The organism is Halomonas sp. BC1, from assembly GCF_002078135.1.
Lineage (GTDB): Bacteria > Pseudomonadota > Gammaproteobacteria > Pseudomonadales > Halomonadaceae > Vreelandella > Vreelandella stevensii.
Window position 1 is genome coordinate 1 of record NZ_LFGS01000003.1, and the last position, 55,380, is coordinate 55,380.

The 55,380-nt window shown below is 58.5% G+C and carries 60 protein-coding genes, 3 pseudogenes, 1 CRISPR repeat array and 1 riboswitch (1 of these 65 only partly in view); of the genes and pseudogenes, 14 read left to right on the forward strand and 49 right to left on the reverse strand.

The window, feature by feature from the left end; genetic code table 11:
• Positions 1-21 precede the first annotated feature (21 nt).
• The 5 genes from B7L72_RS00750 to csy1 all read right to left on the reverse strand — a co-directional run bounded on the left by B7L72_RS00750 (position 22) and on the right by csy1 (position 9,454).
• Complete coding sequence (locus B7L72_RS00750; RefSeq protein ID WP_081192032.1) at positions 22-1,275, reverse strand: IS256 family transposase; 1,254 nt, start codon at positions 1,273-1,275, stop codon at positions 22-24.
• A 104-nt stretch (positions 1,276-1,379) separates the two neighbouring features.
• A CRISPR array of direct repeats spans positions 1,380-5,367; the repeat unit is 28 nt; unit sequence TTTCTGAGCTGCCTGGGCGGCAGCGAAC.
• A gap of 129 nt (positions 5,368-5,496) precedes the next feature.
• Positions 5,497-6,066 (reverse strand): type I-F CRISPR-associated endoribonuclease Cas6/Csy4, encoded by a 570-nt coding sequence (gene cas6f, locus B7L72_RS00755; RefSeq protein ID WP_081192034.1) that lies wholly within the window; start codon positions 6,064-6,066, stop codon positions 5,497-5,499.
• Positions 6,067-6,069: 3 nt separating this feature from the next.
• The gene (gene csy3 / locus B7L72_RS00760) at positions 6,070-7,095 is read right to left on the reverse strand and encodes a type I-F CRISPR-associated protein Csy3 (protein ID WP_081192036.1); all 1,026 of its coding nucleotides are present in this window, start codon (positions 7,093-7,095) and stop codon (positions 6,070-6,072) included.
• A 15-nt stretch (positions 7,096-7,110) separates the two neighbouring features.
• Entirely contained in the window at positions 7,111-8,079 is a 969-nt protein-coding gene (csy2, locus tag B7L72_RS00765; protein WP_081192038.1) for a type I-F CRISPR-associated protein Csy2, read from the reverse strand.
• Positions 8,072-9,454 carry a type I-F CRISPR-associated protein Csy1 gene (gene csy1, locus B7L72_RS00770; protein ID WP_081192040.1) on the reverse strand — a complete coding sequence of 461 codons (1,383 nt, stop codon included), beginning with the start codon at positions 9,452-9,454 and terminating at the stop codon, positions 8,072-8,074. Before csy1 ends, csy2 begins: the two co-directional genes overlap by 8 nt.
• Before the next feature lie 312 nt (positions 9,455-9,766).
• Here csy1 and B7L72_RS00775 point away from each other — a divergent pair, with 312 nt between their 5' ends.
• Both B7L72_RS00775 and B7L72_RS00780 read left to right on the forward strand, forming a co-directional pair.
• A complete protein-coding gene (locus tag B7L72_RS00775; protein ID WP_081192043.1) occupies positions 9,767-10,018 on the forward strand; it encodes a toxin HicA in 252 nt (83 codons plus the stop codon).
• A 16-nt stretch (positions 10,019-10,034) separates the two neighbouring features.
• Positions 10,035-10,364, forward strand: coding sequence for a type II toxin-antitoxin system HicB family antitoxin (locus B7L72_RS00780; RefSeq protein ID WP_081192045.1), 330 nt, complete (start codon positions 10,035-10,037; stop codon positions 10,362-10,364).
• Here the strand turns inward: B7L72_RS00780 and cas3f are convergent, their stop codons facing one another.
• Entirely contained in the window at positions 10,365-13,709 is a 3,345-nt protein-coding gene (gene cas3f / locus B7L72_RS00785) for a type I-F CRISPR-associated helicase Cas3f (protein ID WP_081192047.1), read from the reverse strand.
• Positions 13,706-14,692 carry a type I-F CRISPR-associated endonuclease Cas1f gene (gene cas1f / locus B7L72_RS00790; RefSeq protein ID WP_062361895.1) on the reverse strand — a complete coding sequence of 329 codons (987 nt, stop codon included), beginning with the start codon at positions 14,690-14,692 and terminating at the stop codon, positions 13,706-13,708. The genes cas3f and cas1f overlap by 4 nt, the downstream gene beginning before the upstream one ends.
• A 208-nt stretch (positions 14,693-14,900) precedes the next feature.
• Here cas1f and B7L72_RS00795 point away from each other — a divergent pair, with 208 nt between their 5' ends.
• The 6 genes from B7L72_RS00795 to B7L72_RS00815 all read left to right on the forward strand — a co-directional run bounded on the left by B7L72_RS00795 (position 14,901) and on the right by B7L72_RS00815 (position 19,237).
• A complete protein-coding gene (locus tag B7L72_RS00795) occupies positions 14,901-15,518 on the forward strand; it encodes a hypothetical protein (protein WP_081192181.1) in 618 nt (205 codons plus the stop codon).
• A gap of 158 nt (positions 15,519-15,676) precedes the next feature.
• Entirely contained in the window at positions 15,677-15,826 is a 150-nt protein-coding gene (locus tag B7L72_RS18415) for a hypothetical protein (protein WP_167385702.1), read from the forward strand.
• Positions 15,823-16,557 (forward strand): metal ABC transporter ATP-binding protein, encoded by a 735-nt coding sequence (locus B7L72_RS00800; RefSeq protein WP_081192049.1) that lies wholly within the window; start codon positions 15,823-15,825, stop codon positions 16,555-16,557. Before B7L72_RS18415 ends, B7L72_RS00800 begins: the two co-directional genes overlap by 4 nt.
• Positions 16,541-17,431 carry a metal ABC transporter permease gene (locus B7L72_RS00805; RefSeq protein WP_016915808.1) on the forward strand — a complete coding sequence of 297 codons (891 nt, stop codon included), beginning with the start codon at positions 16,541-16,543 and terminating at the stop codon, positions 17,429-17,431. The genes B7L72_RS00800 and B7L72_RS00805 overlap by 17 nt, the downstream gene beginning before the upstream one ends.
• 22 nt (positions 17,432-17,453) lie before the next feature.
• Positions 17,454-18,437 (forward strand): metal ABC transporter solute-binding protein, Zn/Mn family, encoded by a 984-nt coding sequence (locus B7L72_RS00810; protein WP_081192051.1) that lies wholly within the window; start codon positions 17,454-17,456, stop codon positions 18,435-18,437.
• Positions 18,438-18,544: 107 nt separating this feature from the next.
• Positions 18,545-19,237 carry a cupin domain-containing protein gene (locus B7L72_RS00815; RefSeq protein WP_081192053.1) on the forward strand — a complete coding sequence of 231 codons (693 nt, stop codon included), beginning with the start codon at positions 18,545-18,547 and terminating at the stop codon, positions 19,235-19,237.
• Here B7L72_RS00815 and B7L72_RS00820 read toward each other — a convergent pair.
• Both B7L72_RS00820 and gloA read right to left on the reverse strand, forming a co-directional pair.
• Positions 19,218-19,583 carry a DUF6164 family protein gene (locus B7L72_RS00820; RefSeq protein ID WP_081192055.1) on the reverse strand — a complete coding sequence of 122 codons (366 nt, stop codon included), beginning with the start codon at positions 19,581-19,583 and terminating at the stop codon, positions 19,218-19,220. The two genes, B7L72_RS00815 and B7L72_RS00820, sit on opposite strands and share 20 nt — an antisense overlap.
• Position 19,584: 1 nt before the next feature.
• On the reverse strand, positions 19,585-20,118 hold the full coding sequence (gene gloA / locus B7L72_RS00825) for a lactoylglutathione lyase (RefSeq protein ID WP_081192057.1): 534 nt from the start codon (positions 20,116-20,118) through the stop codon (positions 19,585-19,587).
• 206 nt (positions 20,119-20,324) lie between these two features.
• On the opposite strand from gloA, the gene B7L72_RS18790 reads away from it, so the two are divergent.
• From B7L72_RS18790 to B7L72_RS00845, 6 genes and pseudogenes are all read left to right on the forward strand, one after another.
• Positions 20,325-20,450: a DUF2237 domain-containing protein gene (locus B7L72_RS18790; RefSeq protein ID WP_232710727.1), complete on the forward strand. Its 126-nt coding sequence runs from the start codon at positions 20,325-20,327 to the stop codon at positions 20,448-20,450.
• A 48-nt stretch (positions 20,451-20,498) separates the two neighbouring features.
• Positions 20,499-20,590, forward strand: a riboswitch (TPP riboswitch).
• A 26-nt stretch (positions 20,591-20,616) separates the two neighbouring features.
• On the forward strand, positions 20,617-21,426 hold the full coding sequence (gene thiM / locus B7L72_RS00830; protein WP_081192059.1) for a hydroxyethylthiazole kinase: 810 nt from the start codon (positions 20,617-20,619) through the stop codon (positions 21,424-21,426).
• Positions 21,416-22,030, forward strand: a complete 615-nt coding sequence (gene thiE / locus B7L72_RS00835) for a thiamine phosphate synthase (RefSeq protein ID WP_081192061.1) — start codon at positions 21,416-21,418, stop codon at positions 22,028-22,030. Before thiM ends, thiE begins: the two co-directional genes overlap by 11 nt.
• A pseudogene (locus B7L72_RS18420) lies at positions 22,027-22,215 on the forward strand (helix-turn-helix domain-containing protein); the annotation flags it as partial. The gene thiE and the pseudogene B7L72_RS18420, both read left to right, overlap by 4 nt.
• 6 nt (positions 22,216-22,221) lie before the next feature.
• A complete protein-coding gene (locus B7L72_RS00840) occupies positions 22,222-22,632 on the forward strand; it encodes a DoxX family protein (RefSeq protein WP_170919527.1) in 411 nt (136 codons plus the stop codon).
• 53 nt (positions 22,633-22,685) lie between these two features.
• Complete coding sequence (locus B7L72_RS00845; protein WP_081192065.1) at positions 22,686-23,423, forward strand: DODA-type extradiol aromatic ring-opening family dioxygenase; 738 nt, start codon at positions 22,686-22,688, stop codon at positions 23,421-23,423.
• A gap of 17 nt (positions 23,424-23,440) precedes the next feature.
• Here the strand turns inward: B7L72_RS00845 and B7L72_RS00850 are convergent.
• The 40 genes and pseudogenes from B7L72_RS00850 to rplA form a co-directional block, all read right to left on the reverse strand.
• Positions 23,441-23,925 (reverse strand): annotated as a pseudogene (locus B7L72_RS00850) (U32 family peptidase); the annotation flags it as partial.
• A gap of 105 nt (positions 23,926-24,030) precedes the next feature.
• Positions 24,031-24,905 (reverse strand): annotated as a pseudogene (locus B7L72_RS00855) (DMT family transporter).
• Positions 24,906-24,983: 78 nt separating this feature from the next.
• A complete protein-coding gene (locus B7L72_RS00860; RefSeq protein ID WP_081192183.1) occupies positions 24,984-26,279 on the reverse strand; it encodes a D-alanyl-D-alanine carboxypeptidase family protein in 1,296 nt (431 codons plus the stop codon).
• Between the two features lie 330 nt (positions 26,280-26,609).
• Entirely contained in the window at positions 26,610-26,996 is a 387-nt protein-coding gene (gene rplQ / locus B7L72_RS00865) for a 50S ribosomal protein L17 (protein WP_016915791.1), read from the reverse strand.
• Positions 26,997-27,035: 39 nt separating this feature from the next.
• Positions 27,036-28,031 carry a DNA-directed RNA polymerase subunit alpha gene (locus B7L72_RS00870; RefSeq protein WP_016915790.1) on the reverse strand — a complete coding sequence of 332 codons (996 nt, stop codon included), beginning with the start codon at positions 28,029-28,031 and terminating at the stop codon, positions 27,036-27,038.
• 125 nt (positions 28,032-28,156) lie between these two features.
• The gene (rpsD, locus tag B7L72_RS00875) at positions 28,157-28,777 is read right to left on the reverse strand and encodes a 30S ribosomal protein S4 (RefSeq protein WP_016915789.1); all 621 of its coding nucleotides are present in this window, start codon (positions 28,775-28,777) and stop codon (positions 28,157-28,159) included.
• 12 nt (positions 28,778-28,789) lie between these two features.
• Complete coding sequence (gene rpsK / locus B7L72_RS00880; protein ID WP_009099028.1) at positions 28,790-29,176, reverse strand: 30S ribosomal protein S11; 387 nt, start codon at positions 29,174-29,176, stop codon at positions 28,790-28,792.
• Between the two features lie 52 nt (positions 29,177-29,228).
• The gene (gene rpsM, locus B7L72_RS00885; RefSeq protein WP_039180640.1) at positions 29,229-29,585 is read right to left on the reverse strand and encodes a 30S ribosomal protein S13; all 357 of its coding nucleotides are present in this window, start codon (positions 29,583-29,585) and stop codon (positions 29,229-29,231) included.
• Positions 29,586-29,706: 121 nt separating this feature from the next.
• Positions 29,707-29,820: a 50S ribosomal protein L36 gene (gene rpmJ, locus B7L72_RS00890; RefSeq protein WP_081139244.1), complete on the reverse strand. Its 114-nt coding sequence runs from the start codon at positions 29,818-29,820 to the stop codon at positions 29,707-29,709.
• Between the two features lie 50 nt (positions 29,821-29,870).
• Entirely contained in the window at positions 29,871-31,202 is a 1,332-nt protein-coding gene (gene secY / locus B7L72_RS00895; RefSeq protein ID WP_081192067.1) for a preprotein translocase subunit SecY, read from the reverse strand.
• A complete protein-coding gene (gene rplO, locus B7L72_RS00900) occupies positions 31,203-31,637 on the reverse strand; it encodes a 50S ribosomal protein L15 (RefSeq protein WP_016915786.1) in 435 nt (144 codons plus the stop codon). It abuts the gene before it with no gap.
• A gap of 3 nt (positions 31,638-31,640) precedes the next feature.
• Complete coding sequence (rpmD, locus tag B7L72_RS00905; protein WP_009723888.1) at positions 31,641-31,823, reverse strand: 50S ribosomal protein L30; 183 nt, start codon at positions 31,821-31,823, stop codon at positions 31,641-31,643.
• A 6-nt stretch (positions 31,824-31,829) separates the two neighbouring features.
• A complete protein-coding gene (gene rpsE / locus B7L72_RS00910) occupies positions 31,830-32,330 on the reverse strand; it encodes a 30S ribosomal protein S5 (protein ID WP_081192069.1) in 501 nt (166 codons plus the stop codon).
• Between the two features lie 11 nt (positions 32,331-32,341).
• Positions 32,342-32,692, reverse strand: a complete 351-nt coding sequence (gene rplR / locus B7L72_RS00915) for a 50S ribosomal protein L18 (RefSeq protein WP_008959159.1) — start codon at positions 32,690-32,692, stop codon at positions 32,342-32,344.
• 9 nt (positions 32,693-32,701) lie between these two features.
• The gene (rplF, locus tag B7L72_RS00920) at positions 32,702-33,232 is read right to left on the reverse strand and encodes a 50S ribosomal protein L6 (RefSeq protein ID WP_016915784.1); all 531 of its coding nucleotides are present in this window, start codon (positions 33,230-33,232) and stop codon (positions 32,702-32,704) included.
• 9 nt (positions 33,233-33,241) lie between these two features.
• On the reverse strand, positions 33,242-33,634 hold the full coding sequence (rpsH, locus tag B7L72_RS00925; protein ID WP_016915783.1) for a 30S ribosomal protein S8: 393 nt from the start codon (positions 33,632-33,634) through the stop codon (positions 33,242-33,244).
• A gap of 32 nt (positions 33,635-33,666) precedes the next feature.
• Positions 33,667-33,972: a 30S ribosomal protein S14 gene (gene rpsN, locus B7L72_RS00930; RefSeq protein WP_026001935.1), complete on the reverse strand. Its 306-nt coding sequence runs from the start codon at positions 33,970-33,972 to the stop codon at positions 33,667-33,669.
• A 10-nt stretch (positions 33,973-33,982) separates the two neighbouring features.
• On the reverse strand, positions 33,983-34,522 hold the full coding sequence (rplE, locus tag B7L72_RS00935; RefSeq protein WP_016915781.1) for a 50S ribosomal protein L5: 540 nt from the start codon (positions 34,520-34,522) through the stop codon (positions 33,983-33,985).
• 18 nt (positions 34,523-34,540) lie between these two features.
• Positions 34,541-34,855 carry a 50S ribosomal protein L24 gene (gene rplX / locus B7L72_RS00940; RefSeq protein ID WP_009723895.1) on the reverse strand — a complete coding sequence of 105 codons (315 nt, stop codon included), beginning with the start codon at positions 34,853-34,855 and terminating at the stop codon, positions 34,541-34,543.
• A gap of 14 nt (positions 34,856-34,869) precedes the next feature.
• Entirely contained in the window at positions 34,870-35,241 is a 372-nt protein-coding gene (gene rplN / locus B7L72_RS00945) for a 50S ribosomal protein L14 (protein ID WP_009723896.1), read from the reverse strand.
• A gap of 51 nt (positions 35,242-35,292) precedes the next feature.
• Positions 35,293-35,499, reverse strand: coding sequence for a 30S ribosomal protein S17 (gene rpsQ / locus B7L72_RS00950; protein WP_081192071.1), 207 nt, complete (start codon positions 35,497-35,499; stop codon positions 35,293-35,295).
• 54 nt (positions 35,500-35,553) lie between these two features.
• A complete protein-coding gene (gene rpmC / locus B7L72_RS00955) occupies positions 35,554-35,745 on the reverse strand; it encodes a 50S ribosomal protein L29 (RefSeq protein WP_016915779.1) in 192 nt (63 codons plus the stop codon).
• A complete protein-coding gene (gene rplP / locus B7L72_RS00960) occupies positions 35,745-36,158 on the reverse strand; it encodes a 50S ribosomal protein L16 (protein ID WP_007112000.1) in 414 nt (137 codons plus the stop codon). The genes rpmC and rplP overlap by 1 nt, the downstream gene beginning before the upstream one ends.
• 15 nt (positions 36,159-36,173) lie before the next feature.
• Positions 36,174-36,881: a 30S ribosomal protein S3 gene (rpsC, locus tag B7L72_RS00965; RefSeq protein WP_016915778.1), complete on the reverse strand. Its 708-nt coding sequence runs from the start codon at positions 36,879-36,881 to the stop codon at positions 36,174-36,176.
• A gap of 11 nt (positions 36,882-36,892) precedes the next feature.
• Positions 36,893-37,225, reverse strand: a complete 333-nt coding sequence (rplV, locus tag B7L72_RS00970) for a 50S ribosomal protein L22 (protein ID WP_010626471.1) — start codon at positions 37,223-37,225, stop codon at positions 36,893-36,895.
• A gap of 18 nt (positions 37,226-37,243) precedes the next feature.
• Positions 37,244-37,519, reverse strand: a complete 276-nt coding sequence (gene rpsS / locus B7L72_RS00975; RefSeq protein WP_009098993.1) for a 30S ribosomal protein S19 — start codon at positions 37,517-37,519, stop codon at positions 37,244-37,246.
• Between the two features lie 33 nt (positions 37,520-37,552).
• The gene (gene rplB / locus B7L72_RS00980) at positions 37,553-38,383 is read right to left on the reverse strand and encodes a 50S ribosomal protein L2 (RefSeq protein WP_016915777.1); all 831 of its coding nucleotides are present in this window, start codon (positions 38,381-38,383) and stop codon (positions 37,553-37,555) included.
• Between the two features lie 17 nt (positions 38,384-38,400).
• Positions 38,401-38,697 (reverse strand): 50S ribosomal protein L23, encoded by a 297-nt coding sequence (gene rplW, locus B7L72_RS00985; RefSeq protein ID WP_016915776.1) that lies wholly within the window; start codon positions 38,695-38,697, stop codon positions 38,401-38,403.
• Positions 38,694-39,299: a 50S ribosomal protein L4 gene (rplD, locus tag B7L72_RS00990; protein ID WP_016915775.1), complete on the reverse strand. Its 606-nt coding sequence runs from the start codon at positions 39,297-39,299 to the stop codon at positions 38,694-38,696. The genes rplW and rplD overlap by 4 nt, the downstream gene beginning before the upstream one ends.
• 15 nt (positions 39,300-39,314) lie before the next feature.
• Positions 39,315-39,953, reverse strand: coding sequence for a 50S ribosomal protein L3 (gene rplC / locus B7L72_RS00995; protein WP_016915774.1), 639 nt, complete (start codon positions 39,951-39,953; stop codon positions 39,315-39,317).
• Between the two features lie 150 nt (positions 39,954-40,103).
• Positions 40,104-40,415: a 30S ribosomal protein S10 gene (gene rpsJ / locus B7L72_RS01000; protein WP_009098983.1), complete on the reverse strand. Its 312-nt coding sequence runs from the start codon at positions 40,413-40,415 to the stop codon at positions 40,104-40,106.
• 159 nt (positions 40,416-40,574) lie between these two features.
• Positions 40,575-41,768 carry an elongation factor Tu gene (tuf, locus tag B7L72_RS01005; protein ID WP_081139241.1) on the reverse strand — a complete coding sequence of 398 codons (1,194 nt, stop codon included), beginning with the start codon at positions 41,766-41,768 and terminating at the stop codon, positions 40,575-40,577.
• Between the two features lie 29 nt (positions 41,769-41,797).
• The gene (gene fusA / locus B7L72_RS01010; RefSeq protein ID WP_016915772.1) at positions 41,798-43,921 is read right to left on the reverse strand and encodes an elongation factor G; all 2,124 of its coding nucleotides are present in this window, start codon (positions 43,919-43,921) and stop codon (positions 41,798-41,800) included.
• A 167-nt stretch (positions 43,922-44,088) separates the two neighbouring features.
• Positions 44,089-44,559 (reverse strand): 30S ribosomal protein S7, encoded by a 471-nt coding sequence (gene rpsG / locus B7L72_RS01015; protein ID WP_016915771.1) that lies wholly within the window; start codon positions 44,557-44,559, stop codon positions 44,089-44,091.
• 142 nt (positions 44,560-44,701) lie between these two features.
• Positions 44,702-45,076 (reverse strand): 30S ribosomal protein S12, encoded by a 375-nt coding sequence (gene rpsL / locus B7L72_RS01020; RefSeq protein WP_009098973.1) that lies wholly within the window; start codon positions 45,074-45,076, stop codon positions 44,702-44,704.
• A 197-nt stretch (positions 45,077-45,273) separates the two neighbouring features.
• Positions 45,274-49,488, reverse strand: coding sequence for a DNA-directed RNA polymerase subunit beta' (rpoC, locus tag B7L72_RS01025; RefSeq protein ID WP_081192073.1), 4,215 nt, complete (start codon positions 49,486-49,488; stop codon positions 45,274-45,276).
• A 10-nt stretch (positions 49,489-49,498) separates the two neighbouring features.
• Complete coding sequence (rpoB, locus tag B7L72_RS01030; protein WP_081192075.1) at positions 49,499-53,575, reverse strand: DNA-directed RNA polymerase subunit beta; 4,077 nt, start codon at positions 53,573-53,575, stop codon at positions 49,499-49,501.
• A 364-nt stretch (positions 53,576-53,939) separates the two neighbouring features.
• Positions 53,940-54,308: a 50S ribosomal protein L7/L12 gene (gene rplL / locus B7L72_RS01035; RefSeq protein WP_016915768.1), complete on the reverse strand. Its 369-nt coding sequence runs from the start codon at positions 54,306-54,308 to the stop codon at positions 53,940-53,942.
• Between the two features lie 102 nt (positions 54,309-54,410).
• Positions 54,411-54,917: a 50S ribosomal protein L10 gene (gene rplJ / locus B7L72_RS01040; RefSeq protein WP_081139238.1), complete on the reverse strand. Its 507-nt coding sequence runs from the start codon at positions 54,915-54,917 to the stop codon at positions 54,411-54,413.
• 326 nt (positions 54,918-55,243) lie between these two features.
• Positions 55,244-55,380: the end of a 50S ribosomal protein L1 gene (gene rplA / locus B7L72_RS01045; RefSeq protein WP_081139236.1), read on the reverse strand. The gene runs 556 nt beyond the window's last position; the window shows 137 of its 693 coding nt (coding positions 557-693); the start codon falls outside the window, past its right edge; its stop codon occupies positions 55,244-55,246.

Below are 55,380 nucleotides of genomic sequence, written 5' to 3' on the forward strand. Positions count from 1 at the left end.
CTCAAATCTGGTGTATGACCATCAGGCAGCGTTCCTGTCAGATTGATCTTCCACCTGTATTCCATCCTGAAACTGTACGTTATCCACGACCAGCTTCAGTTGGTCGAACCCCTTGATCCGCTTCCAGCGTTTCTGGGCGGATTGGAGCAGTTTGAACACCATCGATAACGTGGTGTCCCGGTTGCCACAGGAGCGGCTCCGCTTGGTTCTTAGCCTCACCGTGGCAAACGTGGATTCAATCGGATTGGTGGTCCGCAAGTGAATCCAGTGAGTCGCCGGAAAATCGTAGAAGGCCAGCAGCTCATCCCGGTCCTTCTCCAGGTTTTCCATGGCCTTCGGGTACTTGTCTCGGAATCGTCTCAAGGTGCTGTCGAACGCCTTGTGGGCGCTGTCTCGGGTCTCCGCCAGGTAGATTTCATGCAAGGCTGACTTCACCTTCGGTTGTACCGACTTGGGCAGCTTGTCCAACACGTTGGCGGTCTTGTGCACCCAGCACCGCTGATGCCGGGTGTCCGGAAACACCTTGCTCAGAGCCTTCCAGAAGCCCAGTGCGCCGTCGCCAACAGCCAGCTTGGGCGAGGGTTCCAAGCCACGTTCCCGCAAATCCGTGAGTAGCTCTCGCCAGCTGGCTTCGGACTCCCGGTGGCCGTCCTCCACAGCCACCAGCTCCTTGTGACCATGCTCGGTCACGCCGATGATCACCAGCAGGCAGAGCCGGTCATCCAGACGGACGTTGCTGTACACGCCGTCAGCCCACCAGTACACATAGCGTTTCTGACTCAGGTCCCGTCGCTGCCAGCCCTTGTGCTCATCAAGCCACTTCGACTTGAGCCGGGAGACCGTGTTCGCCGACAGGCCATTGGCCTGCTCGCCGACCAGCGCGCTCAGGGCCTCCTGGAAGTCACCGGAGGAAACGCCACGCAGGTAGAGCCAGGGAATCAGTTCCTCCAGACTCCGGGCGCGCTTCAGGTACGGTGGCAGTAGGTGGCTGTTGAAGCGAATACCGGAGCCACTGCGATCCCGGACTTTGGGAACCTGGACTTCTACGTCGCCGACGCCTGTCTGAACAGCGCGTTTGGGAAGGTGCCCATTACGCACCACAGCACGGCGGCCATCCGGCGTCTTGACGTCCGCGCACTGCTTCAACAGGCTCTCCAGCTCCGTCTCAACGGCCTGTGCGATCAGGTCCCGGGCACCCTGCCGGATCAACTCGTGCAACGGGTCGTTGCTGGCTACCTCTGGTTGTGAAAGAGCATGCAGGTTAGACTCGGACATGGCGTATCATTCCTCTGTTGGTTGTGATCTTGGCGGTGATCAACCAACAGGATACGCCACCCCTTCAACCTGCTTCCATACACCAGAAATCACCATAACTCCTATTTCTGAGCTGCCTGGGCGGCAGCGAACCCACTCCATCGCCAAACGATTTTATCGAGCTATTTCTGAGCTGCCTGGGCGGCAGCGAACTCGATGAGCTGGACGACACTGAACGCGGTGCGTTTCTGAGCTGCCTGGGCGGCAGCGAACGCTTTCGCCGGGGGCTGGGCGTCCTTTTGAATTTTCTGAGCTGCCTGGGCGGCAGCGAACCCTATCGCTGAAAGCCTATGAAACCTGGTCACTTTCTGAGCTGCCTGGGCGGCAGCGAACACCTACTGCATGAGCAGCGCCGTCGAAACGGATTTCTGAGCTGCCTGGGCGGCAGCGAACAGGTCATTAAAGGATGGTACGGATGGCTATTTTTTCTGAGCTGCCTGGGCGGCAGCGAACTGATAGAGAGATTCAACCATGGCAGAATTAACTTTCTGAGCTGCCTGGGCGGCAGCGAACGCTGTCGAGCAGCGTGGCGAGCATCTTCATGTTTTCTGAGCTGCCTGGGCGGCAGCGAACTACCGGAACCATTTTGCGGACGTTAGCAATATTTTCTGAGCTGCCTGGGCGGCAGCGAACCCATAGCTGGTTTTTGTATGCGCGGCGCACCTTTTCTGAGCTGCCTGGGCGGCAGCGAACACGCTAATGCAGCTCGCGTTTGCTTATAACGTTTTCTGAGCTGCCTGGGCGGCAGCGAACGGCTACCCATGCTTCACGGTTATAAACCATGTTTTCTGAGCTGCCTGGGCGGCAGCGAACGCCATCTTTCACCAAGTTCTTGTCGTGAGTATTTTCTGAGCTGCCTGGGCGGCAGCGAACGCCCTTTAGCTCAGTGGTGTCCGTGACTGAATTTTCTGAGCTGCCTGGGCGGCAGCGAACAAGCCCGCGTTTGCGGGCCAGTGATAGCGCTATTTCTGAGCTGCCTGGGCGGCAGCGAACATAATCGCGCAGCAGATTAAGCACTTCTAGCGTTTCTGAGCTGCCTGGGCGGCAGCGAACTCACGCGCCTGCGAATCGGTCAAGCTGCTGGTTTTCTGAGCTGCCTGGGCGGCAGCGAACCCGACAACGGTGGCGTTGCCGATAACGATGTTTTTCTGAGCTGCCTGGGCGGCAGCGAACCATTTATACAACCCTGAAATGCTAAACATTGATTTCTGAGCTGCCTGGGCGGCAGCGAACTCGTCGATGGTGCTGAACAGCTCGGCAATACTTTTCTGAGCTGCCTGGGCGGCAGCGAACAACAGCGCGGCCCCAGCCCACTCCCCCCGTAGTTTCTGAGCTGCCTGGGCGGCAGCGAACGCGCAGCGCTTCGCTCATCGCGGAGTCCTCCGTTTCTGAGCTGCCTGGGCGGCAGCGAACGGGTGCTGCGCTGCCAGGGTGCTGCGCTGCCATTTCTGAGCTGCCTGGGCGGCAGCGAACCGTGACGTTTTGCGGCTTCGCTGGCGGTGCGTTTTCTGAGCTGCCTGGGCGGCAGCGAACACGGATTGCCCCACTATCGCGTGGTTGTCCGTTTTCTGAGCTGCCTGGGCGGCAGCGAACTGAAGCAGTGGCACGCCGGACAGGAACAGCGCTTTCTGAGCTGCCTGGGCGGCAGCGAACCCTGGTGGCTTCATTTTCTGCGCCCTTGGTACTTTCTGAGCTGCCTGGGCGGCAGCGAACCAGTTCCCCCGGGTGCTTGCCGCCTTTGTAGTTTTCTGAGCTGCCTGGGCGGCAGCGAACGGGTGCTGCGCTGCCAGGGTGCTGCGCTGCCATTTCTGAGCTGCCTGGGCGGCAGCGAACGTCCGCGTATTTGCCCATATCGAGCGCGTTTCTTTCTGAGCTGCCTGGGCGGCAGCGAACGCTGGCGTGCTGCTGCTGGCTGGCGTGCTGCTTTTCTGAGCTGCCTGGGCGGCAGCGAACTCCGGCCGTTCAATTTCCGCTTACGTCGTGCTTTTCTGAGCTGCCTGGGCGGCAGCGAACGTTCCAGCGATAAAGCGAAGCCACGTCGACATTTTCTGAGCTGCCTGGGCGGCAGCGAACCTGGTGGTGGGCGTGCTGGCGGTGGGCGTGCTTTTCTGAGCTGCCTGGGCGGCAGCGAACGAACACTTCGCCTTCCACGGTTAGCACTGGCCTTTCTGAGCTGCCTGGGCGGCAGCGAACGAGGTTCTGGCTGAAGCGCATCACCTCGGGGCTTTCTGAGCTGCCTGGGCGGCAGCGAACAGCTGGGCGTTGGGTTGCCTGGCCTGGCTGACTTTCTGAGCTGCCTGGGCGGCAGCGAACGTGCCCGAGAGGATATCGGCGACCCGGGCCATTTTCTGAGCTGCCTGGGCGGCAGCGAACGAGGGGCCGGTGTCCCGGAATCTACGACTCCATTTCTGAGCTGCCTGGGCGGCAGCGAACCCCAGCCCGTGCTTTCCTTGGACGCGGCTGCCTTTCTGAGCTGCCTGGGCGGCAGCGAACGTGCTAACCGTGGAAGGCGAAGTGTTCGACTTTTTCTGAGCTGCCTGGGCGGCAGCGAACTGGGGGATTGAATCAGACACAGGCGCGTACCTTTTCTGAGCTGCCTGGGCGGCAGCGAACATGATGATCAGCAACAACTTGCTGCGCTACACTTTCTGAGCTGCCTGGGCGGCAGCGAACATGCGGCGGTTAGTCTCATTGGTGATATTTTTTTTCTGAGCTGCCTGGGCGGCAGCGAACGCGTCCCAGCCGTCGCGCAGTGCTACCCTGCATTTCTGAGCTGCCTGGGCGGCAGCGAACGATCCTCCATCAGCCCGGCGGCGGCGGAGGTATTTCTGAGCTGCCTGGGCGGCAGCGAACGAATGAAATTTCCAGATTGGCTGCCCGTGTACTTTCTGAGCTGCCTGGGCGGCAGCGAACCCGGTGGCGCAGGGCCTCGGCGTCGGTGTTCATTTCTGAGCTGCCTGGGCGGCAGCGAACTCCCCATTGGGGCTTGATGCCGGTGCCGACCATTTCTGAGCTGCCTGGGCGGCAGCGAACGGCAGACTCCTGTGCAGCGGGGTTTGCGTTGATTTCTGAGCTGCCTGGGCGGCAGCGAACGCGGCGGTACCGGTCACTCGGGTATGCACTTTTTTCTGAGCTGCCTGGGCGGCAGCGAACGAAGGTCAGCCGTTGCGTGAAATTCTGGCAGCTTTCTGAGCTGCCTGGGCGGCAGCGAACGCGCGGTGGCGTCACGGCTGACCGGGCTGTTGTTTCTGAGCTGCCTGGGCGGCAGCGAACCGCCCGTGCGGTTCAACGTCGTCAGCGCTGGCTTTCTGAGCTGCCTGGGCGGCAGCGAACGGGTTGCGTCTGCGCATAATGTGATGGAATTATTTCTGAGCTGCCTGGGCGGCAGCGAACCTGGCTTGCCTACACCTCTATTTGAGGTGCATTTTCTGAGCTGCCTGGGCGGCAGCGAACAACCCCGTTGACGCCGCGCTGCACTACAACGTTTTCTGAGCTGCCTGGGCGGCAGCGAACCGCGCCTGCGCGATCCATTGCGCCGGACAGTTTTTCTGAGCTGCCTGGGCGGCAGCGAACGATGAGATTCTATGGGAGTCGTTCATCGAAGCTTTCTGAGCTGCCTGGGCGGCAGCGAACCGGTAGAGGCCAAAACAAAGCTATAGCAGGGATTTCTGAGCTGCCTGGGCGGCAGCGAACGCTGAGCTGATCAGCTGCTATGTAGTCAGCCTTTTCTGAGCTGCCTGGGCGGCAGCGAACGAGGCGCCCTGTGACGATGTCTAGGTCCGCATTTTCTGAGCTGCCTGGGCGGCAGCGAACATGTTCTTGCCCGGCGGTACTCCGGCACGTTTTTTCTGAGCTGCCTGGGCGGCAGCGAACACATCTGCCCCGCCGTTTTCTGGTTCCACACATTTCTGAGCTGCCTGGGCGGCAGCGAACCTTATGCGACGGCATCAACAATGTCTTTTGCATTTCTGAGCTGCCTGGGCGGCAGCGAACGACACAACGCGCACGCTAACCGTTGATGTGCATTTCTGAGCTGCCTGGGCGGCAGCGAACTAGAGTATATCAAAATTAATGTGCTGATTGTTAAAGAGCTTTCATCAAAAAAAGCGGCATTACCCTTTCAGGAGCAATACCGCTAAGCCATTGATTTTTAGCTGCCTATTTTCATGTTAGAAAAAAGGGTCAAAACCAGGGCACGGTGGCGCTGGGGCTCAAGCCGTAATGGCTGAATGTGCCTTCCGATGAAGACGCTGCAGGTTTGCCATGTTCAATAAACAGGTTGAAACGCTGCTGAGTAGATCGGCTATTGATCTGCACAAACGGTAGCTCAATTCGCCGAGCCGCCACTTTGGCGTAAATGCTCCTTGCCTCCTCTTCGCTAATGCTGTGCCGTTTGGCATAACGCTTGGCACGGCTCTCGCTGCCCGTGTTGAACTGCTTCCGCGCCACGTTGATATGCTGAGCACCCGCAGGAACTTCCAACACTTCGCTTACCTGCGTGTGATCCCGCATGCCTGTCAGCCAATCCATACCCATCAGCTGCTTTAGTCGCTCATGGGTGCCATGCAAGCGCAAATGGCTGCCTAACGTGCGGGCACGAACACCGTGTTTATGGACTGGAAAGCTCACGCCTAGATCCGTTGCCTGTAGGTCGAATAGCGCTCGATGCAACTTGTTGTATAGCGCACCCATCAGCATGGCTTCGGGAAAGTCGGGGTCGGGCCTGAGCCGGATATCAATGTAATAATCCATGGCTTACCCCGCTTCGCCGAACACGCCACCACGGATGAGTGTTGCCATCACAAAGTGCTGGTTTTCCTTGGAAGGCACTTGGTCTTTGATCATCCAGTTATCCAGCAGTGAGTAAAAGTCGGCCTTCTGCTTGGGCTGGCGGTACGCTTTGCCCTGGGTGGTCACTGAACCATAAGGCTCGACAGCAATAGGCCCAAGATCTTCATCGCTTTCATTGGGGTACCAGGTGTCGATGGTACGGATGGCATTACCCAGCTTCTGCGAGTGAATACCGGCAATATCGCTGACGTGGTAAAGCGTTTTGCTTTTGTCGCCTCGGCCTCGGTCAAGAATCAGCTCTTGAGAAGGGAATACTTCTTGACCACTGCCCATGCGGACATAGGCCACCACTTCTAGCAGCAAGTGCTGCTCGCCCGCCAACGCAGCGGCGATGACACCCGCAAGCTCTTTAAGCTCGGCAGTATCCTCGAAGGCACGCAACGAAAGTGACAGTGCATCAAACGTCCACTCTTTGGTGGCTTTACCCTGTTCCAACTGGCGAATACTCACTTCTACTTGCTCTGCGCCCATGCGGTTACGCCACAGAAAGCGGCCATTAGCGAGGTTGTTGGCGTAACGGTGCGCCAGCTCGCCGAAGCCTTGAGCTTGCTTATACTCGGCAACGGCCTGTTCCAACTTGGCCTGGTACTCAGCGTTATTACAGGCTGACGGTGTTCCCGCACCGGATAATACGCGCAGGGTGAAGCGTGCCACCAGGGTATCTGCATCATGGGGCAACGTGGCCACATCGACGGTTTGTAGGTTGGGGTTTTCAATCGCGGCATCTAGCTTGGCTGGGTCCTGGTCTTTGGCTTTCAAGCGATTGGAAATCGTGCCGCGCACCGACTTTTCACGCACCCTAACCGGCTGCCATTGCGGTTCATCTTGCCGCTTATACCAATGGCTGGCGTACAGCAGCGCATCGGAAGGGTCGAGCTTGCGTTCGAAGGCGAGGACAGAAGCGGTTTTAAGGGTATCGTTTTTAGCCATGATAAAGCTCCTTGTTTACTGTGCTGAGGTGCGAAGGTGATAGTCGTTATTGAGACGGTAGAGGCCCGCTTCTTCGTCGTTATCAACGTACCAAAGCAGGTCTTCAGGTTGCTTCATACGGTGCGGGCTAACCCACTCACCGATGGAGTAGAGACTTTCGACAAAGCGGAAAGGGGTCTTGGTATCGCGGGCGTTAGCGACTTCACCTGGCTGGAAAAGATCTGAAATAGCGCCATAACCCACTGGAATAGGCACCAACCAGCCACGATAGGGACGCTGCGCCTGCCAAACGGGCTTTTCGTTGGGTTTGCCTTCGTTCTCTAGCGTACAAACATGGTTAAGACGGGAAAGGTCTAGCCACGCATCCAGTAAGCTGGCTTCTGAGTTTTGCTGTTGCAGTGTTTGAAGGTGCTCGGTGAGGTAGTCATCACGCAGGGTGAGAGCAAAGCCCGGTAGCCAGCGCCGCTTTAAGCGCGCGAACTGCTTTTGCCGCTCTTCTTCATCGTCATCAAGCGTGACCCATTGCGGACGTTGTTTATGGGTTGGCACCGCACGGTTAGGGATGACACTGCCTCCGGCAATGCGCATGCCCGCTACAATCTCTCCGATTTTTTTAGCGATATTCTCATGCTCGCTTTCTTCAGCGCCGGTATCAATTGTAAAGATTAGCGTGATATCCAGATGGACACGCCCTTCTTCTACAATCGCTGCCGTACCACCTGTCTTATCCACCGGATTACGCGTCAGGTGAAAGCCACGGATGTAACCACCCTCAGTGGCCTGGGCTTCAAAGTCATGGCAAATAACCCCAACGCGGTCTAACGACACGGGAATACTCGCCTCTACCAGCTTCCGCTCCAGAGCATGCATCAAGCCCACAAATGCACTCATGGCAGGAAAGCCCCAGGTCATGGGGCTGGAAATCGCGTTGGCGTTTTGCACTCGCAGGCGCGGCAGAACCAAAAGGTTTTTTACTTTACTCATCGTCATCACCTCCTGGCAGGTTGGTTAAGTCTTCCATTAGGCTTTCCATCCAGCGGCGATCACGATCAAGTAAACGTTGATGGGTTGCATCTTTCTCTAGCGCTTTCTTCCAGTGGCGGAATTCCACATCACCCAAAGGCAGCTTTCCGCCTAACGCGGTATTGAGCCAATTAGCGAATCGATGGCGAATATCGTCTGCCCATTCCATGCTGTTTCGCGCTTCACGAAAAGCAATATCACCTTCAGCACGACCGGGGTCTAGCCAATACATTTCTTCTACTGGTAATTCACACTTTTCATCGTCGCTCCACCCCGATGGCAGGCTATGCATCTGCATGGCAAACAGCGCCAGCTCGTCCATCAACATGGCGGTGTAGTCATCGCGCAGGTCGCGGGTGTGCATGTCTGGCGTAGGGTTCGTTTCAAGAAACTGTTTGAGGTCTCTAACCAGCGAGCGCACGTCTGAACGACTGCCAAAGATGCCAGGGTGAGAGAATACCGTCGCGGTTTTCAGCGGCGGACGAATATCTCGAACATTCCAACTGGGTGGCATGGAGGCCAGCAAATAGTTATTGCCACCCCGTTCGCTATTCAGCTGCGAGATATTCTGCGGCTTGGTACCGCCCATTTTCTGTGCAGCCAAGTTGGGGTAGCTGTGCACGGCCTGCCCAGCGTACTTGCCTTCTCGCTTGGCCTTACGTGCCTCTTTGGCCTCTTCGCTAAAGCGATCATGGTTAATGGTTTGGAATACACGGTGCGCCAGCGAAGTGGCGTAAAGCGGTGCGAGCAGATGAAAATTCTCAGCATCATTTTCCAGGTCTGCTGCATCCTCCCCCACCAGCCAATAGAGCTGTTTGCCTCGGGTATGTGAGGCATGCTCTCCACGCGGTTCGGTAATCGCCGCAAAGGCTTTGATCCATGCTTGAGCCTGCTCAGGATTGGCGCTTAACGCCTTTGCCAGCTCAGAGTCGTTTTCCAGCACCCGCTCAAGCAGTGACTTCCCTTCGAGTTGCAGCTTCAAGAACTTATAAACATCCAGGGCGGCAGCGTTCCCCACCACATCGCCCGCAAAATCAGCGGATAGCGTGTGGCTGCCAACCAGAGAATGGTTATTTAGCGATTCAGGTGGGGCGTAAAGATTGGAGCCTTTGGCATCCGGGTGAATCGGCTTGAGAGAATGGGTGACGACTTGCAGTTGACCAACGCGCCTGGCTGCATCGTTGATCCAAGTATCGAATTGGAATTGCTCAACCAGCGCTTGGTATTTTGGATCGTCGGGAGTTAGCTTTTCTGCCTTGGTATCGAAGCGCTCCTTCAGAAAGCGCTGGATTACCAATTTGAGTCCTTGCCCCTCACTTTCGGTACTTTCAAGCATAAATTCCCCCTCTAATCATATTTTTACACTGTAGCCTGAACAGCTCTGACAACAGCCCTTCTACACAGCAAAAAATCGCGAGCACAAGAACCATCCTACTATCGCACGCTTATAAAATCAAAAAGGCTTGACTACCTGCTCCAAGGCTCCTAACCTTCATTTCTGACTGCCGAGAAGGTAGCTCAGCAATACTATCGCACGCCTTATATTTGCATTTGGCAATGTCCTGCCGAACAGGCAGCAGACTCATCATGGCAGCGTGACATACATCCAATACAGTACTATTATTAGTACTACTATTTGAGAGCGCTTATGGCAAAGCTTGATAAGCTTCTGGATAAAGCACGTCGACAGCCTCAAAGCATGAGCTTCGACGAATTGGCCTATTTATGCGATCACTACTTTGGTCCTCCTCGCCAGCAAAAAACCAGCCATCGAGTGTACAAAACACCTTGGCCCCGCGACCCTCGCGTTAATATTCAGCGAGGGAAAAATGGAGAAGCCAAGGCTTATCAGGTACGCCAAGCGCTCGCTGCCATTGATAAATTATCGTCATCAGCATGACGATGGGAGTCGCACCATGGTGAACCATACCCATTACACCTACCGCATCCGCTGGTCCGAAGAAGATGACCAATTCGTTGGTTTATGCGCCGAACTACCCAGCCTCTCCTGGCTTGCAGATACTCACCAAGAAGCGCTGGAAGGTATTCTGTCTCTGGTGGCCGACGTAGTGGCCGACATGGAGGCTGAAGGAGAAACACCACCGCTCCCACTGTCTGAACGCCACTACTCTGGTCGTTTTAATGTGCGCATTCCCCCAGAAAAACACCGCGAGCTTGCGATCAAGGCAGCAGAGGAAAATATCAGCCTCAACCGCTTAATCAGTGATCGGCTCGCGAACGTATAGCTAGTTACTCCGCCAAAACCCCAACACAGGGTGATACACCCATCGCTGATTTCTAGCCGAAGCAGTTACCGTGCCGAAGGTACGGGCGGCGCGATCCAGGGAGATATCAAGGTCTTCCGCCAAGTCAGCCAGCGCCGTTAAATAGTCGGTTGAACCCCAGGGATGTATCCGCTCGCCCTGCTCTTTTTCTAGCGCTACCCGCACCAGCAGGCTCTCTTCCACCGGTACGTAGAGCTTTTCGCCTCGCCTTGCGCCATCATCGACACGGTGTAGCGTCCAGGTTTCACCGCCCTCATCGGGCAGCAGCGCTAGCGTGATTTCGTATTCGAGCTGTTTGCGAAAGGGGTCGCGCTGTATCAATACACCCGTCAAATGCAGTTGCGGCATCACATGCCAGCTGTAGGCTCCTAACGGCGGTGGTTTGGGCGTTTTGCCGATTCGTAGCTCTTTTTTGGTCAATGGCTCGGCGGGCTGCTCGATCATCAGTTGATGCAGCCGCTCATGCTCCAGGTCGACAAGACTATCTTTGGCGCGCAGCACTTCCCGCGCCAGCACGCGGGGGCGGGCATCGATCACCTGGTACTCATCTTGCGTTAACAGCTCACTAAGCGAGTGGCTACTTAGCCGCCATTGCAGATCTGTTTCAAAGCCGGGTTTGTGGAAAGCGGGTTTTCCAGGCTGCTCTAAATGTTTGAGGTTGGTATCGAGCAGCAAAATATTGGGCGAATCACACGCCTGCTCGCGGTGTCGTCGAACGCGGCCAGCCAACTGGATAATCGAGCGCATGGACGATGGTTCGACAATGGCCCAGTCGTAGTCGTGGTCGCGCCCCACCTCAGTGACTGGCGAGCCTAGAACGATAAACAGATGGTCTTGCTCTTCGCTGCCATCCAGAAGGTGACGAATATCCGGCTGTTGAAACACGCGCTCGGGGTCGGCCCGTTGCAGCGTTTTATCTAATCGGCGTTCAATCTCCGAGCGCATGACCAACGGATGACGAGAGTGGTAGACGCAGAGGTGAATGCGAAAACCCTCCGGCGCGCCCTGTTGAAACAGCGCTCTAGCAACATCCACCAAGGGATCAATATTAGCCATGCGAACCAAGCCAAAGCTGACGCGCTTGTCCGAGTGTGGGTCAACGGAATGATGCTGCTGGTGGAGTGCTAGCGCATTTTGACGCAGCAGGGTCGCAATCGTTGGCCTTACCTCTTCAGGGCGTTTGCTCAACGGCGGTAACGCTAAAATATCTGCACGGCGGCGTACTGGGCTTTTGGCCAAACGTTCTAAGCGGCGCTTGGCAAAAGCGTTGTGTGCGGCCTTGAAGGTCTCGCTACTGGCGCAGTTTTCATGCTGGCGGTCATGCTCGTCGAACCAGGCACAGCAAATATCCACCGCCAAGCCTGGTTCGCCACGATGGCGTTGAAAAGCTTCACGACCGCTTCGGTAGGCTTCATACAACCCTTCAACCAGCGCAGGCGGCAAGGTGGCCGATGAAAGCAGCACCCGTGAACCTAGCAGCCCAGCCCAATTGACGAGCCGGGTAAGCGCCGGCAGGTCGTTGATATCGAAATCGTCTATTTCATCGAGCACCAGGTCGCTGCTCATTAAGCGCAGCATGGGCACGATCTGACGTCCACCCCGAATGCTCTCGGTGGCTGGCACTAGGTGGTCAACGGTACATACCAAAATGGGCGCAGCGATCAGCGCGCGAGTGCCCGGCTCATCGCTCAAGCGGCGCAGCACCGGGTGATTATCAAAATTACCGTCGAACACCACGTGAGCATCTTCTTCGATCAACGCCTGTTGCGACGCCGAGCCTCGGGCTTCAGCCTGCTGCTCATAGTGTTCGAATAGGGCTTTATTGGCACTTCCCCCTACGCGTACGGCGAGTTCGTCTTCCCCTAAATTCAAGCGATCTCGTAAAGCCTGGCCAGTTTGAAGCGTCAGGGTGCGTAGCCCCAGCGCAATGCTAAACCGCGCGCCCTGCTGAGGGTCAGCCAACGCATACATGATGCGCCCATTGGCGAGGGTTTTACCGCACCCGGTGGACGCCATGTTAATGCCAAAAAATCCTTGGCGCTGGCTGCGCTCCCTTAGCGACTGGGCAAGATCAAACGCTTTATCTTGCCAGCGAAAACGTGGGTGGCTACTGCGCTTACGGAACCCTTTGTGGCGCGCTAAACGGGGTAAGTGGCTGTCGACGCTGGGTAGCGCGCGAGCAACCGCCGCCGCATGTTTCTCAACCCCCAGAATATGCTCATCCAATGGCTGGTTGGGCTTGCCAGTTTTGCGCACGGTATTGGCAATTAACGGGTAGCTGGGCTCGCCGCGCACGCGATGCTGGAGGTCTTCAAGGCTTGAGTAGTGGTGGTCGGCCAACATCAAGCTAAGCCGTGCCAAGTGCATGACATAGCGGCTTTCCAACCAGTGGCAACCACTGGGCAGCCGTGCCTGTAATCGCCTGGCAAGCTTTGAGGCACGCTCACGCCAACGTGGCGTACTAACAGGCAACCCGCCCTTGAACTGCCAGTAGGGCGCAATGCGTTTAGGGTCCTGGGTCTCGGGAAGCTCGTTCCATTCGGCATGAATAGAAGCAAACAGCCCGCCTAGTTGCTCCGATTGAAGTGGCGTATTTCCTCTGCCCCAACGCCGTTCAGCCTCGCCATCGCGTTCCGGTGGCTTTAACGGTAGCCGATGGTGGCTAAGCACTAGCCAACCCAGCGCAGCCGCCAACGGGGGTAAACGGCTAAATACCGCAGAGGCGGGTGTATCTATCCCGTCACGCTCTAATCCACCCAGCCAGTCTTGCTCTTGATAACTGCCTTCAGCCAAGCGCGCCAACCAGGAGGCATCGTCATCACTTCCCACGAATGCCTGGAACAGGCGTAGGGATATCCACTCATGGCGGTATAAATTGCGCCCTTCCAACTTGCCCTTGAGCCGCTGCTGAAAGGCATCACAGGCTTTCCCCAAATCATGCAGCAACGCAGCCAGCGCGGTGAGCAGGAGAATATCTTCGCCGTTGTGCCAATCATTTTCATCGCGGCGTCGCAGGATATCTCGGGCGGTGGTGTTGGTCGGTACGGCGCCATTGAGATTGAACTGGGCAGCATCCCCCACCACCCACATCAACTCACTGTGGTCGTGGCCACGAATCCAGTGGCAGGCAACGGCGGTATTCTTGCGGGCGGTTTTGCGCAGCAGCTTACGCAGCGTATCCAGCCCGGCCTGGGTAATCGGCGTTTGCCACGTGCGGTCGCCCCGGCGTTCGGCAAACTGGTCGAGGATACGGCGCGTTTCTTTCAGAGCATTTTTATTGCACTGGGAAATCAGCAGCACGTTCATGAATCGACGCTCCCCAGTTCTTGCCCCAGCGCCTGGGCGACTTCCTTGAGCGTATCGATCATGAAGTCGAGGGATTCAGTGCGGGTCAAGCGTTCGATGCAGGCTTGGCGGAACTCCTGCTCTTCATCGCCGCGCATGGCGGAAATGAACGCTTGGGGCAGAATCACCGCGTCTTTCACCAGATCCGCCACATCGAACACTAGCCCACCTCTGCGGGTTTTACCGTGGAGTACCGCCAGGCCGTGGGGAATGCCCAATACCCAAGTGGCGGTCGCCGCCAAGCCATAGGCCAGGTAGTTGCCATGATCGAGAAAACGGTTGGCGGGGTCGGTACCCGCGCCGCGCTTGGCGCGGGTGAAGTCGCCGTAATCAACGGCGTTCACCGCTAGCTTAAACAGCGTTTTGGTCAAGCGCGCTTCCAGGGTGAGCAGGTCAACCGTGCTGGGGGCTTGCTTGATGGCTTCGCGATGATGGGTGAGTGCGCTGTGCAGGTGATCGGTGGCAATAGTAAAGCCTGCGTCTTTCATCACTCGGCTTGTCCACAGCGCTTCGATACGGGCCAAGCGCGCCTGCTGAAAGGCGCGCGCAGCATCCAGGCGTTTGGCATCATCAAACCAGAGGCGTACCCAGTATTGGAGATACTCCGTGGGCCGGTACTCGCTTTGTGGCGTCAGCCAGGCAACGTCCACATCCACTTCATTGGCGGCAAACAGCGGTGTGCCACCGCCACCACAAAACCCGACCAGTACGCCTGCCTTGGCGAGTTCGCGCATGGCCGCTTGGGTAATCGAGGTGCCTGTGCCCAGCAGTATCGAGGTGGTATTGGCAATGGGAATATTCCAGTAGCGCGACTTGCTACCTTCATCGGTGACGTACTCTACCCGCCCACCGTTCACCAACACTCGGCAGTGCTGGAGGTAGTACAGGTTCGCACGCTTGGAGTGCAGGATGGTTTTAAGATCAGAAGGTGAAAAGTCATCCATGGCGGCTCTCCTATTGTTCTTGCCACCATCTAAGCACCCTTCGCCCTGAAACACCATTGATCCTCATCACGCTTTGCCTACCCACTTTCCACGCTCATGGCACCTTTCCGCCGTGCTACGCTTAGCACTATCGTTTCGGTGACTCAGGTGTTTGGCCATGCAATTACGGCAACGTGTACAGAAGATGTTGGCGGCGGGGGCGTTGCTGATGCTGACACTGCCCTCCCAGGCGCAAACTGGAAATGAGTGGGCCACGTACGACCGCGTGTTCGAGAACGGGGCGCGTCAGGCGCAGTGGTGGGAGGCGGGCTGGAGCGGCATTTACGCGGCCAGCCTGGTGGTCGATGCCTACCAGTCCAGCGAGGCCAGCAGCCGAGATGACCGTTTCGATGCGCGCATTGGCGTGGTGAAGTCGGCGCTGGCGCTGGCGGGGACGCTCACCGATCGCCAACCACATCGGGCGGCGCTGGCAGAGTATGAGCGGCTGAAGGCCCAGGGCGAGTTGAGCGGGGTGCAGGCGTTGGGCCTGCAGTTGGCCCAGGCAGAACGCGAACGCCGTGGCTGGGAAGCGCGGGTCAGCTCTCTGGTGGTGAACAGCGTGGCCGGCGCGGTGATTGCGGCCGATGGCCGGGAGCGGGATGGCGCGGTCAATTTTGCCACCGGCATGCTGATCAATGAATTACAGATCTGGACCCAGCCCCATCAGGCGTCCCGCGCGATCAACCACTTCCAACCGGCCCGTGTGTCGCTGGGCCCGGTTACGCTGGAAGGCGAATATGCCCTGCTGGTTACCCCTCAACAGCTGAGCGCGACCTGGCGGTTCTGAAGGTGGGCCAGGCTGCTTTTCGTGCTCGGCTTGCCGGGCACTTTTTATAGGTACGCTTGTCGTTGTCAGGGCCGCATGAGCGCGTAAAATATGCGGCTCTTTTTTTGTTTCTCTATTCGTTATGTTATAACTTATTTATTCGTGAGTGAGGTTGCTCGATGAGTGAGCACATGCATCGCCATAACAAGGAAGGTCCTTGTCATTTTTCGCTGATGTCGTTGTCGGCCACCAAACGGCTGGGGTTGGTTGCCCTTCCCCTGCTGGCGTTGTGGGGGCTGGTGGCGTGGGCAGGCGGGTGGCCGCTATGAGTGAGCGTTCCTCTTCTCGCCTGCAACTGCACGACCTGCACCTGGCACAGGGAGGGCGCACCGTGCTGGAGCATGTAGACGGCGACATCAAGCGCGGCGCGATCACCGCGCTGATTGGTGCGAACGGTGCCGGTAAAAGCACGCTGATTCAGGCCATTATGGGTGAGCTTCGGCCGATTAGCGGCAAGGTGGTATGCACGGTGGATAAAGCGCGCCGTGCCTGGCTGCCCCAGCAGCTGGCGTTAGACCTCACCTTCCCCATGAGCGTGGAAGAGCTGGTGATGACCGGCAGCTGGCCAAGCCATGGGGCCATGAAAGGTTACTGCGCGGCGCACTACCGCAAGGGGCGCGAGATCATGGCGCGGCTGGGCATCTCCCATTTGGCACATCGGCCACTGGGCGAGCTGTCCGGCGGCCAGCGCCAGCGGGCGCTGATTGGCCGCACGCTGATGCAGGAAGCCGAGCTGCTGCTGCTGGATGAGCCGTTCGCCAACGTGGATAGCGACACAGTGGATATCTTGATCCGTATCCTGCGCCAGATGGCCGATGAAGGCGTGACGATCATCATCGTGCTGCACGACATGGACCACCTGCGCCGCCTGGCCGATGAGGTGCTGATGCTGAGCGACGGCCATGGCCGTTGGGTGGCGCCGAGTGCCTTGCACACGCAGCATGCCCCCGCCCAAGTGGCGCCCTTCTCGTTGGGAGGTCGTCATGCTGGCACTGCTTGACGCGTGGTTTATCGCGCCGTTCGATTACGGATTCATGCGCCGCGCCGTGGTGGGTGGGCTGGCACTTTCCTTGGCCGCGCCGCCGCTGGGCGTGTTTCTGGTGCTGCGCGGCATGAGCCTGATTGGCGATGCCATGGCCCATGCCATTTTGCCGGGGGTGGCGCTGGGCTTTTTGCTGGCGGGGTTTTCGCTGCCGGTGATGAGTGTGGGCGGCGTGCTGTTCGGGCTCTTGGTGGCGCTACTGGCCGGGGCCGTTTCCAAAATGGGCGGCCAGCGGGAAGACGCAGCCATGGCGAGTTTTTTCATCATTTCGTTGGCGGCGGGCGTCATGTTGATTTCCATGGGCGGCAGCAGCGTGGATTTAACCCACGTGCTGTTTGGCTCCATTCTGGCCATCAACTCGACCGCCCTGCTGCTGATTGCCGGTATCAGCACGCTCATCGTGGTCACGCTGGCGGTGATTTTCCGCTCGCTGGTGGTGGAGTGCCTGGACCCGCTTTTCTTGCGCGGCCAAAGCCACCGCAGTGGCTGGGTGCATAGCGTGTTTCTGGGGCTGCTGGTGCTGAACCTGACGGCGGGCTTCCAAACCCTGGGCACGCTGATGGCCGTGGGGCTGATGATGCTGCCCGCCACGGCAGCCCGGTTCTGGAGCAAGCGGCTGGAAGGTTTGATCGGCATCGCGGTGGTGCTGGCCATGGTGTCGAGCACTGGCGGGCTGCTGCTGTCGTTCCATTTTGACACCCCTTCGGGGCCAAGCATTATCCTGCTCGCAGGGGTGGCTTACTTGTTGTCAGCGCTGTTTGGCCGCTATCACAGCTTAGCGGCCAAGCTGCGACGCAAGACCACGCCACTCGCCCTGGAGCAGACATCCTGATCATTCACTAAAGGAGTTTGTCATGTCCCTTTCCCATACGTCCCGCTGGCTGGTAGGCGTTTCGGCCATGCTGGCCCTGCCTGCCGCCATCGCCAATGAGCGTGTGCAGGTGGTCACCAGCTTCTCGATTCTGGCCGATATGGTCGAGAACGTGGGCGGCGAGCATGTCGAGGTCACTTCCCTGGTCGGCCCTGACGGCGATGCACACGTCTACTCGCCGCGCCCAGGTGATGCCCGTGCACTGGCCGAGGCCGACCTGGTGGTCTTCAACGGCCTGCTGTTCGAAGGCTGGATGGAGCGACTGATCGACTCCAGCGACTATCAAGGCCCGGTGGTCACCGCAACGGATGGCATCAACGCCCTGGCCTACGCGGGCCATGACGATCATGGGCATGACGATCACGACCACGATCATGGACATGACCACAGTCACGGTCATGACCACGAGCACGGCGACGATGATCCCCATGCCTGGCAGGACATGACCCAGGCGCGGGTCTACGTCGAGAACATCCGCGACGGTTTGATGGAAGTCGATGCGGACAACGCCGAGCAGTACCAGGCCAATGCCGATCGCTACCTGGCTGACATGGCGGAGCTGGATGCCGAAATTCGTGCGCTGATCAGTGAGATCCCGGCTTCCGCCAGCGTCATCACCGGCCACGACTCCTTCGGTTACTTCTCCCGTGCCTATGGGGTCAACTTCCTGTCGCCGGTGGGGCTCTCTACCGAAGCAGACCCCAGCGGCGCCAGCATGGCAGCGCTGGTGGACGTGATCGAGCAGGCGAACGTTCAGGCGCTGTTCCACGAGAACATGACCAACCAGTCCATTATCGTGCAACTGGCCGAAGAAACCGGCCTGCCCATTGCAGGCACGCTTTACGCGGATGCGCTGGCCAGTGAGGGCGATGCCAGCACTTACTTGGGCATGATGCGCCACAACGCCACGGTGCTGCACGCCGCCCTGGCCGAACCGGGCCACGATGATCATGGTCATCGTCACTGATCGCTACCGTGAAGAAAAAATACCGCCTCGCTGGCGGTATTTTTTTGCATTGCATTTTATCCGCGAGATACGGAGACTTGGCCCACCACCCGCAAAGAGCCAAGCCCATGCGCCTGAACGCCGATTTTAGCCACTTTGCCTGTATGACGCCGGAGCAGTATCGCTGGGTCGCGTCGCCCAGTGCAGGCGTGGAACGTATGATGCTGGACCGGATTGGCGAGGAAGTCGCCCGCGCCACCAGCCTGGTACGTTACGCGCCGCACAGCCAGTTCAGCCACCATACCCATGGCGGCGGTGAAGAGATTCTGGTGCTGGAGGGCGTGTTTGCCGACGAACATGGCCGCTACCCTGCGGGCAGCTACCTGCGCAATCCCATTGGCACTGGCCATACGCCCCATATTGGCGAAGAAGGTGCGCTGATTCTGGTGAAACTGCATCAGTTCGATGACAACGACCTGCTGCAGCTGGCCATTCCTGCCCACCGCCTGCCCTGGCAGCCCGACCGGCGGCCAGGCATCGGCTACAAAATGCTGCACACCTACGCACAGGAGAAGGTCAGTCTGGAACGCTGGGAGCACGATGTGGCCATCGATTACCCTGCGCTACCGGGCGGGCTGGAACTGCTGGTACTGGAAGGCTCGCTCTACGAGGCGGGCAACGAATACCCGCAGGGCAGCTGGTGCCGCTTCCCACCTGGGGCTACTCCATCGCTGCGCGCCGGTGAACATGGCGTCATGATGTACATGAAGCGCGGGCACCTGACGGATGCGGTGTGCCAGGCTAACGCGCCAGCCCAATGAACGGCAGCAGGGTCAGCAGTGCGATCAGGATGACAGCGACCATCACCAGCGCGATCTGAATCGGCTGTTCCCGTAAACGACGCTCCCAGGTCGGTGCTTCGTTGCGGGCCACCGCCTCCTGGTGGGCCTTTCGCGCGCTGGCCTGGCGTTCGACCTGGTACTGCGCCAGCAGCGCCTCGGCGTCATCTCGCTGGGCCGGGTTGCGCAGCCAGATGGCATCGACCCCCAGGCGGAAGAACCCCGCCTGGGTTTCATACACGTCGAAGCCGTGTTCATCCAGCAGTTGGCGCACTTCCATGGCCTCTTCATCGGTCACGTGGCGCAACCGGAACAGCAAATGTGCCATATTAGCCGCCCAATGCGGCCATGCGATCCGCCTGAATCACTTCGATCCAGTAGCCGTCCGCGTCCTTGACGAAAATGACGTCTTTCATCTTGCCCTGGTCGGCACGCTTCACGAAGGTGACATCCTGCTCGTCGAACCAGGCCTGGGCGGCCTCCAGGTCCGGCACGCTGAAGCAGATGTGGCCAAACCCCTGGGGCTCGGCATTGCCGTCGTGGTAGGCAAAGTCCTGCTCGGTTTCGGTGCCCCAGTTGTGGGTCAGTTCCAGCAGGCCCTTCTGGCTGAAAGTCCAGGCGGTGCGAGCGTTCTGGTCCTCCGGCACCTGGTCGTCGGCTTCCACGTTAGCCAGAAAATAGAGCGAGAACTGCATCTCTTCGAAATCCAGCCGCCGCAGCACCTGCATGCCAAATACGCGGGAATAGAACGCCAGCGCGCGCTCCGGGTCCTTGACCCTCAGCATGGTGTGATTCAACCGAAACCCTTGGGTCTGGGGAGCCGCAGGGGCAACACCGGGATACTGTTCACCTGAAAACGACATGACTTTCTCCTGTTGCTGTGTGATGTATCTGGCCATTGGTACCCAAGTAAGCACTTTGGTACGTAAATACTTTGACGAAGCCCATACCATGTACAAGGCTTTAGGCTGCTGTTAACGCGAACCCCATCGAATCCGCCGTTACCGCCCCTTGGACCATGTATGAGGGCGGTGCTGCGATAATTCTAGTCCCTGCCTGAGGAGGCCGCATGTCACGTGATCTCAATGTACTGGGTGAGCCGCTCACCCCCTGCTGTCACTCGCCCAAGACGGGGGGTTTATCGTGGACGCTCGATGAAATGCTGACCTACGGCACACCCAGCGCGTTTCGCTGATCTTTCCGCGCCATTGGCTTTACACTTCCCGCCTGGCCGAGGATAGTACGCCTACGACAGGGGCGCCGCGACGCGGCTGAGACGCACCCTTTGAACCTGAACCGGATAGCACCGGCGTAGGGAGTCGTGGTGCTTCCATTCACCACCTCCCTGCCGGGAGGAAGTCATGACCCTACCCAGCCCACGCGAGACGCTGCTCGCGCTGCGTGACCAGACCCCGCTGGTTCACTGCATCACCAACTACGTTGCCATGAACAGTACCGCCAACCTGCTGCTGGCCGCCGGGGCCTCCCCCGCCATGCTGCATGCCCAGGAAGAAGTGGCGGAATTTACCGCCATCGCGGGAGCGCTCTCGATCAACATCGGTACGCTCTCTGCCCCTTGGGCCGAAGCCATGCAGCTGGCCGCCCAATCAGCCCAGGCCCACGCGGTGCCCTGGGTGCTGGACCCGGTTGCCGTGGGTGCCACGCGGCTGCGCCAGCAAACCTGCCTGTCCCTGCTGGCTTACTCGCCCAGCGTGATTCGTGCCAATGCCTCGGAAATCATGGCGCTGAGCGGCCTTGCCCACCAGGGCCGGGGCGTGGATGCCACGGTGAGCACCGACGATGCCACCCAGGCGGCCATCACCCTGGCGCGTCGGTATCACTGTGTCGTCGCCATGACCGGGGCCACCGATATCGTCACCGATGGCCAGTCGCTGTATCGTTTGACCGGCGGCCACCCGCTGATGCCACGGGTAACCACCCTGGGCTGCGGGCTCAGCGCGCTGGTCGCCGGTTTCGTAGCGGCCAACCGTCACGCCCCGCTGGCCGCCACGCTCGGCGCCCTGACCTACTTCAATCTGGCAGGCAGTCACGCCGGGCAGCAGGCCGAAGGGCCAGGCAGTTTCCATGTGACGCTGCTGGATACCCTGTATTCGCTCACGGCAGATGACCTGCCAGCACCACCTCACTCGGAGACCCTGCATGTCGGTTGATCTTACGCTCTATCTGGTCACGGATGCTCAGCTATGCGCCTCCACGGGCCTGGAACGTACCGTGGAAGCCGCCGTGGCAGGAGGCGTCACGCTGGTCCAGCTACGCGACAAGCAGGCCAGCGACGAAGCCATGATTGCCCAGGCCAAGCGTCTCAAGGAAGTGCTGGCAGGTAGCGGAGTGCCGCTGATCATCAATGACCGGCTGAACGTGGCGCACGCCAGCGGTGCCGACGGCTTGCACGTTGGCCAGAGCGATACGGACGTGATGCAGGCCCGCCAGGTACTGGGCAAGCAGGCGATCATCGGGCTCTCCATCAATACCCTGGAGCAGTTGCAGCGTGCCCCCGTGGCGCTGCTGGATTACGTGGGGCTGGGGCCCGTGTTTGCCACCGGGAGCAAGCAGGACCACGCGCAGCCCATCGGTTTTACCGGGCTGGCCCAACTGGCCAGTGCCTGCCCGCTGCCCAGCGTGGCCATCGGCGGCTTGAAAGCCGAGCACGCCGCCCAGGTGAAAGCCGCCGGTGCCCACGGGCTCGCGGTGATCTCGGCCATTTGCGGCCATCCTGACCCACGTCAGGCGGCCCAGGCGTTCTTCAGGTCATGACCCAGTTCGACCAACTGGCAGCCTTCGTCAAGGTGGCCGAGTTAGGCAGTTACACGCGGGCGGCGGAGGCCCTGGACCTCTCGCGCACCTTGCTATCGCGCCGGGTCATGGCGCTCGAGGAATCGCTGGGCGCGCGGCTGATACAGCGCACCACCCGGCGGCTGCACCTGACGGAAGCAGGAGAGAACACCATGACGACGACACTGACAACCCAAGCATCACACCTGCATGCCACTTCCCTGCTGCGCATCAGCCTGGGTATCATGACCCTGGCCCACGGGCTGTTGAAAGTATTCGTGTTCACCCTGCCTGGAACGGTCGGCTATTTTGAGTCGCTGGGCCTGCCAGGCTTTCTGGCCTACCTGACCATTGCGGCGGAAGTCGGCGGAGGCCTGGCCCTGCTGCTGGGTATCTATACCCGCTGGGTCAGCCTTGCCCTGGTACCGGTTTTGCTGGGAGCCGCCTGGGTACATATCGGTAACGGCTGGCTCTTTTCCAACCCGGGCGGCGGCTGGGAATTCCCGGTATTCTGGGCCATTGCACTGGTCGTGCAAGCCGGCCTTGGCGGCGGCAGCCTGGTCGTTGCACGCCGCTTCGCGTGAGCCACTGGCCTGCTGGCGTGCCTACGCTGGCAGGCCACACATTGAGGTGCCTTATGTTACCTAGCTTGTTTATCTCTCACGGCTCGCCCATGCTGGCGCTGACCCCCACGCCCGCTCACCGGTTCCTGCGTGAGCTGGGCCAGACGCTTCGCCCCAAGGCCATCGTTGTGGTCTCTGCCCACTGGGAAACGCCGGAGCTGCTCATCAGTCAGAGCGCTCACCCCGAGACCCTCCACGATTTTGGCGGTTTTCCGGCGGCGTTATTCGCCGTGCAGTACCCGGCACCGGGGGACCCAGCCCTGGCCGCAACGCTGGGCAAAACGCTCGGTGCCAGACTTGTGGAGCGCGGCATGGACCACGGCGCTTGGGTGCCACTTTCCCTGATGTACCCCGAGGCCAGGCTACCGGTCGTGTCGCTGTCGCTTCCCAGCCGCTGGAGCAACGCGGCGCTGATGGAGTTGGGCCAGCGGCTTGCCCACCTGCGCAGCGAAGGTATTCTGATCGTGGGCTCCGGCAGCCTGACCCATAACCTGCATGCGCTACAGCCCCAGGGCAGCCAGGCACCAGGCTGGGTGGATGCCTTTGCCGATTGGGCACACACCCAACTGGAAAAAGACGCGCGGGAGGCGCTGCTGACATGGCAAACGGCTCCCCATGCCCAGCGCAACCATCCCACGCCGGAGCACTTCCAACCGTTACTGATCGCCATGGGAGCCGGGGGCCAGGGCCAGCGGCTGCACCATAGCGTCGAGCATGGCGTGCTGGCGATGGATGTCTACGCGTTCAACTGACGGCCACGCCCAGATGGCTGGCCTGGGCGGGAGACATCTTCGATCAACGCGGCCCGCTCGGCGTCCGCCGCCACGGGTATCAGGTCGCCGGTGGTATCCTGGGTGGCGTCCAGCGTCTTGTATTGCCAGCGGCAGGCGTTGGTGCAGGTGCCCTGGTTCGGGTCGCGGCGATTGACGTACCCCGAGAGCAGGCAGCGCCCTGAATATGCGATGCACAGCGCACCGTGAACGAACGTCTCGATCTCGATATCCGAGCATTCGGTGCGGATCTCGGCCACCTCTTCCAGCGACAGCTCCCGAGAAAGAATGATGCGCTGGATCCCCTGCCACTGCCAGAACTTGACCGCGGCCCAGTTCACCACGTTGGCCTGCACCGACAGGTGGATGACTTGGTGCGGCCAGCGCTCACGGATCATCATGATCAGCCGGGGTCGGACATGATCAGAGCGTCCGGCCCAGCCTCGATCACCGGCTCCATATCCCGCAGATAGGTCGTGAGCTTGCATAACCGTCACCGTTGTTTGAACGGGCGGCATTATCGCCAGCGCACCTCGCCGACTGCGGCCCGCCGGCCGGTTTGCTAATCTGGGGCAATTCCCGGTGCATATCAGGCCGTTGGGCGACGTTTCAGGGTGGTGCGACGGTCGTGATAGGCAATGGCCAGACCGCTACACATGATCAGCGCGCTGCCTACCCAGACCCAAACGTCCGGCAGCTCCCCCCAGAACCACCACCCCAACAACACGGCCCACAGCATGGCGGTATAATCGAAGGGCGCCGCTATGGCGGCGGGCGCATGGCGAAAGGCCAGAGTGATGAACGCCGTGGCTCCCACCCCCAACACTCCGGAGGCGGCAAAGCCCAGCCAGTGCCAGGGATGGGGCGTTTGCCATACCCAGGGCAGGCTGAGGCCCGTCAGTACCAGCGGCACGGCCGTCATGTAGAACACCATGGCCCACAGGTGCTCGTTGGCGCCATAGCGCCGCGCGGTGACCATCATCAGCGCGTAGAACACCGCCGCGCCCAGCACCACCATGGCCCCCAGTTGAAAGGCATCACCACCTGGCCGCACCACGATCAGCACCCCGACAAAGCCAAGCAGCGAAGCGGCCAGCACTGGCGGGTCGATACGCTCACCCAGTAACGGCACCGACAGCAGCGTCACGAACAGCGGGGCCACAAAGGCAATCGCCGTGGCTTCCGCCAGCGGCAGCAGGGTCAACCCCCAGACGAAGCACACCATGGTGGCGGTATAAATGAGCCCGCGCAGCAGGTGCACGCCCGGGCGACGCGTACGCAATTTGCGCAGCCCACCACCAAAATGGGCCAGCAGGGCGATCAGCGGTAGCGACACCAGCGTTCTGAAAAAATGATTTGCAGCGGCGAGTGCACCTCACCCAACCATTTCGATACCGCGTCACCCAAGGCCAGAAACAGTACGCCTGCACACATGCAGAGAATGCCTTTCAGGGAAGCTGTCATGGCGTTCCTCCTGTGGTCGCATAAAATAAAACGCCCCGCCAATGCTGCACTGGCGGGGCGTTGGCGTGATGAGTAGTGTCAAAGGCTGGCGTTCACCACCATGCAGTCCATCCCCTGTGCCTGCAGCGACTGACAGGCCTGACGGGCACGTATTTCGTCCAGCGCCACGACGCGTGCTCGGAAGACCGTCGAGCGCCCCTCGAAGGTATCGATGGCGACCTGCCCCCCCACCTCACTGGGCAGCCGCTGGGCAGCCTGTTGGGCCAGCTGTTCCGCCTGATGGGCCTGGCTGAAGGCACCCACTTGGATGCCCCAGTTACCACCGCCAGCGGCCGGTGCCGACCCCATTGAGGCAAAGCCACGCTCCTGCTCGATCAAGGCCAGCAGCGGGTCACCCTGAGGGGAAGGTGTAGGCGCCATGGTTTGTGACCACTGGGCCTCCACGGCCGCCGCCGTGACCGGTGCGCTGGTGTCGATATGCGCCATTATCGGCCGCGATGGGGGCTCGGGCGGAGGCGAGATCGCCTGCTGTGAACCCCCGAAGCTCATGTACTCCTGCGAGAAGCTGGTGTTGGCAATCCAGGTCTGGTGGTCACGTAGCGCTGCGCGCTCGAAACTGCGATCCAGCAGGCTGGCCATGTGCGTATCCCTGGAGGCGGCGGTGAATCCCCCCATCACCACCGCCACCATGCGTCGGCCGTTATGCACGGCAGTGGTGGCGACATTGAACCCGGAGGCACGGATAAAGCCGGTCTTCAGGCCGTCGGCGCCGGGATAGTCACGCACCAGGCGGTTGTGGCTAGTGTGGCGAGTGCCACGGTGGGTGAACTCCTGCAGCCCAAAGTAGTGGTAATACTGAGGAAAGTCCTGGATCACACGCACCGACAGGGTCAGCATATCCCGCGCCGTGGTGATCTGCTGGTCATCCGGCAACCCCGAGGCATTGCGGAAAGTCGTCCTGCTCATGCCCAGCTCACGGGCTCTTTCCGTCATCAGGTGGGCAAAGCGCTGCTCACTGCCGCCCAGAGCCTCGGCCACCACCACGGCCACGTCGTTGGCAGAGCGTACCGCCAGGGCGCGCATGGCGGTGTCCACGCTGATGGTGCTGCCTGCTGACAGCCACAGCTTGCTGGCGGGCATGGCCGCCGCCTGAGCCGACACCGGCAGCGCTTGGTCGAGGCGCAAGTCACCTCTCTCCAGCGCTTCGAAGGTGAGGTACATGGTCATCATCTTGGTCAACGAGGCAGGATAGCGCGCTTCGTCGGCGTTCTCGGCATAAAGCACTTCACCATGCTCCAGATCGACGACGATGCCCGCATAGCGAGGGTTGGCTTGCGCTTTGGTGATACTGCCGATCACCAATAGACTGAGCATCAACAGCCACACCGTTGCTGCTGTCCGTGAATACCTTGCCTCTGCTGACATACCTGCCCCTTGATGAATGTACATCACTGCTAAACGTCACTCGCGCCTGATACCCTGGCACACACTTACTGATGACCTGGCACCGCCCTTGAATGGCCATGCTCAGCCGAACAAGACTAGCATGGCCTGCCGACAAATGGATGTGCCCGAGGGCTTATATATAGATTAATCCCGGCCCGACAGGCAATCTGTTCATATCCCGTAGACATAAAAACATGGACACAAAAAAACCGCCCGGTGAGGGGCGGTTTTCATTGTGCCTTGGAAGGGGCGCTACGCTTACTCTGCAGCGGCTTCTTCCTGGGCTACCGGGCGGTCTACCAGTTCAACGTAGGCCATGGGGGCGTTGTCGCCGGTGCGGAAACCGCACTTGAGAATACGGATGTAACCACCCGGACGCTCGGCGTAACGCGGACCCAGCTCGTTGAACAGTTTGCCGACGGCTTCTTTGGAGCGCGTACGAGCAAACGCCAGACGGCGGTTTGCAACGCTATCCTGCTTTGCCAGGGTGATCAGCGGCTCGATAACGCGACGCAGTTCCTTGGCCTTGGGCAGGGTTGTCTTGATGACTTCATGTTCGACCAGCGAGACAGACATGTTCTTGAACATGGCCTGACGGTGCGAGCTGGTACGATTCAGATGACGACCACTCTTACGATGACGCATGGTTGTGATTCCTTACCAAACTGGGACTCAAGTCGACGCTTACGCGGAGGCCTTGTCGTCCTTCAGGCTAGCGGGTGGCCAATTTTCCAGCCGCATACCGAGGGACAAGCCGCGCGCTGCCAATACATCCTTGATTTCATTCAAGGACTTCTTACCGAGGTTCGGGGTCTTCAACAGCTCCACTTCCGTGCGCTGGATCAGATCACCGATGTAGTAGATATTCTCGGCTTTCAGGCAGTTGGCGCTGCGAACGGTCAACTCGAGATCGTCTACGGGGCGCAATAGGATCGGATCAACGTGATCCTCTTCCTCTTCGACTTCCTGCTCTTTGTCAGCTTCCAGGTCGACGAAGGCGGCCAGCTGCTCTTGCAGAATGGTCGCACTGCGACGGATAGCCTCTTCCGGATCCAGTGTACCGTCGGTTTCCAGGTCGATAATCAGCTTATCGAGGTCGGTACGCTGCTCGACACGAGCGGCTTCGACCGAGTAGGAAACACGGCGAACAGGGCTGAAGGTGGCATCCAGCTGCAGGCGGCCAATAGCACGGGTCTCTTCATCAGAGCCACGAGCGTCAGCCGGTTCGTAACCACGACCCAGCGCTACCTTAAGCTGAATTTTCAGCTCGGCACCTTCATTGACGTGTGCAATGACGTGGTCCGGGTTGACGATTTCGACGCTATGATCAAGCGCAATGTCGCCAGCGGTGACGACGGCTGGGCCCTGCTTGTTCAGCGAGAGCACCGCCTCATCGCGGCTGTGCATCTTGATCGCAACATCTTTCAAGTTCAGGAGGATTTCGATGACATCTTCCTGCACCCCTTCGAGTGCACTGTATTCGTGCTCTACACCGGCGATTTCAGCCTCTACCACGGCAGCGCCGGGCATGGATGAAAGCAGAATGCGACGAAGTGCATTCCCCAGGGTGTGACCAAAGCCGCGCTCGAACGGTTCGAGAACGATTTTGGCATGATGTGCGCTGATCTCTTCGACCTTGATGTCGCGGGGGCGAAGAAACTCTGTCACTGAACGCTGCATATGAACACCTTTCAGGCTGCCAAACGGATACTGAGTACTCTAAAGCACAATACTCAAGAGCATCTGGGCGGTTAGCTTTGCTATCCCGCCCAGGCCTCAAGAAGCAGAAGCAACAAACAGACTGCTTACTTGGAGTACAGCTCGACGATCAGGTTTTCGTTGATGTCGGCAGTCAGGTCACCGCGTTCAGGCAGAGCCTTGAAAGTGCCTTCCATCTTCTTGGCGTCGATTTCGATCCAGGTGATATCGCCACGGTTGGCAGCAATGCTCAACGCGCTTTGGATACGAGCCTGGTTCTTCGCCTTTTCACGAACAGCTACCACGTCACCCGGCTTCACTTGGTAGGAAGCAACGTTAACGGTGCGGCCGTTGACGGAAATCGCCTTGTGGCTGACCAGCTGACGCGCTTCAGAGCGAGTCGAGCCGAAGCCCATGCGGTAGACGACGTTATCCAGTCGGGATTCAAGCAGTTGCAACAGTACTTCACCGGTCGCACCTTTCAGGCGAGCGGCTTCTTTGTAGTAGTTGCGGAACTGCTTTTCGAGTACGCCATACATACGGCGTACTTTCTGCTTCTCGCGAAGCTGCAAGCCGTAGTCGGAAAGACGCTGACGACGCTGGCCGTGTACACCCGGGATCTGCTCGGATTTACACTTTTTCTCGAAGGGAGTCACGCCACTCTTCAGGAAGAGATCGGTGCCTTCACGACGAGACAGTTTGCACTTCGGTCCAATATAACGAGCCATGAATCTGTCTCCTTAAACGCGGCGTTTCTTCGGCGGACGGCAGCCATTATGGGGGATGGGCGTCGCGTCTACGATGCTTTGCACGCGGAAGCCGGCGGCGTTCAGTGCGCGCACGGCGGATTCACGGCCGGGACCGGGGCCCTTGACCAGCACGTCTACGTTTTTCACACCATACTCGGCTGCAGCAGTTGCTGCACGTTCGCTTGCAACTTGCGCAGCGAACGGGGTGCTCTTGCGAGAACCACGAAAACCCGAACCACCGGCTGTTGCCCAAGAAAGAGCATTGCCCTGGCGGTCTGTGATCGTCACGATCGTGTTGTTAAAAGAGGCATGGATGTGCGCGACGGCGTCCACTACCTGCTTTTTAACCTTTTTACGGTTACTACGCGGGTTAGCCATGTTGATGTCTATTCCTGTCTTAACGTCAGCTCTCGATTAAAGAGCCTGCGTGTTATTTGCGGATCGGCTTACGCGGGCCCTTACGGGTACGCGCGTTAGTCTTGGTCCGCTGACCACGCAGCGGAAGACTACGACGATGACGCAGACCACGGTAGCAGCCTAAGTCCATGAGACGCTTGATGTTAAGCGTGACATCACGACGAAGGTCGCCTTCTACGGTGTACTTACCAACTTCAGAACGCAGGGTGTCCAGCTCGTCGCCAGACAGATCTACGATCTTGGTAGTCGGCGCGATACCGGCAGCAACACAGATGTGTTGCGCGCGAGTACGGCCAATCCCGAAGATATAGGTCAGCGAGATCGCCGCATGCTTGTTGTCCGGGATATTGACGCCTGCAATACGGGCCATCAGCTTACTCCGAAATTTGAGCGGCTTGCTCGTTTATTCATCTACAAAAGGCGCAACAGCATACCCCTTTAGGAGCCCGAAGGCAAGGGGTATGCCTGCACCCGCTTAAAACAGCCCAGGTTTAGCCCTGACGCTGCTTGTGCCGCGGCTCGACACAGATGACGCGTACAGCGCCATTGCGACGAATGATCTTGCAGTTACGGCACATCTTCTTTACGGAAGCTCGAACTTTCATCGTTCTTTCTCCAAAAACGGCTCGCGGCGCGCCAATTCGTTAGGGGCGCCTCAGCGCATGATGCCGCCGCTACCGTAGCCTTTCAGGTTGGACTTCTTCATCACTGAGTCATATTGATGCGACATGAGATGCGACTGCACCTGGGCCATGAAGTCCATGATGACCACTACCACGATCAGCAGCGACGTGCCGCCAAAGAAGAACGGAACGTTCCATGCTACGATCAGGAACTGGGGCATCAGGGAAACCGCAGTGATATACAAGGCACCGAACAGAGTGAGACGAGTCATCACTTTGTCGATATAGCGAGCGGTCTGCTCGCCGGGGCGAATGCCCGGCAGGAAAGCGCCTGACTTCTTGAGATTGTCAGCCACATCCTTGGGGTTGAAGACCAGCGCTGTGTAAAAGAAGCAGAAGAATACCACTGCCGCAGCGAAAAGCAAGATGTAAAGCGGTTGGCCAGGGCCTAACGCCTGCGAGGCTCGCTGCAACCACTCCATGCCTTCGCCAGCACCTACCCACTGACCGATAGAGGCCGGGAAGAGCAGAATACTGGAGGCAAAGATCGCGGGAATGACGCCCGCCATGTTCACCTTCAACGGCAAGTAGCTGCTTTGACCTGCATACATCTTGTTGCCCACTTGGCGACGTGGGTAGTTCACCTTGAGGCGGCGTTGGCCACGCTCGATGAACACCACGAATGCCACGGTGGCAATACCTAGCACGGACAGCGCTAACAGCGGAAGAACATTCCAGGCCCCTTCGTTACGAGCAAGCTCGAAGGCTTGCCCCACGGCACTGGGCAGCCCAGCGACGATCCCCGCGAAGATCAGCAGCGAAATACCGTTGCCGATGCCCTTCTCGGTGATCTGCTCGCCTAGCCACATCATAAACACCGCACCCGACACAAACGTGATGATGGCGGTGAAATAGAAGCTGAAGTCAGCGTTGTAAGCGATGCCTTGGCTAGCCAGACCCACGGACATGCCGGTAGCCTGGACAAAAGCCAGTAACACCGTGCCGTAGCGGGTGTACTGGCTAATCTTGCGGCGGCCAGCCTCGCCCTCTTTCTTGAGCTGTTCAAGATGAGGGGAGACTGCAGTCATCAGCTGCATGATAATCGACGCCGAAATATAGGGCATGATGCCCAGGGCGAGGACGCTCATGCGCTCCAGGGCGCCACCCGAGAACATGTTGAACATGCCCAGGATGGTGCCCTGTTGCTCCCTGAACAAGGCAGCAAGCTGGTCAGGATTGATACCGGGAACGGGAATGTGGGCACCGATACGGTACACCACGATGGCGAGGAGCACGAAGCGCAAACGCGCCCACAGTTCACTCAGACCGCTGCCCATCGCCGGCATGTTTCCTGACTTGGCCATTTAGTCCTCTACCTTGCCGCCAGCGGCTACGATCGCTTCACGGGCACCTTTGGTGACCTTGATTCCACGAACGGTAACCGCTTTGTTCAGTTCGCCAGAAAGGATGATCTTCGCATGCAGCGTCGCATCCTTCAGCACGTTGGCTTGCTTCAGGGTTTCCATGGTGACTTCGTCACCGGCAACCTTGGCAAGTTCCGCCAGGCGTACTTCTTCAGATACCAGCGACTTGGCAGACGTGAAGCCAAACTTCGGCAAACGACGCTGCAGCGGCATCTGACCGCCTTCGAAACCAGGCTTGACGCTACCGCCACTGCGTGATTTCTGACCTTTGTGGCCACGGCCACCGGTCTTGCCCAGACCGGAACCGATACCACGACCAACGCGCTTTTCAGCGTGTTTGGAGCCCGGCGCCGGGCTCAGGGTATTGAGTTTCATGGATTACTCTCCCTCAACGCGCACAAGGTAGTTAACCTTGTGGATCATGCCGCGTACGGCAGGGGTGTCTTCCAGCTCAACCGTATGACCGATGCGACGCAGACCCAGGCCTTTCATAGTAGCCTTGTGCTTGGGCAAAACGCCGATGGTGCTGCGGATCTGGGTAACCTTGATCGTTGCTGCCATGGTGCCTTACCCCGTGATCGCTTCGACAGACAGACCGCGCTTGGCGGCGATGTCTTCCGGTGCTTGCATGGAAGAGAGACCTTTGACAGTCGCCCGCACCACGTTAACCGGGTTGGTGGAACCGTAGCACTTGGCCAGTACATCGTGAACGCCTGCCAGTTCCAGTACGGAACGCATGGCGCCACCAGCGATGATACCAGTACCTTCGGAGGCCGGCTGCATGTACACCTTGGAAGCACCGTGACGGGCTTTTACCGGGTACTGCAGTGTGTGACCTGCAAGGTTGACCTTGACCATGTTGCGACGAGCCTGGTCCATCGCTTTCTGGATTGCGACCGGCACTTCACGCGCCTTGCCACGACCGAAACCGACACGACCTTTACCATCACCTACGACGGTCAGTGCGGTGAAGCCGAAAATACGACCACCCTTGACCACCTTGGCGACGCGGTTGACCTGCACTAACTTCTCCTGCAGATCACCGTTTTGCTGTTCGTTCTTCGCCATCGTAAAACCCTTTAGAATTCCAGGCCGCCTTCACGTGCGGCGTCGGCCAGAGCCTTGACGCGACCGTGATACTTAAAGCCAGCACGGTCGAAGGCCACCTGGGTGATGCCTGCTTCTTTAGCGCGTTCGGCAATCAGAGCACCGACCTTGGAGGCCGCGTCTGAGTTACCGGTCGCACCCTCGCGCAGTGCTTTGTCCAGCGTAGAAGCGCTGGCCAGCACCTTGCCACCATCCGGCGAGATAATCTGCGCATAGATGTGACGCGGGGTACGGTTGACGCACAGGCGATACACGCCCAGCTCGCGGATCTTGGCGCGAGCGCGGCGGGCACGACGGAGACGAGATTCTTTCTTCGCGTTCATAACCCTGCCTTACTTCTTCTTGGCTTCTTTGCGACGCACCTGCTCGTCGGCGTAACGTACACCCTTGCCTTTGTACGGCTCAGGCGGACGGAAGGCGCGGATTTCCGCGGCGCACTGACCGAGCATCTGCTTGTCCGCGCTTTTCAGCACGATCACGGTGTTCTTCGGCGTTTCCGCTGTAACACCTTTAGGCAGTTCGTAGTCGACCGGGTGCGAGAAGCCCAGTGAAAGATTGAGCGTCTGGCCCTTAGCTTGGGCACGATAACCGACGCCAACAATTTCGAGAGTTTTTGTGAAACCCTCGGATACGCCCGTAACCAGGTTCTGAACCAGGGCGCGGGTAGTACCGGCCATTGCCCAGCTCTTGGCAGACTCACTCGGGGCGAAGGTCAGCTGGCCGTCTTCTTGACCAATCACCACGTCCTGGTGAATGGGCATGGACAGCGTGCCCTGGCCGCCTTTGGCGGTCAGCTGGCCAGCATCGATTTTGACATCAACGCCAGCAGGCACTTTAACCGGATATTTCGCTATGCGGGACATTCCAGCCTCCTAGAATACGGTGCAGATGACTTCGCCACCGACGCCAGCCTGGCGCGCGGCACGATCGGTCATGACACCATTAGAGGTGGTGACAATCGCGATACCCAGGCCATCGGCTACCTTGGGCAGGTTATCCTTGCCCTTGTACTGACGCAGAGACGGCTTGGAAACCCGCTGAATGTGCTCGATAACCGGCTTACCCTCAAAGTACTTGAGAGTAACGGTCAGCTCGGGTTTGACGCCTTCAGCCACCGCAAAGTCGGTAATGTAGCCTTCTTCCTTTAGCACTCGGGCCACTTCGACTTTCAGTTTGGAGGACGGCATGGTAGCCGTCTCCTTGGTGGCCATCTGCGCATTGCGGATACGGGTAAACATATCCGCCAGAGTGTCTTGCATGCTCATTTAATGTGCGCTCCTGATGATTCTACGTGGCGTTACCAGCTGGACTTTTTGAGGCCAGGGACGTCGCCACGCATGGCGGCTTCACGCAGCTTGTTACGGCCGAGGCCGAACTTGTTGTAAAAGCCGTGCGGACGGCCAGTCACGCGGCAGCGGTTACGCTGACGCACCGGGCTGGAGTCGCGCGGCAGTTGCTGCAGCTTCAGCGTCGCCTCGAAACGATCTTCTTCAGAAGCGTTCACGTCCGAGATGATTTTCTTGAGCTCTGCGCGCTTAGCCGCAAACTTCTCGACCAGCTGAGTACGCTTGAGCTCACGCTCTATCATACTTTTCTTAGCCATGATCCAACCCTTATTTCTTGAACGGGAAGTTCAGTGCTGCAAGCAGCGCACGACCTTCCTCGTCGGTGTTGGCGGTAGTAGTGATAGTGACGTCCAGCCCCCGTACGCGATCGACTTTATCATATTCGATCTCCGGGAAGATGATCTGCTCACGCACACCCATGGAGTAGTTGCCGCGACCGTCGAAGGACTTCGGGTTGAGACCACGGAAGTCACGCACGCGTGGGATGGCAATGTTCACCAGACGGTCCAGGAAGTCCCACATACGCTCGGAGCGCAGTGTGACTTTGATACCGATCGGCCAACCTTCGCGCACCTTGAAGCCCGCGATGGACTTGCGTGCCTTGGTCACCAGCGGCTTCTGACCGGAAAGCTTCTCCAGGTCGCCGATGGCATTGTCGATCAGCTTTTTGTCGCTGACCGCTTCGCCGATACCCATGTTCAGAGTCACTTTCGTGATCCGGGGTACCTGCATTACGTTGGCGTAGCTGAACTGCTCTTTGAGTTGAGCTACCACCTCGTTTTGATAACGTTCTTTCAAGTTCGCCATTATGCTACCCGACTCGCGTTAGGCGTCGATCTGCGTCTGCGTCGACTTGTAGATACGTACCTTGGTACCGTCTTCCTTCACCTGGAAGCCGACGCGATCCGCCTTACCGGTCTCCGAATTGAAGATGGCTACGTTGGACGCGTGAATCGGAGCCTCACGCTCGACGATACCGCCCTGATTTCCCGCCATGGGATTAGGCTTGGTGTGACGCTTGATCATATTCACACCGGACACCACGAAACGGTTTTCAAGTACCCGCTTCACCGTGCCGCGCTTGCCCTTATCCTTCCCGGCGATGACGATGACTTCATCGTCACGTTTGATCTTTTGCATATCCGCCTCGCTCCTTACAGCACTTCAGGCGCTAGGGAAATGATCTTCATGAACTTCTCATTACGAAGTTCACGAGTTACCGGCCCGAAGATACGCGTGCCGATCGGCTGTTCGTTGGTGTTATTCAACAAAACTGCCGCATTTCCATCGAAACGGATCAGCGAACCGTCACTACGACGGACGCCACTACGGGTACGAACGACTACTGCCTTGAGGACCTGGCCTTTTTTGACCTTGCCACGAGGAATAGCTTCTTTGACCGTTACTTTAATGACGTCACCAACGCGGGCGTAGCGACGGTGTGAACCGCCCAGCACCTTGATGCATTGCACCCGGCGCGCTCCGCTGTTGTCGGCGACATCCAGCATTGTCTGAGTCTGAATCATCGGTTTTCTCCAAACCTAATCTGACTGCACTGGTTGAACAGACGCAGGGGATTAACCCTTGGCCTGCTCGACCACCTCGACCAGCGTCCAGGCTTTCTTCTTGGAAAGCGGACGGCACTCCTGAATGGAAACCGTATCGCCTGCCTTTGCCTGGTTCGCCTCATCATGGGCGTGCAGCTTGGTGGAGCGCTTGACGTATTTTCCGTAGATCGGGTGACGCTCACGACGCTCGATCATGACGACGATGGACTTGTCCATCTTGTCGCTGACCACCTTGCCGGTCAGCGTACGTGTTTTTTCTCTTCGGCCATCTCAATCACCTGCCTTCTCGTTGAGCACAGTCTTAACGCGGGCGATATCCCGACGGACCTGCTTGAGCAGATGAGTCTGGCTCAGTTGGCCAGTGGCCTTCTGCATGCGCAGGTTAAACTGCTCGCGGAGGAGCTCGAGGAGCTGCTCTTGGAGCTCTCCTACGGACTTTTCACGAATTTCCTGGGCTTTCATCACATCACCGTCCGTTTCGCAAAGGTGGTGGACAGGGGCATCTTCTGGGCGGCCAGTTCAAATGCTTCACGGGCCAGCTCTTCGGATACACCTTCAATTTCATACAGGACCCGACCCGGCTGGATCTGGGCTACCCAGTACTCAACTGAACCTTTACCCTTACCCATACGAACTTCGAGCGGCTTCTTGGAAATCGGCTTATCAGGGAAAACGCGGATCCAGATTTTACCGCCACGCTTGACGTGACGTGTGATCGCACGACGGCCAGCTTCGATCTGACGCGCAGTGATGCGGCCACGACCGGTTGCCTTGAGACCGTACTCCCCGAAGCTGATCTTGCTTCCGCGATGCGCCAGGCCACGGTTGCGGCCTTTCATCATCTTGCGGAATTTCATACGCTTGGGCTGTAACATCGACTCGCTCTCCCCTTACCTGGAACCTTTCTTCTTGGGCGCGTTGCCGGCAGGCTGTTGCTGTTGCTTGGCCTTGGCACGTACTTCCTCGATACCGCCGAGGATTTCACCCTTGAAGATCCACACTTTGACGCCGATGACGCCGTAGGTGGTGTGAGCTTCGTAAGTGGCGTAGTCGATGTCCGCACGCAGAGTGTGCAGCGGAACGCGACCTTCGCGGTACCATTCGGTACGTGCGATTTCGGCGCCACCCAGACGACCTGACAGCTGAATCTTGATGCCGCCAGCGCCAAGACGCATTGCGTTCTGTACCGCGCGCTTCATGGCACGACGGAACATGACGCGACGCTCAAGCTGACCTGCCACGTTGGCAGCAACCAGCTTGGCATCCAGCTCGGGCTTGCGAACTTCTTCGATGTTCACATGCACCGGAACGCCCATCATCTCGGTCAGATCACGACGCAGACGGTCGACATCTTCACCTTTCTTGCCAATCACGATACCCGGACGGGCAGTGTGAATGGTGATGCGGGCATTGTTCGCCGGACGCTCGATGTGAATGCGGCTTACGGAGGCGCTTTTCAGACGCTCGTCCAGGAAGCTGCGCACTTCGAGATCGTTGTTGAGCTTATCGGCATAGGCGCCGCGCTCGGCATACCAGACAGAAGCATGGTCTTTGACGATGCCCAGTCGAATGCCTGTTGGATTGACTTTCTGACCCATCTGGTCGACTCCTACTTCTCGGCTACCTTGACGGTGATGTGGCAGGTGCGCTTCAAGATACGATCCGCGCGGCCTTTGGCACGCGGCTTGATACGCTTGAGCGTCATGCCCTCATCGACGCAGATGGTCGAGACACGCAGCTCGTCGATATCCATGCCGTTATTTTCTTCCGCGTTTGCAATGGCGGACTGCAGCACTTTCTTGACTAGCTTGGCAGCCTTCTTCGGTGAGAAGGTCAGCAGGTCGAGTGCTTCGGCGACCGGTTTACCGCGCACCTGGTCAGCCACCAAACGGGCCTTCTGGGCGGATAAACGAGCGCCACGCAGCTTAGCTGTGACTTCCATCTCTCAATCCTCTCTGGCTTACCGTTTGGCTTTCTTGTCCGCCGCATGCCCGCGATAAGTGCGAGTGGCAGCGAATTCGCCCAGCTTGTGACCAACCATTTCCTCGGAGACGTGCACCGGGACGTGTTGGCGACCGTTATGGACAGCGATTGTGAGGCCTACCATGTTTGGCAGGATCATCGAACGACGCGACCAGGTCTTGATCGGTTTACGGTCGTTCTTCTCCACTGCAGCCTCTACCTTCTTCAAAAGATGAAGGTCAATGAAGGGACCTTTCTTTAGTGAACGTGGCACAGCCGTTACCTCTTAATGTCTTGGCAATTTAGATCAACGCGTCTTGTTACGACGACGTACGATCAGCTTGTCGGTGCGCTTGTTCTTACGCGTCTTGTGACCCTTGGTCGGCACGCCCCACGGAGTAACCGGGTGACGGCCACCGCTGGTGCGGCCTTCGCCACCACCGTGCGGGTGATCCACAGGGTTCATCGCGACGCCGCGAACTGTCGGACGCACGCCTCTCCAGCGCTTCGCACCGGCCTTGCCAAGTTGACGCAGGCTGTGCTCGGAGTTGCTCACTTCGCCCAGGGTCGCGCGGCACTCGGCCAGCACCTTGCGCATTTCGCCAGAGCGAAGACGCAGGGTGGCGTAGTTACCTTCACGAGCAACCAGCTGAGCGCTAGTACCGGCACTGCGAGCAATCTGCGCGCCTTTACCCGGTTTCAGTTCGATACCGTGAACGGTAGAACCGAGCGGGATGTTACGCAGCGGCAAGGCATTGCCTTTCTTGATGGGCGCGTTGACACCAGATTCCAGCACGTCACCGGCGCTAACGCCTTTCGGTGCAATGATGTAACGACGCTCGCCATCGGCATATTTCAGCAGCGCAATGTGCGCACTGCGGTTCGGGTCGTGCTCCAGACGCTCAACGGTGGCCGGAATGCCATCCTTGGTGCGTTTGAAGTCGATCAACCGATAGTGATGACGGTGACCACCGCCCACGTGGCGGGTGGTGATGCGACCGTAGTTGTTACGGCCACCGGACTTGGACTGTTTTTCCAAAAGCGGTGCATAAGCACGGCCCTTGTACAGTTCCTCACCAACGATCTTGACGACGTGGCGACGACCGGCGGATGTGGGTTTGGTCTTGACGATTGCCATTATCCGTACTCCTGCCCTTATTCGGCGCCAGAGAAGTCTTCGAGCGTTTCACCCGCAGCCAGGGTCACATACGCCTTGCGGTAACCCTTACGCAGGCCAACGCCGTGAGCAGTACGCTTGGTTTTACCCTTGACGTTCAGTACCTGAACGCCACCGACCTTCTTGCCGAACAGTGCTTCAACGGCTTTCTTGATCTCGGGCTTGGTAGCATCGGGTGCCACCTTGAAAACGTACTGGTTGCGCTCGGCTGCCATCGCGGCCTTTTCGGTCACGTGCGGTCCAAGCAGAACCTTGAATACGCGTTCCTGGTTCATGCCAGCTTCTCCTCGAATTTACGCAGGGCGGAGACGGTGACCAGGACCTTGTCAAAGGCAACCAGGCTCACCGGATCAGCGGCAGCGACATCCACCACGTCAACGTGGGGAAGGTTGCGTGCGGCCAGATAGAGCGTTTCGTCGACTTCTTCAGTGACGATCAACACTTTCTCAAGGTTGAGCTCTTTCAGCTTGGCAGCTACCTGCTTGGTCTTCGGCGCTTCTACGCTGAACTCTTCAATCGCGACCAGGCGCTCTTGACGGACCAGCTCAGACAGAATGGAGCGCATCGCCGCGCGGTACATTTTGCGGTTAACTTTCTGCGAATGGTCCTGAGGACGCGCCGCGAAAGTAACACCACCACTGCGCCACAGCGGAGAGCGGATAGTACCAGCGCGTGCACGACCGGTACCCTTCTGACGCCACGGCTTCTTACCACCGCCACGCACGTCGGAACGGCTCTTTTGAGCGCGTGTACCCTGACGACCAGCTGCCAGATAGGCAGTGACGACCTGATGCACCAGCGCTTCGTTGAATTCTTTGCCAAAAGTGGCGTCGGCTACTTCAACGGTACCCGCGCCTGCAGCAAGATTCAGATTCATTGGTAATTATCCCCTTCAGCCAGCTTTCACGGCGCTGCGAACGATCACGTTGCTACCGGTTGCTCCCGGTACAGCGCCCTTGATCAGCAGCAGGTTACGCTCGGCGTCGACACGGACGATCTCAAGGCTCTGCACGGTGCAACGGGTGTTACCCATTTGACCGGCCATTTTCTTGCCCTTGAATACGCGACCAGGTGTCTGACACATGCCGATAGAACCCGGCGCACGATGCGACAGGGAGTTACCATGGCTGTTGTCTTGGGTACGGAAGTTCCAGCGCTTAACAGCACCCTGGAAGCCTTTACCCTTGGAAGTGCCAGTCACGTCGATCTTTTGACCAGCTTCGAAGAGGGATACGGTGAGTTCGCCACCCACTTCAGGAGCTTCTTCGCCTTCTGCAAGGCGGAATTCCATCAGTGAACGACCAGCCTCGACACCCGCCTTGGCAAACTGACCCGCTTGCGCTTTGGTGAGGTGCTTGGCTTTACGAGAACCAGTAGTGACCTGAACCGCTGCGTAGCCGTCAGACTCAAGCGTCTTGACGCGCGTTACACGGTTAGGATCAACTTCAATAACGGTTACGGGCACGGATGCGCCGTCTTCGGTAAAGACGCGGGTCATCCCGGCCTTGATACCGACTAAACCGATAGTCATGCTCAGTCTCCTATAGTGTACGGGGCTATCACCCGCTATGGCTGCCCTTTCCAGAGCATTCCACTAGCACATTGTGTGGCGCCTCACGGCGCGGCGGCTGCTGCTCTCGACAGATGGCGATGAGCGCTGGGCCGCAAAGTGTCTAGTGTATTAGTCGAGCTTGATTTGCACGTCTACGCCAGCGGCGAGGTCGAGCTTCATCAGCGCATCAACGGTTTTCTCGGTCGGCTCAACGATGTCGAGCACACGCTTGTGAGTGCGAATCTCATACTGATCACGCGCGTCCTTGTTGACGTGCGGAGAAATCAGGATGGTATAGCGCTCGCGATTGGTCGGCAGCGGGATCGGACCACGAACCTGAGCACCAGTACGCTTAGCGGTTTCAACGATTTCCGCAGTGGACTGATCGATCAGGCGATGGTCGAACGCTTTCAACCGAATGCGAATCTTTTGGTTCTGCATTTGCCCTAAACTCCAATGGATGTCGACGGCGCGAGCCGTCTACCCACGCATTCAAAGGATGCGCATTATAGGCACGCCAATCGGCCATGTCAAACATTTGCGATTGGTGCGCAGAAAAGGGGGCTCTTGCGAGCCCCCTTGCATCATCAAGTCAACAGCTTACTTGACGATCTTGGCTACGACGCCAGCACCTACGGTACGGCCACCTTCGCGGATAGCGAAGCGCAGACCTTCGTCCATGGCGATCGGAGCGATCAGGGTGATAACCATTTTGATGTTATCGCCCGGCATTACCATTTCAACGCCTTCCGGCAGTTCACAAGTACCGGTTACGTCGGTGGTACGGAAGTAGAACTGCGGACGGTAGCCCTTGAAGAAAGGCGTGTGACGACCGCCTTCTTCCTTGGACAGTACGTATACTTCGGCTTCGAACGTGGTGTGCGGGTTGATGGTGCCCGGCTTGGCCAGAACCTGGCCACGCTCGACGTCATCACGCTTGGTACCACGCAGCAGGGCGCCAACGTTCTCACCTGCACGACCTTCGTCGAGCAGCTTACGGAACATTTCAACGCCAGTTACGGTGGTTTTGGTGGTGTCGCGGATACCCACGATTTCCACTTCTTCACCGGCTTTCACGATGCCGCGCTCTACACGACCGGTAACAACAGTACCACGGCCAGAGATAGAGAATACGTCTTCGATCGGCATCAGGAACGGCTGGTCGATGGCACGCTCCGGCTCAGGGATGTACTCATCCAGAGCCTTGATCAGGTTGGTCACGGCAGTAGTACCCATGCCGTTCTCGTCTTCACCGTTCAGAGCCATCAGCGCAGAACCAGTGATGATCGGCGTGTCGTCACCCGGGAAGTCGTACTCGTTCAGAAGTTCACGAACTTCCATTTCGACCAGCTCGAGCAGCTCTTCGTCATCGACCATGTCCGCTTTGTTCAGGAACACAACGATGAACGGAACACCAACCTGACGAGACAGCAGGATGTGCTCGCGAGTCTGCGGCATGGGGCCGTCAGCGGCAGAACATACCAGGATAGCGCCGTCCATCTGAGCAGCACCAGTGATCATGTTCTTGACGTAGTCAGCGTGTCCCGGGCAGTCAACGTGCGCGTAGTGACGCTCTTCAGACTGGTACTCAACGTGAGAAGTCGCGATGGTGATACCACGCTCACGCTCTTCCGGTGCGTTATCGATAGTATCGAATGCACGCCAGTCGCCGCCGAAAACCTCAGCAGACACGCGGGTCAGGGCCGCTGTCAGAGTCGTTTTACCGTGGTCGACGTGACCGATGGTGCCGACGTTGACGTGCGGTTTGGAACGTTCAAATTTTTCCTTAGCCACTGCTATAACCTCTTTACGTTAGCTAACGGTTAACCGTTTTGGTTGATGACGGCTTCAACGACGCTGGAGGGCGCCTCCTCGTACTTCGCGAACTCCATAGAGTAGCTCGCACGGCCCTGGGTCTGTGAGCGCAGATCGGTTGCGTAACCGAACATCTCACCCAGTGGCACCGTTGCACGAATGACTTTACCAGAGGAAGAGTCATCCATGCCCTGCACCAGGCCGCGACGACGGTTCAGGTCGCCCATGACGTCACCCATAAAATCTTCGGGGGTCACGACTTCGACCTTCATCACCGGCTCCAGCAGCACGGCCTTGGCCTTCCGGGCACCTTCTTTCACTGCCATGGAAGAAGCAATCTTGAACGCAGTCTCGTTCGAGTCCACGTCATGGTAGGAACCATCAAACAGCGTGACTTTGACGTCGATCATCGGGTAACCGGCGATGACACCGTTTTTCAGCTGCTCGAAAGCACCCTTCTCAACCGCAGGGACGTATTCCTTGGGAACCACACCACCCACGATTTCAGAGTTGAACTTGAAGAAGATCTCTTCTTCGCCTTCACCCTTCTCTTCTGCAGTCAGCGGCTCGATGCGCAGCCAGACGTGACCGAACTGACCACGACCACCAGACTGACGCACGAACTTGCCTTCCTGCTCGACGCTGCCGCGAATGGTTTCGCGGTAGGCGACCTGCGGCTTACCGATATTGGCTTCTACCTTGAACTCGCGACGCATACGGTCAACGATGATGTCCAGGTGCAGCTCACCCATACCGGAGATGATGGTCTGACCGGTCTCTTCGTCGGTCTTGACCTGGAACGAAGGATCTTCCTGGGCCAGCTTGCCAAGCGCAACGCCCATTTTCTCTTGATCAGCTTTAGATTTCGGCTCAACAGCAACCGAGATCACCGGATCCGGGAACTCCATACGCTCGAGAACGATCTTGTCATCGATATCGCACAGGGTGTCACCGGTGGTGACGTCTTTCAGGCCGATACAGGCCGCGATGTCGCCCGCCAGTACTTCCTTGATCTCTTCGCGTGTATTAGCGTGCATCTGAACGATACGACCAACGCGCTCTTTCTTCTGCTTGACGGAGTTGTAGACGCCGTCACCAGACTTCAGAACGCCCGAGTAGACGCGAATGAAGGTCAGAGTACCAACGAAGGGGTCGGTAGCAATCTTGAACGCCAGTGCAGCAAACGGAGCATTATCGTCAGCTTCACGAGTTGCGACAGTACCATCCTTGTCGTCCAGCTCACCTTCAATGGCCTTGACTTCCGTTGGTGACGGCAGATATTCAACTACTGCGTCCAGAACCGCCTGAACACCTTTGTTCTTGAAGGCAGAACCACAGGTGACTAGAACGACTTCGCTTGCCAATGTACGGGCGCGCAGGCCTGCCTTGATCTCAGCGACGCTCAGCTCGCCTTCTTCAAGGTACTTGTCCATCAGCTCTTCAGAGGCCTCGGCAGCGGCTTCGACCATCTGCTCACGGTACTCTTCAGCGGTTTCGACCAACTCTGCAGGGATATCTACAAGCTCATAGCTCGTTCCAAGGTCTTCCTCGTTCCAGAGGATAGCCTTCATCTCGATCAGGTCGATAACGCCCTTGAAGTCTTCTTCCGTGCCCCAGTTAATCTGGATCGGCACGGCGTTGGCACCCAGGCGCTCTTTCAGCTGGTCGACAACCATGAAGAAATCAGCGCCGGTACGGTCCATCTTGTTGACGAAGACCATGCGCGGAACTTCGTACTTGTTGGCCTGACGCCATACGGTTTCGGTCTGCGGCTGAACGCCGGAGGAACCGCACAGTACAACGACCGCACCATCGAGAACACGCAGAGAACGCTCAACTTCGATAGTGAAGTCAACGTGCCCGGGGGTGTCGATGATGTTGATACGGTGCTCATCAAACTGATGATTCATCCCCTTCCAAAAGGTGGTTACAGCAGCAGAGGTGATAGTGATACCACGCTCCTGCTCCTGCTCCATCCAGTCGGTCGTAGACGCACCCTCATGCGTTTCGCCCAGCTTGTGGTTTACGCCAGTGTAAAACAATACACGCTCAGTGGTGGTAGTTTTACCTGCGTCGACGTGAGCCACAATCCCCAGGTTACGGTAGCGATTAAGCGGTGTTTTGCGTGCCACGGTGAAACTCCCGTTAGTTGGCGATGCTCGTTGATCCAGCGGTACCATTTCTGCTTATGCCACCGCCGCCATCGACAACGATAGCGGCGGAGTGTTGCAACATGACGATAAAGACCTTTAACGCTGTGCAACCGGCAGAAACCGATACGAACCCAGAAACGTCGAGCTTAGAAACGATAGTGAGAGAAGGCCTTGTTGGCTTCTGCCATACGGTGCACGTCTTCACGCTTCTTGACAGCAGAGCCCTTGCCTTCAGCGGCATCCAGCATTTCACCTGCCAGGCGCTGAACCATCGTTTTCTCACCGCGACGACGCGCAGCGTCTACCAGCCAGCGCATTGCCAGCGCTTGGCGACGTGACGGACGAACTTCAACCGGCACCTGATAAGTAGCACCACCCACGCGGCGCGACTTTACTTCGACCATCGGCTGGATGGTTTCCAGCGCCTTGTCGAAGATTTCCAGCGGCTCTTCTTTACTACGCTCGGCAACCTTGTCCAACGCACCATAGACGATGCGCTCAGCTACGGACTTCTTGCCGCTGACCATCAGGTGGTTCATGAACTTCGCCAGACGCTCACTTCCGAACTTGGGATCCGGCAGGATTTCGCGTTTAGCTACAACTCTTCTTCTAGGCATGATAAGCCCTCAATTAAGGATCCTTCAGGTAAACTCGGAACCTGCTTGCGCTCTTGGCGCCGCCCGACCTTACTCTTATCAGACCATCATATTCGGTTAAAAAGGTAACACCGCAGCGCTCCGCGAGGCTACGTTCAGCGCCTTAGGACTTCGGACGCTTGGTACCGTACTTGGAACGACCCTGCTTACGGTTCTGTACGCCAGAGGTGTCAAGGGCGCCACGAACGGTGTGATAACGCACACCTGGCAAATCCTTTACACGACCGCCGCGAATCAGAACAACAGAGTGCTCCTGGAGGTTGTGACCTTCACCACCGATGTAAGAAGAGACTTCGAAACCGTTGGTCAGGCGCACACGGCAAACCTTACGCAGGGCCGAGTTCGGCTTCTTGGGGGTGGTGGTGTAAACGCGCGTACAAACGCCGCGCTTTTGCGGGCATGCCTGAAGCGCAGGCACGTCACTCTTGGTGACGGGGCGCTTGCGCGGCTTGCGCACTAGCTGATTAATCGTTGCCATGGTGTTTAGCTGACTCCAATGGTTGCCTTGGCCTATTAACAAATACAAGCAGCGGATGCGGGCGCACCCACCCCACTGTTAAAGGCTGCGCATTCTAAAGGCTGCCCCTGCCTGGCGTCAAGCCCTGGCGGTGGTTTACCGCCAGGTTCCTGCCATTCAGGGTCAGCCGCTCTTGGCTGCTCGTGGCCTGTCCTGGGTTACAGATCGTCGTCTGAATCCAGGGCGGTCAACTGAGCACCCAGCTCCTGCTCAACCTCGGTAGCCGAGGGGTTGAACAGACGCTCTACGTCTTCGCGCTTGCGACGACGCTCTGCGTGGTGAGTCAGACCGGTACCTGCCGGAATCAGACGTCCAACTACCACGTTTTCTTTCAGGCCACGCAGGTAATCGCGCTTGCCGGTGACCGCCGCCTCGGTCAATACGCGGGTCGTTTCCTGGAACGACGCCGCCGAAATGAACGATTCGGTGGCCAAGCTGGCCTTGGTGATACCCAGAAGCAAACGTTGATACTTGGCCGGGAACTTGCCTTCTTTCTCCAGGCGCTCGTTCTGCTCCAGCACGCGCACCAGTTCTGCCTGGTCGCCGGTGATGAAGTCAGAGTCGCCGGAATCGGTGATCTCCACCTTGCGCAGCATCTGACGCACGATGACTTCGATGTGCTTGTCGTTGATGCCCACGCCCTGCAGACGGTATACGTCCTGTACTTCGGCAGTGATGTACTTGGCCAGCTCCGCCACACCCAGCAGGCGCAGGATGTCGTGCGGGTTGCTCGGGCCATCGGAAATCACTTCGCCCTTCTCGACGGCTTCGCCTTCGAAGACGGCGATTTGACGCCATTTCGGAATCAGCGCTTCGAACGGATCGCCAGATTCCGGGGTGATCGTCAGACGACGCTTGCCCTTGGTCTCTTTACCGAAGCTCACCACACCGCTGATTTCCGCCAGAATGGCCGACTCTTTCGGCTTACGCGCTTCGAACAGGTCGGCTACCCGCGGCAGACCACCGGTGATGTCCTTGTTACCCGAGGCTTCTACCGGGATACGGGCAACGACTTCACCCACACCGATGGTCGAGCCGTCGTCCACGGAGATGATCGAGTTGCCGGGCAGCAGGTACTGTACCGGCGTGTTGGAACCGGACACGGACACGTACTCGCCTGCGGCGTCCTGCAGCATCACCATCGGGCGCTTGTCGCGGCCGGCCATCGGGCGGGCGGCGGACTCGATGACCTCGATGGAGGAGAGGCCAGTCATTTCATCGACGCTGCGGTGCATGGTGACACCTTCGTCGAGATCGATGAACTGGGCCTTACCTTCCACTTCCGCAATGATCGGATGGGTGTGCGGGTCCCACTTGGCCACGATCGTACCAGCGTCGACGACGTCACCGTCGCGAACCGACAGCTCGGCACCGTAAGGCAGCTTGTAGTACTCACGCTCACGACCATGATCGTCGGCGACGGCCAGGGCGCTTGAACGAGACACCACCACCAGTTTGCCGTCGGCACGCTCAACGTGCTTGATATTGTGCAGGCGTACTTTACCGCCGTGTTTCACCTGTACGCTGTCGACCGCCGAGGAACGCGATGCCGCACCACCGATGTGGAACGTACGCATGGTCAGCTGGGTACCCGGCTCACCGATGGACTGGGCAGCGATGACACCCACCGACTCACCGATGTTGACCTGATGGCCACGCGCCAGGTCACGGCCGTAGCAGGATGAACAAACGCCATGGGCGGTGTCACAGGTAATGGTGGAGCGCACGATGATCTCGTCCACACCCATGGTGTCCAGCGATGCACACCACTTCTCGTCGAGCAGCGTGTTGCGCGGGATCAGCACTTCTTCGGTGCTCGGATCGATGACGTCCTGCGCCACCACTCGGCCCAGTACACGCTGTGACAGCGGTACGATAATGTCGCCACCCTCGATGATCGGGTGCAGCGTCAGACCGTTCTCGGTGCCACAGTCGATTTCGGTGATCACCAGATCCTGGGCCACGTCGACCAGGCGGCGAGTCAGGTAACCGGAGTTGGCCGTTTTCAGGGCCGTATCCGCCAGACCTTTACGCGCACCGTGGGTCGAGATGAAGTACTGAAGTACGTTCAGACCTTCACGGAAGTTGGCCACGATGGGGGTTTCGATGATCGAGCCATCCGGCTTGGCCATCAGGCCACGCATACCCGCCAACTGACGGATCTGGGCGGCACTACCACGGGCACCGGAATCGGCCATGATGAAGACGCTGTTGAAGGAGTCCTGCTCCACTTCATTGCCTTCACGGTCGACGACGGTCTCCTTGGAGATACCTACCATCATCGCCTTGGCCACCTTGTCGTTGGCCTTGGACCAGATGTCGATAACCTTGTTGTACTTCTCGCCTGCGGTCACCAGACCGGACGAGAACTGGTCTTCGATCTCTTTGACTTCGGCTTCGGCCGCGTCGACGATATCGGTCTTGGCCTCGGGAATGACGAAGTCGTTGACACCGATCGAGGCGCCGGACCAGGTCGCCAGACGGAAGCCGGTGTACATCAGCTGGTCAGCGAAGATGACCGTGGGCTTGAGGCCCGCACGACGATACACTTCGTTGATCAGGCTGGAGATCGCCTTCTTCTTCATCGGCTGATCGATCAGCGCGAACGGTACGCCTTCCGGCAGAATGCGGAACAGCAGGGCACGACCCACGGTGGTGTCGTACAGGCGACGATGCCTGGAGCGCTCGCCGGTCTCTTCGTCGACGTCCACTTCATCCAGGCGCACTTTGACGCGTGCATGCAGCGAGACGGACTGAGTACCGAAGGCACGCTCTACCTCGTTGAGGTCAGAAAACACCATGCCTTCGCCCTTGGCGTTGATCTTTTCACGGGTCATGTAGTACAGACCCAGAACAACGTCCTGCGACGGCACGATGATCGGCTCGCCGTTGGCAGGCGACAGCACGTTGTTGGTGGCCATCATCAGCGCACGCGCTTCGAGCTGGGCTTCCAGGGTCAGCGGTACGTGGACCGCCATCTGGTCACCGTCGAAGTCGGCGTTGTAAGCCGCACACACCAGCGGGTGCAGCTGGATCGCCTTGCCTTCGATCAGCAGCGGTTCGAACGCCTGGATACCCAGACGGTGCAGGGTCGGTGCACGGTTGAGCAGTACCGGGTGTTCGCGGATGACGTCGGCCAGAATATCCCACACTTCCGGCAGTTCACGCTCGACCATCTTCTTCGCGGCTTTGATCGTGGACGCATGGCCCAGCGACTGCAGCTTGGAGTAGATGAACGGCTTGAACAGCTCGAGGGCCATCTTCTTCGGCAGACCACACTGGTGCAGACGCAGGGTCGGGCCCACGGTGATGACCGAACGACCGGAGTAGTCGACACGCTTACCCAGCAGGTTCTGACGGAAACGGCCCTGCTTACCCTTGATCATGTCAGCAAGGGATTTCAGCGGACGCTTGTTGGAACCAGTGATGGCACGGCCGCGACGGCCATTGTCCAGCAGCGCATCCACCGCTTCCTGCAGCATACGCTTCTCGTTACGCACGATGATGTCCGGCGCATTGAGGTCCAGCAGACGCTTCAGGCGGTTGTTACGGTTGATCACACGACGGTAGAGGTCGTTGAGATCGGAGGTCGCGAAGCGGCCACCGTCCAGCGGCACCAGCGGACGCAAATCCGGCGGCAGCACGGGCAGCACTTCCATGACCATCCACGCCGGCGCATTGCCGGAGTGGTAGAACGCTTCGAGCAGCTTCAGGCGCTTGGAGAGCTTCTTGATCTTGGTTTCAGAGTTGGTCTGCGGAATCTCTTCGCGCAGCGTGTTGATCTCTTCTTCCAGATCGATGTCCTTGAGCAGTTCCTGAACGGCTTCGGCACCCATGCGGGCGTCGAAGTCATCGCCGAACTCTTCCAGGGCTTCGAAGTACTGCTCGTCGTTGAGCAGCTGACCACGCTCCAGCGTGGTCATGCCCGGGTCGATGACCACGAAGCTTTCGAAGTACAGCACGCGCTCGATATCACGCAGGGTCATATCGAGGAACATGCCGATACGCGACGGCAGTGATTTCAAAAACCAGATGTGAGCGACCGGCGAGGCCAGCTCGATGTGGCCCATGCGCTCACGGCGCACGGCAGCCTTGGTGACTTCGACGCCACACTTCTCACAAATGATGCCACGGTGCTTCATGCGCTTGTACTTGCCGCACAGACACTCGTAGTCCTTGACCGGGCCAAAGATCTTGGCGCAGAACAGACCATCCCGTTCCGGCTTGAAGGTACGGTAGTTGATGGTCTCGGGCTTCTTCACCTCGCCAAACGACCAGGAGCGAATCATGTCCGGCGACGCGAGGGTAATCTTGATCGCGTCGAACTCTTCGGACTGAGACTGCGATTTGAGTACTTTCACCAAATCTTTCATATGACGGCTCCTAGCTCTCTAACTCGATATCGATGCCCAGCGAGCGGATTTCCTTCACGAGTACGTTGAAGGATTCCGGCATGCCTGCCTGCATGGTGTGGTCGCCATCCACGATGTTCTTGTACATCTTGGTGCGGCCTTCGACGTCGTCCGACTTGACGGTGAGCATCTCTTGTAGCGTGTACGCAGCGCCGTAGGCTTCCAACGCCCACACTTCCATCTCACCGAAGCGCTGACCACCGAACTGTGCCTTACCACCCAAGGGCTGCTGAGTCACCAGCGAGTAAGAACCGGTAGAACGCGCGTGCATCTTGTCGTCTACCAGGTGGTTAAGCTTCAGCATGTACATGTAGCCAACGGTGACCGAGCGGTCGAAGGCATCGCCGGTACGACCATCGTACAGCACCATCTGACCGGATTCCGGAATGTCCGCCAGCTTCAGCAGGTGCTTGATCTCGTGCTCTTTGGCACCGTCAAACACCGGCGTGGCCATGGGCACACCGCCTTTGAGGTTTTTCGCCAGCGCGATGATTTCCTCATCGGTCAGCGAATCGATGTCCTCCATGCGGGTGCCAGGCGTGTTGTAGACCTGCCCCAGGAAGTCACGAATTTCCGCAACCTGCTGACCACGTGCATCACGCAGCATGGCCTCGATCTTGACACCCAAGCCACGTGCCGCCATGCCCAGGTGGGTTTCCAGGATCTGACCGACGTTCATGCGCGACGGTACACCCAGCGGGTTTAGTACCACGTCCACCGGCTCGCCCTTCTCGTCGAACGGCATGTCTTCGATGGGCATGATCGCGGAGATAACACCCTTGTTACCGTGACGACCGGCCATCTTGTCGCCTGGCTGAATGCGACGCTTGACCGCCATGTAGACCTTGACGATTTTCAGCACGCCCGGCGCGAGGTCGTCGCCCTGGGTCAGCTTGCGTTTCTTGTCTTCGAAACGCTCATCCATCTCTTTACGGCGATTTTCGAGCTGCTCATCGGCCTGGGCCAGCAGTTCGTTGTAGGCTTCGTCCTGCATACGCAGCTTGAACCACTGCTGACGGGGCAGTTCGTCCAGGTACGTCTCGCTCAGCACGTCGCCTTTTTTCAGGTTCGGGCCACCGTTGACGGCCTGACCTTCCAGGGTGCGCTTCAGGCGCTCGAACGTCGCGTCTTCGGCGATCCGGTAGGTCTCCTGCAGGTCCTTGCGTACTTCGTCCAGCTGCATCTGCTCGATGGACAGGGCACGGGAGTCCTTCTCGACACCGTCACGGGTGAACACCTGAACGTCGATGACCGTACCCTTCATGCCGGTGGGGGCGCGCAGGGAGGTGTCTTTCACGTCAGAGGCTTTCTCACCGAAGATGGCGCGCAGCAGCTTCTCTTCCGGCGTCAGCTGGGTTTCACCTTTCGGCGTTACCTTACCCACCAGAATGTCGCCGGGGCCGACTTCAGCACCGATGTACACAACGCCCGCTTCGTCCAGCTTGCCCAGCGCCGATTCACCGACGTTGGGGATATCGGAAGTGATCTCTTCCGGCCCCAGCTTGGTGTCACGCGACACACAGGTCAGTTCCTGAATGTGAATCGTGGTGAAGCGATCTTCCTGAACGACACGCTCGGAGAGCAGGATGGAGTCTTCGAAGTTGTAACCGTTCCAGGGCATGAACGCGATGCGCATGTTCTGGCCCAGAGCCAGATCCCCCATGTCGACAGACGGGCCGTCGGCCAGAATATCGCCGCGTGCCACGCTGTCGCCAGGCCGCACAATGGGGCGCTGGTTCATACAGGTGTTCTGGTTGGAGCGGGTATACTTGGTCAGGTTGTAGATGTCGACGCCGGCTTCGCCGCCGATGATCTCATCTTCATTGACCCGCACCACCACACGACGCGCATCCACGGAGTCGATGACGCCGCCTCGGCGCGCCACGGCACATACGCCGGAGTCGCGGGCCACGAAACGCTCCATGCCGGTACCGACCAGCGGCTTGTCGGCACGCAGGGTCGGAACGGCCTGACGCTGCATGTTCGCACCCATCAAGGCGCGGTTGGCATCATCGTGCTCCAGGAACGGGATCAAGGCCGCTGCGACCGAGACCACCTGACGCGGAGACACGTCCATCAGCGTCACTTGCTCAGGACGCATGAAGGTGGTTTCGCCGCGATGGCGTACCTGCACCAGGTCATCGATCAGCTTGCCAGACTCGTCTACCGCCGCCGACGCCTGGGCAATAACGAAGTCGCCCTCCTCGATCGCCGACAGGTGAACGATGTCGTCAGTGACCTGACAGGCATTCACTTTGCGGTACGGCGTTTCCAGGAAGCCATAGCTGTTGGTATGGCTGTAGGTGGCCAGCGAGTTGATCAGACCGATGTTCGGGCCTTCCGGCGTTTCGATCGGGCACAGACGACCGTAGTGCGTGGCGTGTACGTCACGTACTTCGAAGCCTGCGCGCTCACGGGTCAGACCGCCCGGGCCGAGTGCCGACACACGACGCTTGTGAGTCACCTCGGAAAGCGGGTTGTTCTGGTCCATGAACTGGGACAGCTGGCTGGAACCGAAGAACTCTTTCACCGCCGCCGCCACGGGCTTGGCGTTGATCAAGTCCTGGGGCATCAAGCCTTCGCTCTCCGCCATGGACAGACGCTCTTTCACCGCACGCTCGACACGCACCAGACCTACACGGAACTGGTTCTCGGCCATTTCGCCAACGCAGCGGATACGACGGTTGCCCAGGTGGTCGATATCGTCGACGTCACCAAAGCCGTTACGGATGTTGATCAGCTCGCGCAGCACATCGAGGATGTCCTTGCGGTCCAATACACCGGAGCCCACGTCGGAGTCACGACGCAGACGACGGTTGAACTTCATCCGGCCCACGCCCGACAGGTCGTAGCGGTCTTCGGTGAAGAACAGGTTGTGGAACAGCGTTTCGGCGGCTTCCTTGGTGGGCGGCTCGCCAGGACGCATCATGCGGTAGATTTCGACCAGCGCTTCCAGCTGCGAGCTGGTGGTGTCCAGCTTCAGCGTGTCGGAAACGAAGGAACCGCAGTCCAGGTCATTGGTGTAGAGCGTTTCGATCAGGGTAATGCCGCCCTGAGCCATGCGCTCCAGCACTTCTGGGGTAATTTCGGTGTTGCACGGGCAGATCAGCTCGCCCGTCCTGGTGTCGATCTGGTCTTTGGCCAGCGTCTTGCCGAACAGATACTCCATCGGCACTTCCAGACGCTCCAGACCCGCTTTTTCCAACTGGCGGATGTGCTTCTGGGTGATCCGACGGCCTTCTTCGACGATCAGCTCACCATCGGCACCCTTGATGTCGAAGGTGGCGGTTTCACCGCGTAGGCGCGACGGAACCAGCTCCACGGAGAAGCCAGACTTTTCGATATGGAAGGTACTGGTTTCGAAGAACTCGTCGAGGATCTCTTCGGTACTCATGCCCAGCGCGCGCATCAGCACGGAAGCCGGCAGCTTGCGACGACGGTCGATACGCACGAAGACGTTGTCTTTCGGGTCGAACTCGAAGTCGAGCCATGAGCCACGGTAAGGAATCACGCGAGCAGAGTAGAGCAGCTTGCCGGAAGAGTGGCTCTTGCCCTTGTCATGATCGAAGAACACACCGGGTGAGCGGTGGAGCTGGGAAACGATTACCCGCTCGGTACCGTTGATAACGAAGGTACCGTTCTCGGTCATCAGGGGGATTTCCCCCATGTAGACTTCCTGCTCTTTGATATCCTTGATAGCCTTGTTCGAGGAGTCGCGATCATAGATGATCAAGCGAACCTTGACGCGCAGCGGGGCGGAGTAGGTCACGCCACGCAGCTGACACTCCTTCACATCGAACGCCGGCGTACCGAAGCGATAGCTGACATACTCCAGCGCGGCGTTACCCGAGAAGCTCTCGATCGGGAACACGGACTTGAATGCCGCGTGCAGACCCACTTCGTGCCGCTCATCAGGCGAACGATCCTGCTGGAGAAAGTCGTAGTAGGAATCAAGCTGGATGGCCAGCAAGTAAGGCACATCCATCACTTGGGGCAGTTTGCCGAAATCCTTGCGGATGCGTTTTTTCTCAGTATATGAGTAAGCCATCTGTATTCCCCAGCTTGTTCACCATGGGTGACCGATGCGTGGTCATCTGCCCGCGGGCGTTTCAGACGCAGACAGCAAGCTCCTTAATCGGTAGCTCGCCGTCAAAAATCTTGATAGATAACAGTGTTACGGTAGTGCTGTCCGCGCTTCGTTGTTGCCTGCCGACACGCTCACGCTTTACAACTGACGCATTACAACAACGTACGCTTCACAACAACGGTCCTGCTATTGTGCTGCTTTTTACCGCAGCGGCTCTGTCGTTTCGCTGCACGGCAGCATATTACAACAGAAAAAGGCCGGCAGCGGGATAGCCCGCCGCCAGCCGTGGAAGCTTACGCAGCGCGTAAAGCCATCAGCACAAGGATTACTTGAGCTCGACGGTTGCGCCAGCTTCTTCCAGCTTCTTCTTGGCAGCTTCAGCGTCGTCCTTGGACATCGCTTCTTTGATGGTCGCCGGAGCGCCGTCAACAGCGCCTTTGGCTTCTTTCAGGCCAAGACCGGTGATTTCACGAACGGCTTTGATGACGTTAACTTTCTTGTCACCAGCAGACGCCAGTACCAGGTCGAATTCGGTCTGCTCTTCAGCAGCTTCGCCAGCAGCAGCCGGACCAGCCATAACGGCTGCGGCAGCAGAAACGCCGAATTTCTCTTCCATCGCTTCGATCAGCTCGACAACTTCCATTACGGACATGTCGGCTACAGCATTGATGATATCGTCTTTGGTCAGTGCCATTGTTCCATTCCTAACTTTGCGGGAGTCTCGGACAACCGAGAACTCGGGATTTATTGCAGGTTCAGGCGGCGTGTCGATAACGCGGCCCGCAAGAAACGCTGCTTAGGCAGCTTCGGCTTCTTGCTTCTGGTCGCGCAGGGCGGCCAGGGTACGAACCAGCTTGCCAGCGGAGGCTTCTTTCATGACCGACATCAACTTGGCAATTGCCTCGTCGTAAGTCGGCAGGGTTGCCAGACGATCGATGTCAGCAGCCGGAATCAGCTCACCTTCGTAGGCCAACGCTTTGACTTCGAAGTTCTGCTCGGCTTTGGCAAACTCCTTGAACAGACGAGCGGCAGCGCCCGGATGCTCAGTGGAGAAAGCCAGCAGAGTAGGACCAACGAAGCTCTCGTTCAGACACTCCCACTGGGTGCCTTCGAGTGCGCGGCGAGCCAGCGTGTTACGAACAACACGCAGCTCTACACCATTCTCACGCGCCTGCTTGCGCAGATCGGTCATTTTACCGACCGTGACGCCGCGAGAATCGGCAACTACGACGGAGAGTGCGCCCTTGGCCGCTTCACTGACCTCGGCAACAATCGCTTTCTTGCCTTCAAGTGCTAGTGGCACAGTGATCACTCCTTCGTGCCGAAACCCGTCAAGGTTCCGGAGGTTACCATCTCTTCCAGGCCCAACAGCGGCACAGGAAGCCTTAGGGGATGGTGCTCACCAGAAAGCGGTTGCTAAAAGCGTTAACCAACTGGCGGCCACACCATCTGCGCAGGCGCTTTAGGGCGATTAAGCCGCCACTTCAGAAAAGCGGCGGCACCTGCGGTCTTTGACGGTGCCTCATCTGGCATAAAGCTCAGCGAGGGACCGCAAAGTTCTTGCTCGGTTCCAGCCACCGGCAACACGAGATTTCGCTCGTGCCGCCAGCGGGACTATCCTCGACTCGCTTAAACCAGCGAGGAGTGGTCGATAGTCAAACCCGGGCCCATGGTAGTGGACAGGGTGAATTTCTTGAAGTAGATGCCTTTGGAAGAGCTCGGCTTGAGCTTCTTCAGGTCAGCTACCAGTGCTTCCAGGTTACCCT

Bases quoted from the DNA above. Each gene is read 5' to 3' on its own strand.
- B7L72_RS00750 (WP_081192032.1), bottom strand. From the start codon at position 1,275: ATGTCCGAGTCTAACCTGCATGCTCTTTCACAACCAGAGGTAGCCAGC.
- cas6f (WP_081192034.1), bottom strand. From the start codon at position 6,066: ATGGATTATTACATTGATATCCGGCTCAGGCCCGACCCCGACTTTCCC.
- csy3 (WP_081192036.1), bottom strand. From the start codon at position 7,095: ATGGCTAAAAACGATACCCTTAAAACCGCTTCTGTCCTCGCCTTCGAA.
- csy2 (WP_081192038.1), bottom strand. From the start codon at position 8,079: ATGAGTAAAGTAAAAAACCTTTTGGTTCTGCCGCGCCTGCGAGTGCAA.
- csy1 (WP_081192040.1), bottom strand. From the start codon at position 9,454: ATGCTTGAAAGTACCGAAAGTGAGGGGCAAGGACTCAAATTGGTAATC.
- B7L72_RS00775 (WP_081192043.1), top strand. From the start codon at position 9,767: ATGGCAAAGCTTGATAAGCTTCTGGATAAAGCACGTCGACAGCCTCAA.
- B7L72_RS00780 (WP_081192045.1), top strand. From the start codon at position 10,035: ATGGTGAACCATACCCATTACACCTACCGCATCCGCTGGTCCGAAGAA.
- cas3f (WP_081192047.1), bottom strand. From the start codon at position 13,709: ATGAACGTGCTGCTGATTTCCCAGTGCAATAAAAATGCTCTGAAAGAA.
- cas1f (WP_062361895.1), bottom strand. From the start codon at position 14,692: ATGGATGACTTTTCACCTTCTGATCTTAAAACCATCCTGCACTCCAAG.
- B7L72_RS00795 (WP_081192181.1), top strand. From the start codon at position 14,901: ATGCTGACACTGCCCTCCCAGGCGCAAACTGGAAATGAGTGGGCCACG.
- B7L72_RS18415 (WP_167385702.1), top strand. From the start codon at position 15,677: ATGAGTGAGCACATGCATCGCCATAACAAGGAAGGTCCTTGTCATTTT.
- B7L72_RS00800 (WP_081192049.1), top strand. From the start codon at position 15,823: ATGAGTGAGCGTTCCTCTTCTCGCCTGCAACTGCACGACCTGCACCTG.
- B7L72_RS00805 (WP_016915808.1), top strand. From the start codon at position 16,541: ATGCTGGCACTGCTTGACGCGTGGTTTATCGCGCCGTTCGATTACGGA.
- B7L72_RS00810 (WP_081192051.1), top strand. From the start codon at position 17,454: ATGTCCCTTTCCCATACGTCCCGCTGGCTGGTAGGCGTTTCGGCCATG.
- B7L72_RS00815 (WP_081192053.1), top strand. From the start codon at position 18,545: ATGCGCCTGAACGCCGATTTTAGCCACTTTGCCTGTATGACGCCGGAG.
- B7L72_RS00820 (WP_081192055.1), bottom strand. From the start codon at position 19,583: ATGGCACATTTGCTGTTCCGGTTGCGCCACGTGACCGATGAAGAGGCC.
- gloA (WP_081192057.1), bottom strand. From the start codon at position 20,118: ATGTCGTTTTCAGGTGAACAGTATCCCGGTGTTGCCCCTGCGGCTCCC.
- B7L72_RS18790 (WP_232710727.1), top strand. From the start codon at position 20,325: ATGTCACGTGATCTCAATGTACTGGGTGAGCCGCTCACCCCCTGCTGT.
- thiM (WP_081192059.1), top strand. From the start codon at position 20,617: ATGACCCTACCCAGCCCACGCGAGACGCTGCTCGCGCTGCGTGACCAG.
- thiE (WP_081192061.1), top strand. From the start codon at position 21,416: ATGTCGGTTGATCTTACGCTCTATCTGGTCACGGATGCTCAGCTATGC.
- B7L72_RS00840 (WP_170919527.1), top strand. From the start codon at position 22,222: ATGACGACGACACTGACAACCCAAGCATCACACCTGCATGCCACTTCC.
- B7L72_RS00845 (WP_081192065.1), top strand. From the start codon at position 22,686: ATGTTACCTAGCTTGTTTATCTCTCACGGCTCGCCCATGCTGGCGCTG.
- B7L72_RS00860 (WP_081192183.1), bottom strand. From the start codon at position 26,279: ATGCTCAGTCTATTGGTGATCGGCAGTATCACCAAAGCGCAAGCCAAC.
- rplQ (WP_016915791.1), bottom strand. From the start codon at position 26,996: ATGCGTCATCGTAAGAGTGGTCGTCATCTGAATCGTACCAGCTCGCAC.
- B7L72_RS00870 (WP_016915790.1), bottom strand. From the start codon at position 28,031: ATGCAGCGTTCAGTGACAGAGTTTCTTCGCCCCCGCGACATCAAGGTC.
- rpsD (WP_016915789.1), bottom strand. From the start codon at position 28,777: ATGGCTCGTTATATTGGACCGAAGTGCAAACTGTCTCGTCGTGAAGGC.
- rpsK (WP_009099028.1), bottom strand. From the start codon at position 29,176: ATGGCTAACCCGCGTAGTAACCGTAAAAAGGTTAAAAAGCAGGTAGTG.
- rpsM (WP_039180640.1), bottom strand. From the start codon at position 29,585: ATGGCCCGTATTGCAGGCGTCAATATCCCGGACAACAAGCATGCGGCG.
- rpmJ (WP_081139244.1), bottom strand. From the start codon at position 29,820: ATGAAAGTTCGAGCTTCCGTAAAGAAGATGTGCCGTAACTGCAAGATC.
- secY (WP_081192067.1), bottom strand. From the start codon at position 31,202: ATGGCCAAGTCAGGAAACATGCCGGCGATGGGCAGCGGTCTGAGTGAA.
- rplO (WP_016915786.1), bottom strand. From the start codon at position 31,637: ATGAAACTCAATACCCTGAGCCCGGCGCCGGGCTCCAAACACGCTGAA.
- rpmD (WP_009723888.1), bottom strand. From the start codon at position 31,823: ATGGCAGCAACGATCAAGGTTACCCAGATCCGCAGCACCATCGGCGTT.
- rpsE (WP_081192069.1), bottom strand. From the start codon at position 32,330: ATGGCGAAGAACGAACAGCAAAACGGTGATCTGCAGGAGAAGTTAGTG.
- rplR (WP_008959159.1), bottom strand. From the start codon at position 32,692: ATGAACGCGAAGAAAGAATCTCGTCTCCGTCGTGCCCGCCGCGCTCGC.
- rplF (WP_016915784.1), bottom strand. From the start codon at position 33,232: ATGTCCCGCATAGCGAAATATCCGGTTAAAGTGCCTGCTGGCGTTGAT.
- rpsH (WP_016915783.1), bottom strand. From the start codon at position 33,634: ATGAGCATGCAAGACACTCTGGCGGATATGTTTACCCGTATCCGCAAT.
- rpsN (WP_026001935.1), bottom strand. From the start codon at position 33,972: ATGGCTAAGAAAAGTATGATAGAGCGTGAGCTCAAGCGTACTCAGCTG.
- rplE (WP_016915781.1), bottom strand. From the start codon at position 34,522: ATGGCGAACTTGAAAGAACGTTATCAAAACGAGGTGGTAGCTCAACTC.
- rplX (WP_009723895.1), bottom strand. From the start codon at position 34,855: ATGCAAAAGATCAAACGTGACGATGAAGTCATCGTCATCGCCGGGAAG.
- rplN (WP_009723896.1), bottom strand. From the start codon at position 35,241: ATGATTCAGACTCAGACAATGCTGGATGTCGCCGACAACAGCGGAGCG.
- rpsQ (WP_081192071.1), bottom strand. From the start codon at position 35,499: ATGGACAAGTCCATCGTCGTCATGATCGAGCGTCGTGAGCGTCACCCG.
- rpmC (WP_016915779.1), bottom strand. From the start codon at position 35,745: ATGAAAGCCCAGGAAATTCGTGAAAAGTCCGTAGGAGAGCTCCAAGAG.
- rplP (WP_007112000.1), bottom strand. From the start codon at position 36,158: ATGTTACAGCCCAAGCGTATGAAATTCCGCAAGATGATGAAAGGCCGC.
- rpsC (WP_016915778.1), bottom strand. From the start codon at position 36,881: ATGGGTCAGAAAGTCAATCCAACAGGCATTCGACTGGGCATCGTCAAA.
- rplV (WP_010626471.1), bottom strand. From the start codon at position 37,225: ATGGAAGTCACAGCTAAGCTGCGTGGCGCTCGTTTATCCGCCCAGAAG.
- rplB (WP_016915777.1), bottom strand. From the start codon at position 38,383: ATGGCAATCGTCAAGACCAAACCCACATCCGCCGGTCGTCGCCACGTC.
- rplW (WP_016915776.1), bottom strand. From the start codon at position 38,697: ATGAACCAGGAACGCGTATTCAAGGTTCTGCTTGGACCGCACGTGACC.
- rplD (WP_016915775.1), bottom strand. From the start codon at position 39,299: ATGAATCTGAATCTTGCTGCAGGCGCGGGTACCGTTGAAGTAGCCGAC.
- rplC (WP_016915774.1), bottom strand. From the start codon at position 39,953: ATGACTATCGGTTTAGTCGGTATCAAGGCCGGGATGACCCGCGTCTTT.
- rpsJ (WP_009098983.1), bottom strand. From the start codon at position 40,415: ATGCAGAACCAAAAGATTCGCATTCGGTTGAAAGCGTTCGACCATCGC.
- rpsG (WP_016915771.1), bottom strand. From the start codon at position 44,559: ATGCCTAGAAGAAGAGTTGTAGCTAAACGCGAAATCCTGCCGGATCCC.
- rpsL (WP_009098973.1), bottom strand. From the start codon at position 45,076: ATGGCAACGATTAATCAGCTAGTGCGCAAGCCGCGCAAGCGCCCCGTC.
- rpoC (WP_081192073.1), bottom strand. From the start codon at position 49,488: ATGAAAGATTTGGTGAAAGTACTCAAATCGCAGTCTCAGTCCGAAGAG.
- rpoB (WP_081192075.1), bottom strand. From the start codon at position 53,575: ATGGCTTACTCATATACTGAGAAAAAACGCATCCGCAAGGATTTCGGC.
- rplL (WP_016915768.1), bottom strand. From the start codon at position 54,308: ATGGCACTGACCAAAGACGATATCATCAATGCTGTAGCCGACATGTCC.